General features: G+C 69.4%; 40 protein-coding genes. 20 read left to right on the forward strand and 20 right to left on the reverse strand.

The window, feature by feature from the left end; genetic code table 11:
• Positions 1–371, forward strand: a 371-nt coding sequence (locus tag HUV06_RS02195; protein ID WP_305793629.1) for a Holliday junction DNA helicase RuvB C-terminal domain-containing protein, incomplete at its 5' end; no start/stop codon positions are given.
• A gap of 3 nt (positions 372–374) precedes the next feature.
• Positions 375–821 carry a YbgC/FadM family acyl-CoA thioesterase gene (locus HUV06_RS02200; RefSeq protein WP_305793630.1) on the forward strand — a complete coding sequence of 149 codons (447 nt, stop codon included), beginning with the start codon at positions 375–377 and terminating at the stop codon, positions 819–821.
• A gap of 5 nt (positions 822–826) precedes the next feature.
• On the opposite strand, the gene HUV06_RS02205 is transcribed toward HUV06_RS02200, so the two are convergent.
• Complete coding sequence (locus HUV06_RS02205; RefSeq protein ID WP_174299636.1) at positions 827–1,936, reverse strand: serine hydrolase domain-containing protein; 1,110 nt, start codon at positions 1,934–1,936, stop codon at positions 827–829.
• An 86-nt stretch (positions 1,937–2,022) separates the two neighbouring features.
• Here HUV06_RS02205 and HUV06_RS02210 point away from each other — a divergent pair, with 86 nt between their 5' ends.
• Positions 2,023–2,604: a hypothetical protein gene (locus HUV06_RS02210; RefSeq protein WP_174299637.1), complete on the forward strand. Its 582-nt coding sequence runs from the start codon at positions 2,023–2,025 to the stop codon at positions 2,602–2,604.
• A gap of 53 nt (positions 2,605–2,657) precedes the next feature.
• Here HUV06_RS02210 and recA read toward each other — a convergent pair whose 3' ends face one another.
• Both recA and HUV06_RS02220 read right to left on the reverse strand, forming a co-directional pair.
• Positions 2,658–3,725, reverse strand: coding sequence for a recombinase RecA (gene recA, locus HUV06_RS02215; RefSeq protein WP_174299638.1), 1,068 nt, complete (start codon positions 3,723–3,725; stop codon positions 2,658–2,660).
• A gap of 127 nt (positions 3,726–3,852) precedes the next feature.
• Positions 3,853–5,712: an ABC transporter ATP-binding protein gene (locus HUV06_RS02220; protein WP_217433594.1), complete on the reverse strand. Its 1,860-nt coding sequence runs from the start codon at positions 5,710–5,712 to the stop codon at positions 3,853–3,855.
• Between the two features lie 244 nt (positions 5,713–5,956).
• On the opposite strand from HUV06_RS02220, the gene HUV06_RS02225 reads away from it, so the two are divergent.
• Positions 5,957–6,730, forward strand: coding sequence for an EAL domain-containing protein (locus tag HUV06_RS02225; protein ID WP_174299639.1), 774 nt, complete (start codon positions 5,957–5,959; stop codon positions 6,728–6,730).
• A 21-nt stretch (positions 6,731–6,751) separates the two neighbouring features.
• Here HUV06_RS02225 and HUV06_RS02230 read toward each other — a convergent pair whose 3' ends face one another.
• Together HUV06_RS02230 and HUV06_RS02235 are read right to left on the reverse strand one after the other, a co-directional pair.
• Positions 6,752–8,086 (reverse strand): dihydroorotase, encoded by a 1,335-nt coding sequence (locus tag HUV06_RS02230; protein WP_174299640.1) that lies wholly within the window; start codon positions 8,084–8,086, stop codon positions 6,752–6,754.
• Positions 8,079–9,137: a glycosyltransferase family 9 protein gene (locus HUV06_RS02235; RefSeq protein ID WP_174299641.1), complete on the reverse strand. Its 1,059-nt coding sequence runs from the start codon at positions 9,135–9,137 to the stop codon at positions 8,079–8,081. Before HUV06_RS02235 ends, HUV06_RS02230 begins: the two co-directional genes overlap by 8 nt.
• 105 nt (positions 9,138–9,242) lie before the next feature.
• Here HUV06_RS02235 and HUV06_RS02240 point away from each other — a divergent pair, with 105 nt between their 5' ends.
• Positions 9,243–10,106: a folate-binding protein YgfZ gene (locus HUV06_RS02240; RefSeq protein ID WP_174299642.1), complete on the forward strand. Its 864-nt coding sequence runs from the start codon at positions 9,243–9,245 to the stop codon at positions 10,104–10,106.
• Between the two features lie 61 nt (positions 10,107–10,167).
• Here the strand turns inward: HUV06_RS02240 and HUV06_RS02245 are convergent, their stop codons facing one another.
• Together HUV06_RS02245 and HUV06_RS02250 are read right to left on the reverse strand one after the other, a co-directional pair.
• On the reverse strand, positions 10,168–11,481 hold the full coding sequence (locus HUV06_RS02245) for a hypothetical protein (RefSeq protein WP_174299643.1): 1,314 nt from the start codon (positions 11,479–11,481) through the stop codon (positions 10,168–10,170).
• A gap of 53 nt (positions 11,482–11,534) precedes the next feature.
• On the reverse strand, positions 11,535–13,295 hold the full coding sequence (locus tag HUV06_RS02250; RefSeq protein ID WP_174299644.1) for a tetratricopeptide repeat protein: 1,761 nt from the start codon (positions 13,293–13,295) through the stop codon (positions 11,535–11,537).
• A gap of 149 nt (positions 13,296–13,444) precedes the next feature.
• Here HUV06_RS02250 and flbT point away from each other — a divergent pair, with 149 nt between their 5' ends.
• From flbT to HUV06_RS02280, 6 genes are all read left to right on the forward strand, one after another.
• Positions 13,445–13,870, forward strand: coding sequence for a flagellar biosynthesis repressor FlbT (gene flbT / locus HUV06_RS02255; RefSeq protein ID WP_174299645.1), 426 nt, complete (start codon positions 13,445–13,447; stop codon positions 13,868–13,870).
• A complete protein-coding gene (flaF, locus tag HUV06_RS02260; protein ID WP_174299646.1) occupies positions 13,830–14,204 on the forward strand; it encodes a flagellar biosynthesis regulator FlaF in 375 nt (124 codons plus the stop codon). The genes flbT and flaF overlap by 41 nt, the downstream gene beginning before the upstream one ends.
• Positions 14,205–14,472: 268 nt before the next feature.
• On the forward strand, positions 14,473–15,702 hold the full coding sequence (locus HUV06_RS02265) for a thiamine pyrophosphate-dependent enzyme (RefSeq protein WP_174299647.1): 1,230 nt from the start codon (positions 14,473–14,475) through the stop codon (positions 15,700–15,702).
• A 5-nt stretch (positions 15,703–15,707) separates the two neighbouring features.
• The gene (locus HUV06_RS02270) at positions 15,708–16,721 is read left to right on the forward strand and encodes an alpha-ketoacid dehydrogenase subunit beta (protein WP_174299648.1); all 1,014 of its coding nucleotides are present in this window, start codon (positions 15,708–15,710) and stop codon (positions 16,719–16,721) included.
• A 3-nt stretch (positions 16,722–16,724) separates the two neighbouring features.
• Entirely contained in the window at positions 16,725–18,098 is a 1,374-nt protein-coding gene (locus tag HUV06_RS02275) for a dihydrolipoamide acetyltransferase family protein (protein ID WP_174299649.1), read from the forward strand.
• 102 nt (positions 18,099–18,200) lie between these two features.
• Positions 18,201–18,362, forward strand: coding sequence for a DUF3309 family protein (locus HUV06_RS02280; protein WP_174299650.1), 162 nt, complete (start codon positions 18,201–18,203; stop codon positions 18,360–18,362).
• Positions 18,363–18,381: 19 nt separating this feature from the next.
• Here HUV06_RS02280 and HUV06_RS02285 read toward each other — a convergent pair whose 3' ends face one another.
• Both HUV06_RS02285 and fdhD read right to left on the reverse strand, forming a co-directional pair.
• A complete protein-coding gene (locus tag HUV06_RS02285) occupies positions 18,382–18,957 on the reverse strand; it encodes a molybdenum cofactor guanylyltransferase (RefSeq protein WP_174299651.1) in 576 nt (191 codons plus the stop codon).
• Positions 18,954–19,748: a formate dehydrogenase accessory sulfurtransferase FdhD gene (fdhD, locus tag HUV06_RS02290; RefSeq protein WP_174299652.1), complete on the reverse strand. Its 795-nt coding sequence runs from the start codon at positions 19,746–19,748 to the stop codon at positions 18,954–18,956. Before fdhD ends, HUV06_RS02285 begins: the two co-directional genes overlap by 4 nt.
• A gap of 160 nt (positions 19,749–19,908) precedes the next feature.
• Here fdhD and HUV06_RS02295 point away from each other — a divergent pair, with 160 nt between their 5' ends.
• From HUV06_RS02295 to HUV06_RS02305, 3 genes are all read left to right on the forward strand, one after another.
• The gene (locus HUV06_RS02295; RefSeq protein ID WP_174299653.1) at positions 19,909–21,360 is read left to right on the forward strand and encodes an NAD(P)-dependent oxidoreductase; all 1,452 of its coding nucleotides are present in this window, start codon (positions 19,909–19,911) and stop codon (positions 21,358–21,360) included.
• A complete protein-coding gene (gltB, locus tag HUV06_RS02300; protein ID WP_254600836.1) occupies positions 21,357–26,021 on the forward strand; it encodes a glutamate synthase large subunit in 4,665 nt (1,554 codons plus the stop codon). The genes HUV06_RS02295 and gltB overlap by 4 nt, the downstream gene beginning before the upstream one ends.
• A gap of 62 nt (positions 26,022–26,083) precedes the next feature.
• Positions 26,084–26,506 (forward strand): hypothetical protein, encoded by a 423-nt coding sequence (locus HUV06_RS02305; protein ID WP_217433595.1) that lies wholly within the window; start codon positions 26,084–26,086, stop codon positions 26,504–26,506.
• Between the two features lie 32 nt (positions 26,507–26,538).
• Here the strand turns inward: HUV06_RS02305 and nadC are convergent, their stop codons facing one another.
• The 8 genes from nadC to HUV06_RS02345 all read right to left on the reverse strand — a co-directional run bounded on the left by nadC (position 26,539) and on the right by HUV06_RS02345 (position 33,968).
• Entirely contained in the window at positions 26,539–27,408 is an 870-nt protein-coding gene (gene nadC, locus HUV06_RS02310; protein ID WP_371810957.1) for a carboxylating nicotinate-nucleotide diphosphorylase, read from the reverse strand.
• Positions 27,405–28,928, reverse strand: coding sequence for an L-aspartate oxidase (locus HUV06_RS02315; protein ID WP_174299655.1), 1,524 nt, complete (start codon positions 28,926–28,928; stop codon positions 27,405–27,407). Before HUV06_RS02315 ends, nadC begins: the two co-directional genes overlap by 4 nt.
• Positions 28,929–28,940: 12 nt before the next feature.
• On the reverse strand, positions 28,941–29,981 hold the full coding sequence (gene nadA / locus HUV06_RS02320; RefSeq protein ID WP_217433596.1) for a quinolinate synthase NadA: 1,041 nt from the start codon (positions 29,979–29,981) through the stop codon (positions 28,941–28,943).
• 155 nt (positions 29,982–30,136) lie between these two features.
• Positions 30,137–30,772: a DUF882 domain-containing protein gene (locus tag HUV06_RS02325; RefSeq protein ID WP_254600837.1), complete on the reverse strand. Its 636-nt coding sequence runs from the start codon at positions 30,770–30,772 to the stop codon at positions 30,137–30,139.
• 198 nt (positions 30,773–30,970) lie between these two features.
• On the reverse strand, positions 30,971–31,912 hold the full coding sequence (locus tag HUV06_RS02330) for a hypothetical protein (RefSeq protein ID WP_174299657.1): 942 nt from the start codon (positions 31,910–31,912) through the stop codon (positions 30,971–30,973).
• A 9-nt stretch (positions 31,913–31,921) separates the two neighbouring features.
• Positions 31,922–32,134, reverse strand: coding sequence for a hypothetical protein (locus tag HUV06_RS02335; protein ID WP_174299658.1), 213 nt, complete (start codon positions 32,132–32,134; stop codon positions 31,922–31,924).
• 45 nt (positions 32,135–32,179) lie between these two features.
• The gene (queF, locus tag HUV06_RS02340) at positions 32,180–32,641 is read right to left on the reverse strand and encodes a preQ(1) synthase (RefSeq protein WP_174299659.1); all 462 of its coding nucleotides are present in this window, start codon (positions 32,639–32,641) and stop codon (positions 32,180–32,182) included.
• 181 nt (positions 32,642–32,822) lie between these two features.
• Entirely contained in the window at positions 32,823–33,968 is a 1,146-nt protein-coding gene (locus HUV06_RS02345; protein ID WP_174299660.1) for a PLP-dependent aspartate aminotransferase family protein, read from the reverse strand.
• A gap of 139 nt (positions 33,969–34,107) precedes the next feature.
• On the opposite strand from HUV06_RS02345, the gene HUV06_RS02350 reads away from it, so the two are divergent.
• A complete protein-coding gene (locus tag HUV06_RS02350; RefSeq protein WP_174299661.1) occupies positions 34,108–35,118 on the forward strand; it encodes a magnesium transporter CorA family protein in 1,011 nt (336 codons plus the stop codon).
• A 103-nt stretch (positions 35,119–35,221) separates the two neighbouring features.
• Positions 35,222–35,518: a hypothetical protein gene (locus HUV06_RS02355; protein ID WP_174299662.1), complete on the forward strand. Its 297-nt coding sequence runs from the start codon at positions 35,222–35,224 to the stop codon at positions 35,516–35,518.
• A gap of 36 nt (positions 35,519–35,554) precedes the next feature.
• Here the strand turns inward: HUV06_RS02355 and HUV06_RS02360 are convergent, their stop codons facing one another.
• Positions 35,555–36,571, reverse strand: coding sequence for a glycosyltransferase family 2 protein (locus HUV06_RS02360; protein WP_174299663.1), 1,017 nt, complete (start codon positions 36,569–36,571; stop codon positions 35,555–35,557).
• Between the two features lie 100 nt (positions 36,572–36,671).
• Here HUV06_RS02360 and galE point away from each other — a divergent pair, with 100 nt between their 5' ends.
• Both galE and HUV06_RS02370 read left to right on the forward strand, forming a co-directional pair.
• Positions 36,672–37,661, forward strand: a complete 990-nt coding sequence (galE, locus tag HUV06_RS02365) for a UDP-glucose 4-epimerase GalE (RefSeq protein WP_174299664.1) — start codon at positions 36,672–36,674, stop codon at positions 37,659–37,661.
• A complete protein-coding gene (locus HUV06_RS02370; protein ID WP_254600838.1) occupies positions 37,658–38,068 on the forward strand; it encodes a hypothetical protein in 411 nt (136 codons plus the stop codon). The genes galE and HUV06_RS02370 overlap by 4 nt, the downstream gene beginning before the upstream one ends.
• On the opposite strand, the gene HUV06_RS02375 is transcribed toward HUV06_RS02370, so the two are convergent.
• A complete protein-coding gene (locus HUV06_RS02375) occupies positions 38,069–38,365 on the reverse strand; it encodes a 4a-hydroxytetrahydrobiopterin dehydratase (RefSeq protein WP_174299666.1) in 297 nt (98 codons plus the stop codon).
• A 135-nt stretch (positions 38,366–38,500) separates the two neighbouring features.
• On the opposite strand from HUV06_RS02375, the gene HUV06_RS02380 reads away from it, so the two are divergent.
• Positions 38,501–39,172 carry a peptidoglycan-binding protein gene (locus HUV06_RS02380; RefSeq protein ID WP_174299667.1) on the forward strand — a complete coding sequence of 224 codons (672 nt, stop codon included), beginning with the start codon at positions 38,501–38,503 and terminating at the stop codon, positions 39,170–39,172.
• Positions 39,173–39,194: 22 nt separating this feature from the next.
• Here the strand turns inward: HUV06_RS02380 and HUV06_RS02385 are convergent, their stop codons facing one another.
• Positions 39,195–39,512, reverse strand: a complete 318-nt coding sequence (locus HUV06_RS02385) for a hypothetical protein (RefSeq protein ID WP_174299668.1) — start codon at positions 39,510–39,512, stop codon at positions 39,195–39,197.
• Positions 39,513–39,592: 80 nt separating this feature from the next.
• On the opposite strand from HUV06_RS02385, the gene argJ reads away from it, so the two are divergent.
• The coding region (gene argJ / locus HUV06_RS02390) for a bifunctional glutamate N-acetyltransferase/amino-acid acetyltransferase ArgJ (protein ID WP_174299669.1) at positions 39,593–40,547 on the forward strand (955 nt) is incomplete at its 3' end.

A 40,547-nucleotide genomic window follows, 5' to 3' on the forward strand; every position in this document is an offset into this window, starting at 1 on the left:
TGGCGGGCCGGCTGCTGCGCCGAGTGCGCGACTTCGCCGAGGCGGATGGGGTGGGCGCGATCGACCGCCGCGCCGCCACCAGCGCCCTGGCGCGTCTGGAGGTCGACGCGGCCGGTCTGGACGGACTGGACCGCCGCTATCTGCGCGCCCTGATCGAAACCTATGGCGGCGGGCCGGTGGGGGCGGAGACCCTGGCCGCGGCCCTGGCGGAGGCGCGGGACGCGGTCGAGGACGTGATCGAACCGTACCTGCTGCAGCAGGGCTATGTGCTGCGCACTCCACGGGGCCGTGTGGCTGGGGGCAAGGCCTACGAGCATCTGGGCCTGAAGCCTCCGCCCAGGCCCACGCAGGCCGGCCTGTTCGAGGATTGAGGAATGGCTTCAGACGACCTCCCCTCCGCAGGCGTCTTCAAAGGGTGCGAACACCGCCTGCCGGTACGGGTCTACTACGAGGACACCGACTTCACCGGTCTCGTCTACCATGCGAGCTACATCCGTTTCTTCGAGCGCGGTCGCTCGGACTTCCTGCGGTTGGCTGGGGCCGGCCACGTGGCTATGGCCGCCCTCGACACCGCGTTCGCGGTGGTCCGGCTGGAGGTCGATTTCCGCCGCGCGGCGGGGATCGACGACGCCCTGGTGGTGGCGACGCGCATCGCCTGGGCCCGCGGCCCTCGGCTTCGCTTCGCGCAGGAGATCGAGCGGAGCGGCGAGATGCTCTGCAGCGCGGGCGTGGAGGCAGCCTGCATCGACCCGGCGGGGCGGCCCCGGCGGCCGCCGCCCGAGCTTTCCCGGGCGCTCTCCCCCTATCTGCCAGGCCTATGAGGCCGTCAGAGGCAGGCGTAGGCAGCCTGGATCAGTTTCACCGCGCGCGGGTCGCCGATCAGCTCGGGCGACTGGCGGTTCATTACATAGGCGCCCGACAGACCGCACTCTGGGTCGGCGAAGGCGCAGCTGCCGCCCCAGCCGGAATGGCCGAAGCTCGAAACGCCGGGGCCATAGATCATGTTGGGGGGGTTGCGCATCAGCCCGGCCGCCCAGCTGATCTCGAACGGGAGGACGAGGTCCTGACCGAAGATGCGCTCGCGGGTGAGCGCCTCCACAGTCTGCGCCCTCAGCAGGCTGCGCCCGTCCAGCTCGCCGCCGCAGGCCAGGGCGTTCATGAGCCGCGCAAGGGCCAAGGCTGTGGCGTGACCGTTGGCGGAGGGGATTTCGGCGCGCCGCCAGGCCTCGGTTCCGCGCCCGCCGGGCGCCGCCCACTTCGTCAGGAAGGCGAGCTTCTTCACCTCCGTGATCTTGCCGAAGTCGGCGAAGCGGGTCGGGCGCTCCAGCTCGGCCACCCGGGGGACCTCCGCGTCGGGCAGCCCGATCCAGAGGTCCAGGCCAAAGGGCTCGGCGAGGTCTTCACGCAGCGCGCAGCCCATGGTCCGGCCGTCGACGCGGCGGAAGATTTCGCCGGCGATGAAGCCGTAGGTCATCGGGTGGTAGCCGCTGGCGGCGCCGGGCGGCCACAGGGGCGCCATGGCGGCGAGCCTGTCGACGATGGCGGTCCAGTCGAGCCACAGGCCGGGATCCATCGGTGCAGGCAGGCCGGCCAAGCCGTCCTGGTGCGACATGACCTGTGCGACGGTGATCGCGCCCTTGCCGGCCTGGGCGAATTCGGGCCAGACGCTGGCGACTGTCTGCTCGTAGGCGAGGCGGCCCTGGTCCACCAGCTGCGCGATCAGGATGGCGGCGATCGCCTTGGTGGTGGAGAAGACCGGCGTCAGGGTGTCCGCCCCGAAGGGCCTTGCCCGGGCCCGGTCGGCGAAACCGCCCCAGATGTCGAAGACCACCCGGCCCTGTTGCACCAGGGTGAACCGGGCCCCGAGGTCCGCGCCGTTCGAGAGGTTCGCCTGGAAGGCTTGGGCGACTGGGGCGAAGCGGTCCGGCAGGATCATGGCGAGCCTTGTAGCGGCCAGGAGCGGCGGGCGGAACCTGCCGCACAGCGGCTTGCGTTCGCCGCTCCGGCCTGCACAGTCGCGCCATGACCGCGATCCTCTATCCCGTCGCCGAGACCGCAGAGGCGGCCCTGCACGCGCCGAGGGGCTATGCGGAGCGCGAGCGGGAAGCGCAGAGCCTGGCCGCCGACACCGTAGTTTTCGTCAGCGAGGCGGTCGGCCCCGCCTTCCCGACCCGGGAGGCTGCGCTTTCCGCCTATGCTGGCCGGCTGGCGGGTGAGGGCGCGGACGGCCCTGCGGCGCCCGAGAGCCGATGGCGCCAGCTCGTCCCGGTATCGGCTCAAACCGAGAGCCGCCTTCCGGCGATGGTTCCAGCCCAGCCGAGCTACCGCGACGGGCGGCGTTGGCCGATCCCAGAAGAGGCCCCAGCGATTCTCTGGCGGCTGTCGGTCTCCTACTGGAAGATCGCAGGCGCCCAGTCAGCCCAGACGAGCGACCCTGCCCGCAAGGTGCGGCGCGGGGAGGCGGGCCGCGGCCTGTCCGGGCCGGCCCTGAACGCGCTGGCCCGTCAGCCCCTCCGGGCTGTGAGACTGCAGCAGCCGCTGGACATCGGGCTGTTCGAGGTGCGCCCGCCAGAGGCGCCCGACACGCTCATCCCGGACGAATAGCCGACGCCGCCAAGGCCATTACGAGCGTCGCCTCGGCGGACCGGCCGCCGGCCTCAGTCCTCCTCATCGGCTTCGGGCGCCACCAGCATCTTGTCGGTGAGGGGCGCGGCGTTGGTGCGCACCTGAGCCTCGATCCTGGCGGCGATGTCGGGGTTCTTCTTCAGGAACTCGCGCACGTTCTCGCGGCCCTGTCCCACGCGCTGGCTGTCGTAGGAGAACCAGGAGCCCGACTTCTCCACCACTCCGGCCTTGACGCCCAGATCGATGATCTCGCCGATCTTTGAGATGCCTTCGCCGTACATGATGTCGAACTCGACCTCTCGGAACGGGGGCGCAACCTTGTTCTTCACCACCTTGACCCGGACGTTGTTGCCGACCACCTCGTCGCGCAACTTGATCGAGCCGGTGCGGCGGATGTCCAGGCGGACGGAGGCGTAGAACTTCAAGGCGTTGCCGCCGGTGGTGGTCTCCGGATTGCCGTACATCACACCGATCTTCATGCGAATCTGGTTGATGAAGACGACCATGCACTTGGACTTGGAAATCGAGCCGGTGAGCTTTCTCAGCGCTTGGCTCATCAGCCGGGCCTGCAGGCCGGGCAGGCTGTCGCCCATCTCGCCTTCGATCTCGGCCTTGGGCGTGAGCGCGGCCACGGAGTCGACCACCACCACGTCCACAGCGCCCGAACGCACCAGGGTGTCGACGATCTCGAGCGCCTGCTCGCCGGTGTCGGGCTGGGACACCAGAAGGTCGTCCAGGTTCACGCCGAGCTTGGCCGCGTAGCCGGGATCGAGCGCATGTTCGGCGTCGACGAAGGCGGCGACGCCGCCGGTCTTCTGCGCCTCCGCCACCACGTGCAGGGCCAAGGTGGTCTTGCCAGAGCTTTCCGGCCCATAGATCTCGATCACCCGGCCGCGCGGCAGGCCGCCGACGCCCAGCGCGATGTCGAGGCCCAGCGAGCCGGTGGAGACCGTCTCGATGTCCAGCTTGGAGCCTTTCGACCCCAGCTTCATCACCGAGCCCTTGCCGAACGCCCGGTCGATCTGGGCAATCGCCGCGTCCAGCGCCCGCTGCTTGTCGCCGTCACCTTGTCCCACGAGCCGTAACACCGTCTGGTTCACTGTCGGCGTCCTTCTGCCACGATTCTCAAGCGCCGGAGGTGGCCGGTCGCACTTCAATGACAGATTGAGCGTACCTGATCCGTTCCAGAACACAAGGGGAACATGAGCAGCTTGTGCCGTGAACCGATCAGCCCACCGCCTTCAGCGGCTGGCGCGGAAGGGGAACGACGCAGCCGTCGGTCTGCATGCGCCACAGCCGAGCGAAGGCGCCGCCGCGCCGCTGCAGCTCGAAAGGCGCGCCATCCTCTACGACTTCGCCGTCTGACAGGACCAGGATGCGGTCCATGTCGGTCAGGGTCGACAGGCGGTGGGCGATGGCGAGGACCGTGCGGCCCTCCATCAGATCGCTCAGCGCCAGTTGAACCGCGGCCTCGGACTCGGCGTCCAGGGCCGAGGTGGCCTCGTCGAGGATCAGGATGGGCGCGTCCTTGAGGAAGGCGCGCGCGATACCGATGCGCTGGCGCTGGCCGCCCGAGAGCTTGGCGCCGCGCTCACCGACCACTGTGTCGTAGCCTTCGTGCAGGTCGGCGATGAAGTCGCAGTGGGCGGCCCGGGCGGCCGCGAACACCTCGGCATCGCTGGCCTCTGGACGGCCGAAGCGGATGTTCTCCATCACGCTGCGATGGAACAGGCTGACTTCCTGCGGCACCACGGCAATGCGTGCGCGCAGATCGTCCTGGGCGTAGTCCTGCACCGCCTGACCATCGACCAGCACCTGACCGCTGTTCACCTCATACAGGCGCTGGACCAGCTGGGTCAGGGTGGACTTGCCCGCGCCCGACGCGCCCACCAGGCCCACCCGCTGGCCCGGCGGTATATGCAGGTCCAGACTGTGCAGGATGGGTGTCTGCGGCCGGTAGCCGAAGCTAACCCTGTTCAGGGTGATTGCGCCTGTGCGCGGTGGACCGCGGCGGGGCTCGGCGGGGTCTCGCAGGGCGTGGGGCTGACCGATCAGGCGCAGGGTCTCACCGATGAAGCTGTACTGCTGGCCCATGTCGATCAGGCTCATGGCCAGATCGCGCGAGCCATGCAGAAGGCGGAAGGTGAGAGTGGAGACCAGCACCACGTCGCCAGGCGTGATCTTGCCGATGCGCCACAGATGGGCGGCCCAGACCAGGGTTGCGGCCGCCATGATCACCAGGGCCACATCGTTTGCGACCCGGATCTTCTCATTGTAGAGCCAGCTGCGGCCGTGGGCCTCGGCCTCCGCGGCGAAGGCGTCGGAAAGTCGCGCCCGTTCGCGATCGCGGGCGGAGAAGGTCTTCACCGCCAGCATGTTGTTGATCACGTCCATCAGTTCGCCGCCGACGTCGCTGGAGCGGCGGGCGTAGGCGCGATGGTGGCGGCGGCCGCGAAGTCCGAAGGCCACCAAGCCTGTGGTGGTGGCGGCCACAAAGCCGGCCAGCGCCGCGGTCATCCCGCCATCCAGCGTCGCAAACAGCAGAAGGGCGCCGAGGAAGCTGACGCAGGGAGGGGCGACGTCCCACACCATACGGGTCACGATCGCCCCGAAGGCGCCGGCGGTGGCCGTCACGCGATGGCCAAGTGCGCCGCCCATCTGATCCTGGAAGTAGCGCATGGAGTGGCCGGCCAAGTGGCGGAACAGATCGAGCCGAATGTTCACGCCTGCCGCGATGGTGGTCCGCGCACCCAGCCATCCGCTCATCCGCCACATGACGGCCTCCAAAGCGACGAGACAGGTGAAGACCGCGAGCGCCACCTGAACGGCCTGGGGGCGGCGGGCGCCGGTGGTCATGGCGTCGATCATCAGCTTCATGCCGTACTGCACGCCGACGGCGCAGGCAGACGCACCGAGCACCAGGGCCATCAGCGCCAGGAACTGAGTAGGGCGACTTCTGAGATAATGGCCGATGAAGGCGCCCGTACAGCCGAGCCATGGCGGCCGGGCGGACTCGCCAGCCGTGTCGACGCCCTGAACGCGCCGCACCACCTGAAGTCTGGGCAGGTCCGGCAAGGCGAGGGACAAGGCGCGGCTCCTACGTGGACGAACCCAGACATTAGACTAAGCAGGCGGCTTCCTTCTGGTTCCTCCCTTAAATCCTTTACAGAAGCCGGACCGACTTTCGCCGTGTTTGGTGACGGCGGCGGCGACGGGCCGGGCCGCCCTGATGCGGGCAGAGGCATGGTCGCGCGACCTCCGCGACCCCGTCAGCCCTTCGTTAGGCCCTTCTGCGGTACAGATGGGTTGCGCGTGGTCAGGATGTCATCGCATGAGCGCTCAAGGTTGTGCCGGTTGCCGCGGCGGAGAGGGGTTCGAGACGCCCTTCACCATGGCGTTTCAGCCGATCGTGGACATGCGCACACACTCGGTGTTCGCCTATGAGGCGCTGGTCCGCGGACCGCAGGGCCAGGGCGCCGCCAGCATTCTGGAGACGGTGAACACGACCAACCGCTACGCCTTCGACCAGGGCTGCCGGGTCAAGGCGATCGATCTCGCCTCCACCCTGGGTCTGGCGGACCAGGGTGCGCTGCTCTCCATCAACTTCCTGCCGAACGCGGTCTATGACCCTGCCGCCTGCATCCGGCTGACCCTGGCGACCGCGCGCCGCAACGGCTTTCCGCTGGACCGCCTCCTGTTCGAGTTCACCGAGAGCGAGCGGGTGGAGCATGATCACCTCGGCCGCATAATCGCGGCCTACCGCGCCCTGGGCTTCCGCACCGCCATCGACGACTTCGGAGCAGGCTATTCGGGTCTGACGCTCCTCGCCAAGTTCCAGCCGGACATCGTCAAGCTGGACATGGAGCTGGTCCGCGACATCGACACCGACCGCGTCAAGCGGCTGCTGGTGGGCGGCGTGGTGAGCGTCTGCCGCGAGATCGGTGTTGAGGTGCTTGCCGAGGGTATAGAAACGCTCGGCGAGCATCTGGCGCTGCTCGACCTCGGCATCTGGCTGCAGCAGGGATACCTGATGGCCAAACCCGGCTTCGAATGCCTTCCGCCGGTCGTGTGGCCGGCGTCGCCACCCGTCGCGGCTGCGGCCTGATCTCCTCGGCCGGGAGAGGGTCTAGACGGATAGCGTCTCCTGGAAGCGCACGGGCCGACCCCGGTGCGGCGCAACGACCTCGTCGTCGCGCATGACGATCTCGCCCCGCACGATCGTGGCCGTGGGCCAGCCGGTCACCTCCATCCCATCGAAGGGGGTCCAGCCGCAGCGGCTGGCCATATCGGTGTGGGACAGGGTGCGGCTCGCCCGCAGGTCCACCACCGTCAGGTCTGCGTCGTAGCCCACCGCCAACCGTCCTTTGCCCGCGATGCCGAACAGCCGCTGGGCGCCGGCGCTGGTCAGGTCCACCAGCCGCTCCAGGCTCAGCCGGCCGGCCGCCACGTGGGTCAGCATCACCGCCAGCATGGTCTGAACTCCCGGCATGCCGGAGGGCGAGGCGGGGTAGCACCGCGCCTTCTCCTCCAGCGTATGGGGAGCGTGGTCGGAGCCGAGCACGTCCACAACCCCTTGCGCGATCCCGCTCCACAGCCCCGCCTTGTGGCGCGCCTCGCGGATCGGCGGGTTCATCTGGGCTAGGCCCTTCAGTCGGATGTAGGCCTCCGGCCCTTCCAGCGTCAGGTGCTGGGGCGTGACCTCCACGCTGGCCACGTCCTTCTGGTCGGCCAGGAAGGCGATCTCCTCGGCGGTGGTGACGTGGAGCACGTGGATGCGCTTGCCGAGCTCGCGGGCCAGCCCGCAGAGCCTGCGGGTGGAGCGGATGGCGGACTCGGCGTCGCGCACCTCCGGATGGCTGGTCCAGTCACCCTCGCGCGCCAGCGAGCGGCGCTCCACCAAGCGGTACTCGTCCTCGGAATGGAAGGTTGCGCGACGGGTCACGTGCCGCAGCACCTCGGCGACTCCCGCGTCGTCGGCGACCAGCAGGGTGCCGGTCGAGGCGCCCATGAACACCTTGACCCCGCAGCAGCCGGGCAGTCGCTCCAGCTCGCCCAGGTCCGCCGCGTTCTCGTGGGTGCCCCCCACGTAGAAGGCGTGGTCGCAATGCATGCGCCCCTGCGCCCGGGCCAGCTTGTCCGCCATCGCTGCGGCGTCTGTGGTGGTAGGTTGGGTGTTCGGCATCTCGAAGGTGGCGGTCACCCCGCCCAGCACGGCCGCTCGGCTGCCGGTCTCCAAGTCCTCCTTCCACTCAAGGCCCGGCTCGCGGAAGTGCACCTGGGTGTCGATGACACCCGGCAGGACCGTCAGGCCCGTCGCGTCGAACACCTCCGCCGCGCTCGCCTGCGCCAGGTCGCCGATGCACGCGATCCGGCCCTCGCGCACGCCGATGTCGGCTGCGCCCCGGCCGGCATGGTTCACCACCTCGCCGCCCCGCACGATGAGGTCGTAGGTCTCAGCCATGATCGGGATATCCCAAAGGGGGCGTGGCGAGAGTGTCGTCAAGCGACGGTGGATCAGCCTCCGCAGCCGACGCCTCCGCTGTCTCTTCGAGCAGGCGGCGAGCGGCGGCGACCACCCATGGCGTGGGCAGGTCGAACATGTGGCAGACGACCTGGTTCAGTTGCGGGTCGATGGCCTTGAAGGTCTTGAAGTCGCGCGGACCCCGCAGCACCCGCGCGTTTGCCCCCCAAGGGGCGTACAGCCGCTCATCTGAGGGTCCGAACAGGCCAAGCGTCGGCGCCCCGGCGGCGGCGGCCAGGTGCATCAGTCCGGAATCGTTGCCGATGAACAGCCGGGCTCGCTTGAGCAGGCTATAGGCGGTGAGCAGGTCGATCCGGCCGACCGTGTCCACCAGGCGCGCCCGTGGAATCACCCGGCGCACCGCCTCTGCAGCGAAGCGGTCCGATGGTCCGCCCAGCAGCAGCAGGCGCCCGTAGGGCAGCGGCCCCTCCTTGGCCAACAGCTCGGCGGCCACCACGGCGAACCGCTCCGCAGGCCAGGTCTTGCCGGCCCAGTTCGCCGCCGGCGCGATGGCCAGGATAGGGCCGGAGCCGCCGGCCAGCAGGGCGTCCGCAGCGGCTTCGGTCTTGGAATTGGTGAAGAGGTAGGGCGCAGGCGCCTCGTCCTCCAGTTTCAGCACGCGAGCGGCCTCCATGACCTTGTGGACCGGCTCCAGGGCGGCGGCCGGCGGCCGGTAGGTTGCGCGGCGGCGTGCGTTCAGGAACCGGGTGATCGTGGAGCCGCGCATGTCCACCACCAGGCCCCAGCGGCGTCCGCGGACCTGGCGCCACAGCTTGAGCCAATGACCGGCGAGCCGGGCCTTCTCCAGGGCGATCACCTCGTCCAGGTTCGGCGTGTCGCGGAAAAGGGGAGCGGTCAGCGGGCTCGCCACGATGGTGAAGCGGGCGTGGGGCATCTCGTCCGCCAGGCGGCGGATCAGGCCCGAAGACAGCACTGCGTCGCCGACCCGGCTGGCGGTGATGAACAGGATGGGAAAACGGGGCGCCGCCATCGCGGCCGATGGTTACCCGGCTCGTGCGCCGGACGCCACCTCCGCGGCGCCGTCGCCTCGGCGTCAGCCCTGGCGGCGCCGCGGTGATGCGCCCAGATTGCAGTCATGGCGTCGCCCTTGTCCTCTCCCCGCTTTGCGACCCTGCCGGAGCGGGCGCTGATCCGGGTGTCGGGTGCGGAGTGGCGCGGGTTCCTTCAGGGGCTGATCACACAGGATGTGGAGACCCTGGAGGCGGGCGCCATGCGCTACGGCGCCTTGCTGACCCCCCAGGGCAGGCTGCTTTACGACCTCTTCGTCACTGCGGAAGACGGCGGGGCCCTGCTGGACGCCCCGGCGGCCGGGCGGGAGGGCCTGGCGGCCCGTTTGCGCATGTACCGCCTGCGCGCCAAGGTGGAGATCGAGCTGGTCGAGGGGGCGGTGGTCGTCCTGTTCGGCGGCTCAGTTGATCCCGGTCAGGGCTGGCGGGCGGACCCGAGGCTGGCGGCCCTGGGCTGGCGAGGCGTGGATCTGCCGGCTCCAGCCGGCTGCTTGGCGGCGTCGGTGCAGGACCACGACCTGCACCGGCTGGCCCTCGGCGTTGCCGATCTCACCCGCGACGCCCTGGCCGACCGCGTCTACGCGCTGGAGGCGAACTTCGACCTGCTGAACGCGGTGGACTTCAAGAAGGGGTGCTTCGTCGGCCAGGAGATCACCTCCCGCATGAAACGGCGCAGCGTGGTCAAGTCGCGCATGGTCCCTCTGCGATTCCAGGGTCCCGCGCCTTGCCCAGGCGCGGAAGTGCTGAACGGATCGCTTCGGGCCGGCGAGGTGTGGTCCGGCGCGGAGGGGATCGCCCTGGCGCTCCTCCGGCTGGACCGCGCGGTGGATGCCGAGCTGACCGTCGAGGGCCGACGGGTCAGGCTGGATGTCCCGCAGTGGCTGTCGGCTGCCGTGGCGGAGGCGATCTCGGCTCAGGACGTGAGGCCGTAGCCCTGACACGCCGCCCGCCGCAGCGAAGGCGGGCGGCGTCGAGGTCCGGTCGTGATCCGGCTCAGCTGTGGACGTTGGTGGGCAGCTGGCAGGCCACGCCGGCGGCCTTGGCCTGGCCGCAGGTCAGGATGTCGCGGACCTGGTCCGAGGGCGAAAACTCCATTACCCAGCCTGGCTTGCCGTCGACGCAGGACGTCTCGATGAAGGTATCGCCATGTGGGCTCTGGCCGATGTAGCGCGCGCCTGAGACCTTGCAGGTCCCCCGGTTCTTGGTCATCAGCGCCGCATTGTACTTCTCATAGACTGGTGCGGGTGAGGTGAGCGTGCAGGCGCCGCTGGGTCCGAACTCTCCGGCCTTCACGCAGTCGACGAACTGAGCCCGGCCGGTAGCCGCCTTCGGGAAAATGGCCACCGTGCCGTCAGGACGATTAGAGCAGGCCAGCTCCACGACCTCGCCGCCGCTGCTGTCCAGCCCGATCGACCGGTACTTGGCCACATCGCAGTTGAAGCCCGCCGCCTTGGCCCTCTGGCTGTAGCCGGCGCTCTCCTGCGCCATGACCTGGGTGCTGTCGCTGAGCGTGCAGCCGCCGAGGCCCTGGGCTTGGCCGCAGGTGATGACCTTGTCCAGCCCGCCCCCCTTTGTGGCGGCGATCACGAAGCCCGGCTGGGCGCCGCAGCCCACTTCGTAATAGGCGTCGCCCGAACGCGGATCGTTGCCGATGAAGCGGTCAGCCGAAATCTGGCAGGTCTTGCCGGCCTGGGTCACTAGGGTGTTCAGCACGGCGGTGGACTGAGTCTTGCTGGTCAGGGTGCAGGTGTTGGCGCTTCCTTCCGCCTGCAGGCAGGGAACGGCGACCACCGGATTGGTGGCTGGAGCCACCGGCGCCTGAAGCAGATATCCCGGACCTTCCTGGCAGGCCACTTCGTAGACGGTCGTGGTGGCGTTGGCGCCGAGATAGCGCGCGTTTGTGGGCGTGCAGGCCACCGCTGCGGAGGCGATGTAAGGCTTCAGCCCCTGCTTGGGATTGGCATTGGCGGGCAGGCGGCAGACCAGGCTCGGCTGCGACGCGGTGGCCAGGCAGTCATAGGCCTTGGTGGTTGCGGCGCCTTCCAGCAACACATAGCCCAGCCCCTGCTGACACGCGACTTCGTAGAGATCCGACTTGCCGCCCTTGCCGCTTGAGGCGCCCAGATAGTAGGCGTCCGACACCGTGCAGGCGATCCCGGCTTTCTGGATCGCGACCGGCGCGTCCTTCATGCCCTTGTCGCGCTGGTCCTTGGTTATCGGTTCCTTGTCGGCTGCATGGGCGGCCAACGGGGCCGCGCCCAGCGCCAAGGTCGCCAGCGCGAACAGCGCCGTCGCCAAACGTCTCATCCCGCCGTCTCCTCAGACTCTGGAGCGACATAAGCCTCCAGGCGCCGGGTCGGTCAAGACATCGGTGAGGCGTCCTGCCGCAGGGCCTCGGCCAATTCCGTCATCACCGGCTCCCAGCGATTGAAGCCCGGTGGGCTGAACACCCGCGCCTTCGGATACCAGGGATAGCGGTGGGTCCCCAGCATCGGCCAGCCCCCTGGCGGGCAGACGAACCAGCTCGAAGCGCCGCAGGCGGCGGCGAGGTTGATGGTGGCGTTGGCGGGGCCGACCACGAGGTCCAGGGCGCTGGCCAGGGCCGCCACCTCGTCCAGGTCCTCCTTGAGGTCCGGTCCGGGCGGCGTCCAGATGTCGATGCCCAGGACCTCGCGAGCATGCGCGATCTCTTCGGCGCAGTCGCCGTACTGCAGGTTGACGAAACGCACTCCCGGCGTAGCGAGCACCGGCGCCCAGGCGGCGAAAGGCGAGTAGAAACGAGACCGCTGGGAGCTGACCTTCAGGCTTTTCCAGAGCAGCCCGACCTTCATGCCGGCGCCGAGCTCGGCAAGCGCCTGGCGCCAATAGTCGACCTGGACAGGGTTGGCGTGCAGGTAGGCCGGCCGGTGCGGGAAGTCGTTCATCCCCCGGCGGAAGCGTTGCAGCAGCGAGGCCACCGGCGCCCAGAGGTCGAAGCTGCGGTCGCGGGCGAACGGCGCGGTCCGCACCGACTGGTGTTCGACCCGGTATGTGGCGTGAGCGCCCACCTCGGCCGTCGGGAAGCTGCGGCTGAACAGCGGGACCAGCCTGCGTTCCACCGCCAGGGTCAGCCTGCCCTCGGGCCCCAACGCCTTCAGCAGGTCCGGAATCAGGTTGGCGAACAGCACCTCGTCACCCAGCCCCTGCTCGCCGAACACCAGGAGGCTGGCCCCCTCCAGCGAGGCATCCGGCGTCCAGGTCGCGTCATCTACGGCGAAGTGGGTGACGTCGACGTGGCGGGGCTGCAGGCGGACCTGGTAGGCGTCCCAGCCTTCACCCAGACGACCGGACGCGACCAGCATGGTGGAGCGCGCGAAGTTCATCATCGCCCGCTCGCTTTCGCTCAGGGCGTCGCTTTGCAGCGCCGTCTCGCAGTCCTCCAGCGCTCCGGCCGGATCGCCCAGCGACAGGCGCACGTTGGCGCGGTTGTAGCGCGCCTTGGCGAAGCCGGGATCAAGCCGAAGGGCCTCGTCGAAGAAGATGACGGATTGGTCGGTCTCCCCCTGCTCGGCCACCGTGGCGCCTAGAGTGTTCCAGAGCAGGGCGCTCTCCGGCTTGGCCAGGATGGTGGGGCGGAGCACGTCCAGGGCATCGCCGTAACGGAGCTGGTCGCGGAGCGCGCAGGCCAGATTGTTCGGACCGTCCACCGCGTCGGGCCGCTCGGCCATGAAGTGTCGAAAGAGCTGCTCGGCGACGTCGAAGAGCCCCATCTGCATGGCCAGCCGGCCCAGGTCGTTGGCCAGGTCGGCGTCCTTAGGGTCCAGCTGCAGCGCTGCCTCGTAGGCGTTCAGCGCCCCGTTCAGGTCGCCCCCACGCTCGCGGCAAAGCGCGACCAGGCGCCAGGCCAGGCCGGAGTCGGGCGCCGCCTCCAGCACCTGGCTGGTGAGATGCAGCGCCTCTTCGATGTGGCCGGCGTTCAGCGCCTGGGTGGCGGCCGAGAGTAGCGGGAGGATCGCCTGAGCCTTGAGCTCGGCCAGCGCACGGGTGAGCTTCTCCAGCGGGTCGGCGCCGGCGGTCGCGTCGAGCGTGCGGGCCGGCAAGGGCCGGGCGTCCGAACCGGGTGAAGCTTGGGCGTGCGCCATGGAAGGCCTCCGGCGTGAGCTTTCGCCCGTTTGGCTTAACGGCCCGCTAACCGTGAATCTTTAGGCCGGCTTCAGCGCTGCAGGGCTAAGCGGTAGTCGCTCGCCCCGGACAGTGCGAGAGCGGTCGAACACCGCACAGGAGGCTCCACGTGCCCCTAAAATTGTCGCTGAAGCCCGGGGAGAAGTTCGTGCTGAACGGCGCGGTGGTCCAAAACGGGGACCGGCGCGGCGTGCTGGTGCTGCAGAACAAGTGCTCGGTCCTGCGCGAGAAGGACATCATGCAGGCGGAGGAGGCCAACTCTCCCGCTCGCCGGGTCTATTTCCCGGTGATGATGATGTATCTCGATGAGTCCGAGGCCGCCGCCCACTTTGGCGAGTTCTCCCAGCGCCTCAACGACTTCATGGGCGTGGTGCGTAACGCGGATGTCCTGGCCGAAGGCGTGAACGTCTCCAAGCATGTCTTGGGACGTAACTACTACAAGGCCCTGATGTGCTGCCGAAAGCTGATCGATTACGAGGACGAGAGACTAGGGCATGTCGCTTCAGGCCTACCAGCATGCGTCGCAACGGGCTGAAAACCCGCGCGAGACCGAATACCGGCTGTTCGCCGAGGTCACCCGCGCCCTCATGGAGGCCGCGCGCGCGGACCGCGGCGACCTGAAGGCCCGCGTGACCGCGCTCGACTGGAACCGGCGGCTGTGGGCGGCGCTGGCGGCCGACTGCGCCAGCCCGCACAACCGCCTGCCCGAGGGCACGCGGGCCAGCATCATCTCGCTGAGCCTGTTCGTGAGCCGCCAGACCAGCCAGACCATCCGGAACCAGGGCGACCTGGACCTGCTGATCGAGGTCAACCGCTCCATCATGCAGGGCCTGACACCGGGCGGCGCGCCCACGGCCCAGGCCGCCTGAGGTCCACGGAGAACCGCCGTTCTACAAAGGCGTTGAGGTCCGGGTGACGCCGCTCGGAGCCGCCAGACCACCTGATCAGGCGGCTTCCTAGACCCGCCGTTACTCTCATCGCCGCCAGCGCGTGCGCGGCATGGCCTTGCGGCCTTTTCCGTGAGCTCAGCATCGCTTTCCGGGAACTCCCGCGCTAGGGAGGCGACTGGCTCCTGCATCTACGTCTGGGGGTCGTTTTCGCCGCGACGCAAGAAGCGCTGCGCCTCGGGTGGAGAGCATGAAGAATACGCAAGCCCTGAGCCTGCACGTTCCCGAGCCGCAGACGCGTCCCGGCGACGAGCCGGACTTCACAAGGCTGCAGCTGCCAGCCGCAGGCAGTGTGGAGCGGCCGGACATCTCGACGCCGGCGCTGCAGATGCGCGAGCTGGCCTATGGCCTCATCCGGGTGCTGGAGGAGGAGGGCCGCGCCGTCGGCCCCTGGAACCCGCGGGTGGACCCAGAGACCCTGCGGCGGGGGCTCAAGGCCATGTTGCTCACCCGCGCCTTCGACGACCGCATGTACCGCGCCCAGCGCCAGGGCAAGACCAGCTTCTACATGAAGTGCACGGGCGAGGAGGCGGTGGCCTGCGCCCAGGCGCTGGTCCTGACCCAAGAGGACATGTGCTTCCCGACTTACCGTCAGCAGGGCCTGCTCATCACCCGCGGCTATCCGCTGGCGACGATGATGAACCAGATCTATTCTAACGCGTCCGATCCCATTAAAGGCCGCCAGCTGCCGGTGATGTACTCGTCGAAGGCGTTCGGCTTCTTCACCATCTCCGGCAACCTCGGGACCCAGTACCCCCAAGCCGTCGGCTGGGCCATGGCGTCCGCCTACAAGGGCGATGACAAAATAGCCGCCGCCTGGATCGGCGACGGCGCGACGGCGGAGGGCGACTTCCACTCCGCCCTGACCTTCGCCAGCGTCTACCGGGCGCCTGTGATCCTCAACATCGTCAACAACCAGTGGGCCATATCGAGCTATCACGGCATAGCCGGAGGCGATCAGACCACCTTCGCCGCTAGGGGGATCGGCTACGGGCTGCCGGCGCTGCGCGTCGACGGCAACGACTTCCTGGCGGTGTACGCGGCCACGGAATGGGCGGCGGAGCGCGCCCGCTCCAACCTGGGCGCCACGGTGCTGGAGCTCTATACCTACCGCGCCGCCCAGCACTCCACCTCCGACGATCCGGCCCGCTACCGGCCGGCGGAGGAGGCGGGCGGCTGGCCGTTGGGCGATCCTGTGCTGCGGCTGGCGGCTCACCTGATCGGACTCGGCGAGTGGTCGAACGAACAGCACAAGGCCTATGAGCAGGAGGCCGTCGAGCAGGTCCGCGCCGCCGGCAAGGAGGCTGAGGCCATCGGCACGCTCGGCCAGTCGCGCCCGGAGACGGCGACGATGTTCGAGGACGTCTACAAGGACATGGACTGGCGGCTGCTGCGCCAGAAGCGCGAAGCGGGATTCTGACCCACATGCCCGCGATGAACATGATCCAGGCGCTGAATTCCGCCTTGGACAACATGCTGGAGCGCGACCCGGACGTCCTGATCTTCGGCGAGGACGTGGGCTTCTTCGGGGGCGTGTTCCGCGTCACCGACGGGCTGCAGAAGAAGCACGGCCTGACCCGCTGCTTCGATGCGCCCATTGCTGAGGGCGGCATCGTCGGCGCGGCGATAGGCATGGGCGCCTATGGCCTGCGCCCCGTGGTGGAGATCCAGTTCGCCGACTACATCTACCCCGCCTACGACCAGCTGGTTAGCGAGGCGGCGCGGCTGCGCTATCGCTCGGCGGCCGACTTCACCGCGCCGATGACCATCCGCAGCCCTTATGGGGGTGGCATCTTCGGCGGCAACACGCACTCCCAGAGCGTGGAGGCCCTGTTTACTCACGTGGCGGGGCTGAAGACGGTGATACCGTCCAACCCCTACGACGCCAAGGGCCTGCTGATCGCCTCCATTGAGGATGACGACCCGGTGCTCTTCCTGGAGCCCAAGCGCATCTATAACGGCCCCTTCGACGGTCACCACGAGAGGCCGGTCTCGCCCTGGGCCGGCCACCCGGCGGCCGAAGTGCCTGCCGAGCACTACATCGTGCCGCTGGGCAAGGCGCACATCCTGCGGGAGGGCAAGGACCTCACCGTGCTCGCCTACGGCGTGATGGTGCACGTGGCGATGGCGGCGGCGCAGGACAGCGGGATCGACGCGGAGGTGATCGACCTGCGCACCTTGGTGCCCGTCGACATCGAAGCCATCGAGGCCTCGGTGAAGAAGACCGGCCGCTGCGTGATCGTGCACGAGGCCACCCGCACCTCGGGCTTCGGTGCGGAGCTGTCAGCGCTGGTGCAGGAGGCCTGCTTCTACCACCTGGAGGCGCCCATCGAGCGGGTGACCGGCTGGGACACCCCCTATCCCCACGCCTTCGAGTGGGACTATTTCCCGGGCCCCGAACGGGTGGCCAAGGCCATGCGCCGCGTGATGGAGGGCTGAGCCATGGGCCGCTTCACCTTCCGCCTGCCCGATGTCGGCGAGGGCACCGCCGAAGCCGAGATCGTGGCCTGGCATGTGGCCATCGGCGACACGGTGGAGGAGGACGCCCCACTGGTCGACGTGATGACCGACAAGGCGACGGTGGAGATCACCTCGCCCGTCTCCGGGAAGGTCGTCGTGCGCCGAGGCGAGCCCGGCGAGATGTTCGCTGTCGGCGGTCCGATCGTGGAGTTCGAGACGGACGGCGGGGCTGCGGCCGAGCCGGTCACGGCCGTCCCCAACCCCACCGGCCAGCGAAACACCGAAGCGCGCGAAGCGCCGCCCACGACGCCTAAGAGCGAGCGCACTTTCCCCTTGATGGGGGAAGCGTTGGGGATGGGGGTGGACGGCGGCGCCCCGTCCGAACCGGGCGCGAACGAGGCCGCCAGCCTTCGGGCGCCGCCGCCGTCCACCCTCACCCCTGCCCCTCCCCCGTCAAGGGGGAGGGGTTCTGACACGCCGGCCTTCTTCGAGAGCACGCCCGAGCGCCCTCTGACCTCGCCGGCGATCCGACGCCGCGCCCGGGAGGCGGAGGTCGATCTCGCCCAGGTGGAGGGCACCGGCCCCCACGGCCGAGTAACGCTTGAAGACTTCAACGCCCACCTTGCCCGACCGGCCAAGGCCGCCGCAGCGACGCCTGACGAGATCACCGAGGTCAAGGTCATCGGCCTTCGCCGCAAGATCGCGGAGAAGATGTCGGAGGCCAAGCGACGCATTCCCCACTTCGCCTACATGGAGGAGTGCGACGTCACCGAGCTGGAAGATCTGCGCGTTCACTTGAACGTAGCCAAACGCCCGGACCAGCCTAAGCTGACGTTCCTCCCCTTCATGGTCCGGGCGCTGGTCAAGGCGCTGCCGAGATACCCTCAGATCAACGCCCGCTATGACGACGAAGCCGGACTCGTGCGCCGCTACTCAGCCGTCCACCTCGGCATGGCCACCCAGACGCCGAACGGCCTGATCGTGCCAGTGATTCGAAACGCCGAGCGCCGTGATGTCTGGGCGCTAGCCACTGAGATCGGCCGCCTCGCCAAGGCCACGCGCGAAGGCAAGGCGACTTCAGCCGAACTCTCCGGCTCGACCATCACCCTGACCAGCCTCGGCCCGCTGGGCGGTCTGATGCACACCCCGGTGATCAACCATCCGGAAGTGGCTATCGTCGGTCCAAACAAGATCGTAGAGCGGCCGGTGGTGCGTAACGGCGAGATCGTGGCGCGAAAGATGATGAACGTCTCCTCGTCCTTCGACCACCGCGTGGTCGACGGCTGGGACGCCGCGGAGTTCATCCAGACGATCAAGGGCCTGTTGGAGCACCCTGCCACCCTGTTCCTGGACTAGCCGCTCCTCCGAGTGCCAAGGAACCGGTTTCAAGCGTTGCCGTTAGTCCCTTGAGGGACGTCGGCGTCTTTGTCGACGTAGGCGTGAGACAAGGGGCTGCCGATGCTTGGAACCATTCTGCTCATCATCCTGATCTTGGCCTTGTTGGGCGCCCTGCCCAGCATGTCTTGGAACTCGGGCCGTTCCTGGGGCTATGGTCCGAGCGGCGGCATCGGCCTGCTCGTCGTCGTCGTCATCGTGTTGCTGCTGCTGCACGTGATCTGACACGCGGAGCCTGGCGCCGCTATACAGCTCGGGCGAGGGCGCGTGCGTAGTCCTCTGGCGTGTTGAGGTTGGCGAAGGCGTCCGGATTTTCGAAAACGACTTCTTCAACCCCGACGCGTTCAAGCAGGGCGCGGATCGGCGGATGGTTTGAAGTTGTCTCGATCATTCCGAGCGCCGCGACCGGCCATAAGGCGCAAAGCGGCTGCACGGCTGTCGGCGTGCGCGCCACGGCGCCACAGCCGGCCCTGCCTTCGCAAAGCCTTTCGACCAGATTGCGGGGCAGGAACGGAGTGTCGCAGGGGCTGGTCACCAGCCATTTGAGACCTTGCAAGGCCGCCCACCGTAGCCCGACCTTGACCCCCGCCAATGGTCCATCCACGTCTCCAACATCATCCGGCAAGCAGGCGAGCCCGCTTTTCGCCGCGTAGGCGGCGGCGGCTGAGCCCCCTCTGGCACTGACCGCCAGCGGCGAGGCGCCACGAGCCAGTACCCTCTCCACGCGCGCGATGAGGGGCTCGCCCTCCAGTTCGGCGAGGGCCTTCTCCCGTCCGAAGCGGCTGGAACGGCCGCCCGCCAGGATCAGGCCGCCGATCACAGGACGATCCGGTCGGGGTGGGTGAAGACCTCGAATCCGTCCGAGCGGGCCACGGCGACGAGAGTCATGCCGGCGGCGTCCGCCGTCGCCATGGCCAGGGTGGTCGGCGCGGAGACCGCGATCAGCACGCCTGCGCCGATCATCGCCGCCTTCTGCACCATCTCCACGGACACGCGGCTGGTGAGCACCACCGCCCCTTCGTTTCCCTTCACACCGTTGCGGGCAAGGGCGCCGGCGAGTTTGTCCAGCGCATTGTGCCGGCCCACGTCTTCCCGTGTGGCGACCAAGTCCTGCCCGGGGGTCCAGAACGCGGCTGCGTGGACGCCGCGCGTGAGCTGGCCCAGCGACTGGGCCTTTCCCAGCGCCTCGACCGCACCGAGCACTTCCGGGGGGGCAAGCCGCAGCTGCGCGCAAACCTGCGGCGGCGTGCGGGAGGCCTCGGCCAAACTGTCGATGCCGCACAGGCCGCAGCCGGTCGGCCCGGCCAGACGGCGGCGCCGAGCCGCCAGCGCCTCACGCCGGCCGGGCTTCAGCCACACCCGCGCCTCGATCCCGCGATCGCCCTCCGCGATCTCGATGGAGGCGACCTCTTCGGCCGAGGCGATCACGCCCTCGGTCAGGCTGAGCCCCAAGGCGAAGTCCTCCAGGTCGGCCGGCGTCGCCATCATCACCGCATAGGTGGACGCGTCGTAAACGATGGCCACCGGCGTCTCCTCGGCCAAGACGCGGACCCCCAGATCGACGACGCCCTCGCGCCACCGCGTCCGCTCGCCACTTCGCCAGCCCTCCATCAGTTCAGCTCCTCGCAGCGATCACGCACATGTTCCACGTGCCGGGCCCCAGATCGCGCAAAACCATGCCTAAAGCGTCTGGATTTCCGCTTCCGCTGGAGGAAATTTCGCCTATCTGTCACCCGTTCCTGATCTGTATTTTCTCGTGCGCGAGGCCATCATGACCCATCGCATGTCGGAGTTTGTCACCATCGCGCCGTCCTCGCCCAACAAGCGGACGGTGATCGAGCGCGCCCACGACTTCGGGGAGATCTATGCCGGCTTCAACCCGGCCCAGAACGGCAATCAGGCCGCCCGCTGCTCCCAGTGCGGGGTGCCCTTCTGCCAGACCGGCTGCCCGCTGCACAACAACATCCCCGACTGGCTGCGCCTCGCCGCCGAGGGGCGGATGCAGGAGGCATGGGCTCTGTCGGAGGCCACCAGCGCGCTGCCGGAGGTCTGCGGCCGCATCTGCCCGCAGGACCGCCTCTGCGAAGGCGCCTGCGTGCTGGAGCAGTCCGGCTGGACCGGCGTCACCATCGGCGCAGTGGAGCGCTACATCAGCGACACCGCCTGGGCGCAGGGCTGGATCAAGCCGATCACGCCCGTGGACGAAAAGGCCCAGTCCGTAGGGATCATCGGCGCGGGACCGGCGGGGATCGCGGCCGCCGACTGGCTCCGTCGCCTGGGCTACCAGGTCACCATCTATGACCGCTACGATCGGCCGGGCGGGCTGCTCACCTACGGCATCCCCGGGTTCAAGCTGGAGAAGCCGGTGGTGATGCGGCGGACCCAGCGGCTGGCGGACAGCGGCGTGACCCTGATCCCCGATTTCGAGGTGGGCCGCGACGCCTCACTCGCGGAGCTGCGCGAGCGGCACGACGCGGTCTTCATCGGCACGGGCGTCTACAAGGCGCGCCGGCTGAGCGGGCCGGGCGTGGGGTCCGCCGCGGTGGTGCGCGCGCTCGACTACCTGATCGCCTCGAACCGACTGAACTTCGGCGACGACGTGCCCGCCTTCCAGAACGGCGAACTGAACGCCAAGGGCAAGGATGTGGTCGTCATCGGCGGCGGCGACACCACCATGGACTGCGTGCGCACCGCGGTTCGCCAGGGCGCGCGCTCGGTCACCTGCCTGTACCGTCGCGACCGCGCCAACATGCCGGGCTCCGCCCGCGAGGTGTCCAACGCCGAGGAGGAGGGCGTGCGCTTCGAGTGGCTCGCCGCCCCCAAGGCCATCCACGGCGACACGGCCGAGGTTGACCACGTGCGCGCCATCCGCATGCGCCTCAGCGCGCCGGACATGAGCGGCCGCCGCGGGGTGGAGGAGATCGCGGGCGCGGAGTTCGACGTGGCGGCCCAGCTGGTGATCGAGGCGCTGGGCTTCGACCCGGAGGACCTGCCCGCCCTGTTCGACGCGCCGGAGCTGCGGGTGAATCCAGGCGGCACGATCGCTGTGGACGAGGAGAAGCGGACCAGCCTGCCCGGCGTGTTCGCCGGTGGGGACATCGTGCGCGGCGCCTCGCTGGTGGTCTGGGCGGTGCGCGACGGCCAGGATGCGGCGCTGGCCGTGGACCAGTACCTGCGGGCGCAAGCTGGCCTGCACCCTCAGATTGAGGAAGTGGCGGCATGAGCGGACATCTTGAACCCTCCCCCTTGATGGGGGAGGGCAGGGTGCGGGTGGACGGCGGCGCCGCTGGAAGTTTTGCCGACGGAGCTCACCCCTCTCCCACTGACAGGGCGCCGCCGTCCCACCCCCATCCCCGATCTTTCCCCCATCCAGGGGGAGGGGAGATCGACGCCTATCTCTCCAACCGGGCGCGCTTGACGGCCGCTCACGCTTACGATCCCGCCTCGGAGCGCGACGCCTGCGGTACGGGCTTCGTCTGCGCCATAGACGGCAAGCCGCGGCGGGAGGTGGTGGAGCTGGCGATCGCCGCGCTGAAAGCGGTTTGGCACCGGGGTGCGGTGGACGCCGACGGCAAGACCGGTGACGGCGCGGGCGTCATGGTCAGCGTGCCCCAAGCCTTCTTCGCCGAGCAGGTCTCGCGCATCGGCCACAAGCTGCGCCCCGGCCCGATCGCGGTAGGAATGATCTTCCTGCCGAGGACCGATCTCGCCGCCCAGGAGCTGGCCCGCACCATCGTGGAAGCGGAGGTGCTGCGCTTCGGCTTCTACATCTATGGCTGGCGCCAGGCGCCCATCGACAGCTCGGTGCTGGGCGAACGCGCCGCCGCCGTGCGGCCCGAGATCGAGCAGATCATGCTCGCCGCGCCGCAGGACATGGACGGCGAGCAGCTGGAGCGGGCGCTCTACCTCTGCCGTCGCCGCATCGAGCAACGGGTGGAGCAGGTCCACCTGAACGGCTTCTACATCTGCTCGCTGTCGGCCAAGTCCCTGATCTACAAAGGCATGTTCCGCTGCGGCGACGTGGACGGCTTCTATCCGGACCTGTGCGATCCGCGCTTTGAAGCGGCGGTGGCCATCTTCCACGCCCGCTACTCAACCAACACCTTTCCTGAATGGCGGCTGGCCCAGCCCTTCCGCATGCTCGCCCACAACGGCGAGATCAACACCGTGCGCGGCAACATCAACTGGATGAAGAGCCACGAGATCCGCATGGCGGCGGATGCCTTTGGCGAGCACGGCGACATCGTCAAGCCCGTGGTGCGCCCGGGCGGCTCCGACTCCGCCGCCCTCGACAACGTGTTCGAGATGCTGGTCCGCGCGGGCCGGCCGGCGCCGATGGTCAAGGCGTTGCTGATGCCCGAGGCCTGGTCCAACGAGGACGGCAGGATGGCGCCGGAGCACCGCGCCCTCTACGCCTACTGCAACGCGGTGATGGAGCCCTGGGACGGTCCCGCCGCCATTTGCGCCACCGACGGCCGCTGGGTGCTGGCGGGCAAGGACCGCAACGGCCTGCGTCCGTTGCGCCTCACCGAGACGGTGGACGGCCTGCTGATCGCGGGTTCGGAGGCCGGTATGACGGGGATCAGCGACGACCGGGTGCTTCGGCGGCTGCATGTCTCGCCAGGCTGCATGGTGGCCGTCGACCTGCAGGCGGGGCGGCTCTATCCGGAGCGCGAGATCGTGGACGAGCTCGCCGCCGCCCATCCGTATACCCGCTGGCTGGAGAACATGGTGGAGCTGGAGCCGCTCGTCGGCCCTGGCCCCGAGCCTCGCCGCTTCGAAGGCGAGGCCCTGGCGCGACGCCAGGCCGCCGCCGGCATGACCTCCGAACAGATCGAGATGATCGTCGATCCGATGGCGCTCGACGGCAAGGAGGCCATCGGCTCCATGGGCGACGACAGCCCGCTGGCGGTGGTGTCGTCCCGCCTCCGGCCCCTGTCGGACTATTTCCGCCAGAACTTCGCCCAGGTGACCAACCCGCCCATAGACCCGCTGCGTGAGGGCGGGACGATGAGCCTGAAGACCCGCTTCAAGAACCTCGGCAACATTCTGGCCCAGGACGAGGGCCAGACTGAGGTCTTCGTGCTCGACAGCCCGGTGCTGACCACGGGCATGTACGAGCGCATGCTGACCCATTTCGGCGAGAGCAGGGTCGTGGTGATCGACTGCACCATGCCCGTGCCAGCGCCGGAGGCGCGCCGGGGCGACGCACTGCGCGCCGCGCTGGACCGCATCCGCAACGAGGCCGTGCAGGCCAGCCGCAACGGCGCCGCCCAGATCGTGCTGACCGACGAGGCGGGCGACGCCACGCGCGTGCCCCTGCCCATGATCCTGGCCACGGGCGGCGTGCACGCGCGGCTGGTGGACGAGGGCCTGAGATCCTACGCCTCCATCATCGTGCGCTCCGCAGGCGTGGTGGACAGCCACCAGTTCGCGGTGATGGTTGGCGTGGGCGCGACGGCGGTGAACCCCTACCTGGCACAGGAGTCGATCCAGGACCGGCTGGAGCGGGGGCTCTACAGGGGCATGACGCTCCGGGATGCGGTCCTGAACTACAAGCATGCGCTGGAAGCCGGCCTTCTCAAGATCCTGGCCAAGAAGGGCATCTCGATCATCTCGTCCTATCGCGGCGGTTATGAATTCGAGGCGGTCGGACTTTCGCGTGCGCTGGTGGCGGAGTTCTTCCCGGGCATGACGTCGCGCATCTCCGGCATGGGGCTGGCGGGGCTTGAGGCGCGCATGCTGGAGGAGCGCGACGTGGCCTGGACGCCCGCCAGCGCAGTGATACCTCTCGGTGGCTTCTACAAGGTGCGCTCGTCGGGCGAGAACCATGCCTATGAGGCGGCGCTGATCCACAAGCTCCAGCACGCTTGCAACACCGGCGACTACAAGTCCTACCTGGCCTATTCGAAGATGACCCGCGAGGGGAGGCCGGTGTCGCTGCGCGACCTGCTGGCCTGGCGCTCGGACCGCATGCCCAAGCCCATCGAGGCCGTGGAGAGCGTCAACGGCTTGCGCAAGCGCTTCCTGACGCCGGGCATGTCGCTGGGCGCCCTGTCGCCCGAGGCGCACGAGACGCTGAACATCGCCATGAACCGGATCGGCGCCCGATCCGTATCCGGCGAGGGCGGCGAGGATCCTGAGCGCTATCGTCCTCGCCCGAACGGCGACAACGCCAACTCTGCGGTGAAGCAGATCGCCTCGGGCCGCTTCGGCGTCACCGCCGAGTACCTGAACCAATGCCGCGAGATCGAGATCAAGGTGGCCCAGGGCGCCAAGCCTGGCGAGGGCGGCCAGCTGCCGGGCTTCAAGGTCACCGAATTTATCGCGCGGATGCGCCATTCCACGCCGGGCGTGAGCCTGATCTCGCCCCCACCCCATCACGACATCTACTCGATCGAGGACCTGTCGCAGCTCATCTACGACCTGAAACAGATCAATCCCGACGCCAAGGTGACGGTGAAGCTGGTCTCCATGTCCGGCATCGGGGCGGTTGCGGCCGGCGTCGCCAAGGCGAAGGCCGACACCATCCTGGTCTCCGGCAATGTCGGCGGCACCGGCGCCTCTCCCCAGTCGTCCATCAAGCAGGCCGGCTGCCCCTGGGAAATAGGGCTCGCCGAGGCGCACCAGGTCCTGACCCTCAACGGACTGCGCCATCGCGTTCGTCTGCGTACGGACGGCTTGATCCGAACCGGGCGCGACGTGGTGATCGCGGCCATGCTGGGGGCGGAGGAGTTCGGCATCGGCACGGCCTCCCTGATCGCGGTCGGCTGCCTGATGGTGCGACAGTGCCACTCCAACACCTGCCCGGTCGGCGTCTGCACCCAGGACCAGAAGCTGCGGGACAAGTTCACGGGCACGCCCGAGAAGGTGATCGCCCTCTTCACCCACATCGCCCAGGAGGTGCGCGAGATCATCGCCTCGCTGGGCTTTACCCACCTGGATCAGATCATCGGCCGGACCGACCTCCTGACCCAGGTCAGCCGCGGCGGCATGCACCTGGACGACCTGGACCTGAACCCCCTGCTGGTGCGGGTGGAAGGCGCGCCGCTCCAGCCCTACACGGTCGACGTGCGCCAGCCACTTTCGGAAGACACCCTGGACACCCAGATCCTGGAAGACGCCGCGCCTCTGCTGGAGCGGGGCGAGAAGATGGCGCTGAGCTACTCGGTGGCCAACACCATGCGCACCATCGGGGCGCGCACCTCCTCGGCCATCGTGCGCAATTTCGGCGAGGGGCTTCGCCCCGACCACCTGCGGCTGGAGCTGAAGGGCGCGGCGGGCCAGAGCCTGGGCGCCTTTGCGGTCAAGGGCCTGCGCATCGACCTGGTGGGCGAGGCCAACGACTATGTCGGCAAGGGGCTGTCTGGAGCGACCATCACAGTGCGGCCGCCGCGGTTCGGCCCTGTCGGCCAGTTCGACTCCCTGGTCGGCAACACCTGCCTCTACGGCGCCACCGCAGGACGGCTGTTCGTCGCCGGCGGAGCGGGGGAGAGGTTCGCCGTGCGCAATTCAGGCGCCGATGCGGTGGTGGAAGGCTGCGGCGCCCACGGCTGCGAGTACATGACCGGCGGCCTGGTCGCGGTGCTCGGACGCACGGGCGCGAACTTCGGAGCCGGCATGACGGGAGGCGAGGGGTTCGTCTACGACGAAGACGGCCTGTTCACCCTGCGCGTCAATGCGGACAACGTGGTCACCGGCGAGGTGGAGCCCCAGGATGAAGCGGCCCTGAAGGCCCTGATCGAGGCCCACATGGCGGCGACCGGCTCTCCGCGCGCCCAGATGATCCTGGAGACCTGGTCGACGTCGCGGGCGCGCATCGTGCGGGTGACGCCCCGGGACATGCTGGTCCACCGGCAGGCGCGGTTGAAGATCGGGGCGTGAGCCGCGGCGGACGAGCTGGAGCAAGGCTTCCCGCAATCCCTGCAAAGGCGTAACTTGATCAGATGATGGGTGTGTCGAAGGGCGCGGTCTGGACCGCAGCGGTGGTGATGCTGGGGGCGGCCGGGGTCGGCTCCTATCTCGGCTACAGCCGGGCGCTGGCCGCTCCGGGATCACAGGACCCGGACGCCTACGCAGCCACCACGCCGCTCGCCGCCAAGAAGGCCACCTCCGTGGACGCCACGGCCCCGCCGCCGGTGGACGAGGCCTATATCCGCAAGATCGCCCATGACGAGGCCGTCGCCGTCGTTCACCCGCCCCAGGCTGCCGGGCCCAAGAAGGTCAGGGTGGTCCAGGCCAGCGACGACTCCGACGACGACGATGACGACAAGAGCTCCGGCGCCAATCCGCCGACGCCGCCGACCGTCGCCGGCCCTGCGCCCGTCGCCGTCCCCAAGCCGCCTCCCCCGCCCACCGGTCTCTACTGAGGGGCTGGGTCCCTCTCCGCAGGGGAGAGCGGTTACGCCCGATAATCGAGACCGATGTCCAGCACCCTGGCGCTGTGGGTCAACCAGCCGACAGAGATCAGGTCTACCCCGCTCGCCGCGATCGCCGGCGCGCTCTCGGGCGTGATGCGGCCTGAAGCCTCGGTGACCGCGCGGCCTCCTACCATGGCCACCGCCTCGCGCAGCATGCCAGGTCCCATGTTGTCGAGCAGCACGGCCTCCACACCTGCGGCCAGCGCCTCGCGCAGCTGGTCCAGGGTGTCGACCTCCACCTCGATCTTCACCAAGTGGCCGACATAGGTGCGGGCGCGCTTGACGGCGATGGTCAATGAGCCGGCCACGGCGATGTGGTTGTCCTTGATCAGCACCGCGTCATCCAGGCCGAAGCGGTGGTTTGCGCCGCCGCCGAGCCGGACCGCATGCTTCTGCACGGCGCGCAGGCCCGGCAGGGTCTTGCGCGTATCGACGACCTTGGCCCGGGTCCCGGCGACCGCGTCGACGATGGAGGCGGTGGCGCTGGCGACGCCGCTGAGGTGGCCGAGGAAGTTCAGCGCCACCCGCTCGGCGGTCAACAGGCCGCGCGCCGGTCCGTCGATCACCGCGATATCGTCGCCCGGCTGCAGCCGGGCGCCGTCACCCTTTTGCACATGGAAGCTGAGCCGCGGGTCGATCAGGCGGAAGGCGGTCTCCGCCAGGTCCAGCCCCGCCACCACGCCGGGCTCCCGCGCCTGCAGCACGGCGCGCGCCATGGCGTCCGGCGGGATGATGGCGTCGCTGGTCAGGTCGCCCGCGCGGCCGAGGTCCTCCAGCAACGCCGCCCGCACCAGCGGCTCGATCATCACGGAGGGGAGGGGCGCGGGCTGGCCCTGCGCCGGCGCCTTCACGCGGCCGCCGCAGTGGTGGCGGGAGGCAGCGCATCGGCGAGGGTCTGGCGGCTGGAGCGGGCCTCGGCGGCGCGATCTGGGAAGTCCGTGCGGAAATGGCCGCCGCGGCTCTCCTCCCGGGCCAAGGCGCCTTGGACGATGAACAGGCCGATCAGGGCCGCATCGACTTCAGGCCCGGCGCTCCGCGCCAAGGGCGTGAGCGCGTCCGCGGCCTGGCGCAGGCCCGCCGCATCCCGCAACACGCCGGCATGCTGATCCAGCCACGGTCGCACCGTGGCCGATGTGGGCGGTGGCGGAAGGGCGGCTGGAGGTACGTCGCGGCATGAAGGCGCAGGCCGACCGGCGATGTCGTGAGCCACCGCCTCGCCGCAGACAGCTGCCTCCAGCAGGGAGTTGGAGGCAAGGCGGTTGGCGCCGTGCAGGCCGGTGGAGGCGGCCTCGCCGCAGACCCACAGCCCCTCCACGCTCGAGCGGCCGGCCGCATCCACGGCTACGCCGCCCATGTGGTAGTGCGCGGCCGGGCGGATCGGGATCGGCTCGCACGCGGGATCGAGTCCGGCGGCCATGCAGGCGGCGTGGATGGTGGGGAAGGCGGAGCCAAAACGCTCGCCGATCGCTTTGCGCGCATCAAGGAACACGCGGCGGCCCGCCGTCAGCTCGGCCCAGACGGCGCGAGCCACCACGTCGCGCGGCTCCAGCTCCGCCCGAGGGTAGGCGGCCATGAACCGGTCCCCCACATCGTTCACCAGCCAGGCGCCCTCCCCGCGCACCGCCTCGCTGACCAGGGGCATGGGATCGAGCCCGACGTCCAGGGCTGTGGGATGGAACTGCACGAACTCCATGTCCTGCAGGATGGCGCCCGCCCGCACCGCCATAGCCAGGCCGCGCCCCACCGCGCCGGCGGGGTTGGTGGTGTGGGCGTAGAGGCCGCCCAAGCCGCCCGTCGCGAGCACCACGGCGCCGGAGCGATGCGTGACGGCTTGCCCCGCAGCGTCCGCCGCCAGCACGCCGGCCACCGCGCCTTGGGCGTCCTGCAGCAGGCAGCGGGCGTCCACGCCTTCCAAGAGGGTGATGGCAGGGGTGCGCTGGGCGGCGTCGATCAGGGTGCGCAGGACCTCGCGCCCGGTGCCGTCGCCCTGGGCGTGAACGATGCGCCGCCGGCTATGCGCGGCCTCCAGGCCCAGCTTCAGCGCGCCGCCGGCCGTACGATCGAACCGGGCGCCGAGCGCGATCAGGCGCTCGATGGCCCTGGGCCCCTCCGCCGTGATGCGGGTGGCGGCCTCAGGCGCGCAGAGGCCATCGCCGGCGTCCAGGGTGTCGTGGGCATGCAGGTCGGGGCTGTCGTCGCGGCCTACGGCCGCCGCAACGCCGCCCTGGGCCCAGGCCGAAGCCGCCTGCTGGCCGAGTCCGGCCGCGCACAGCACCGTGACGGGTCCATGTTCCGCCAGACGGAGGGCGGTGCTCAGCCCGGCGACACCGGCCCCGATGACGAGGGGGTGACCGTCCTGATGCTGGCCCATGACGTCGCCCCCTCAGATCGCCAGCATCCGCTCGACCGCCAGGCGGGCGCGGCTGGCGACGGCGGGATCGACCAGGACCTCGAAGGTCATCGTCTCCAGCGAGCGGCGGATGCCGCCCAGGGTGATCCGCTTCATGTGGGGGCACAGGTTGCAGGGGCGCAGGAACTCGGTCCGGGGGTTCAGGGCCGCGATGTTGTCGGCCATGGAGCATTCGGTGATCAGCACAGCCTTGGCGGGCCGGCGGAGCGAGATGTAGTCGGCGATGCCGGCGGTCGAGCCGGAATAGTCGGCGGCGGCCACCACCTCCGGTGGGCATTCGGGATGGGCAAGCACGGCCACGCCCGGCATGGCCTCGCGGTACTCGGCGATGTCGGCGGGGGTGAAGCGCTCGTGCACCTCGCAGGCGCCATCCCAGGTGATCATCTCGATCCCGGTCTCCGCGCCTATGTTGGCGGCAAGGTACTTGTCGGGGATCATGATCACCCGGTCCACGCCCCATTCGCGGGTGATGGCCTCCACTACCTTCTTCGCGTTGCCGGAGGTGCAGCAGACGTCGGTCTCCGCCTTCACCTCGGCCGAGGTGTTGACGTAGGTGACCACCGGCACGCCGGGATGAGCGGCCTTCAGCGCGCGCACGTCAGCGGCGGTGATGCTGTCGGCCAGCGAGCAGCCGGCCCGGACGTCCGGGATCAGCACCGTCTTGGACGGGTTCAAGATCTTGGCGGTCTCGGCCATGAAGTGCACGCCGGCCAGCACGATCACCGAGGCGGAGGTCTTCTCGGCCTCGCGCGCAAGGGCCAGACTGTCGCCGACGATGTCGGCCACGCCGTGGAAGATCTCCGGCGTCTGGTAGTTGTGGGCCAGCACGATGGCGTCGTGCTCACCCTTCAGCCGCTCGATGGCGATCGCGTCGTCGGCGAAACTGTCCCATTCCAACTTCGGGATTTGGCCGCGGACCCGGCTGTACAGCACTGCGGCCTGCGCCAGGCGTGGCGTGGTCGACTGCGGCGGAGGCAGGAGGGACGTGGTCCGGGTGGCGAGAGCGTAGTTCATCAGCGCCTCCTGACTTATGCTCTTGTTGAGCATTTATGGGCTGAAGAAGGCGCCTGGAGCTCCCGCTTCAACCGTCTAGTTATGCTTCAGTTGAGCACAAGGCAAGGGGGCGCTTCACAGGCTCGAGTCATCCGAGCCGCAAGCGCCCTTGCTCGCTAGACGCCGGTCCAATGCCGCACGGTGGCGACGTCCACGTGCACGAAGTTGGACACGGGATAGAGGCCCACGCCGCCGGCGTCGAGGCTCAGCGCCGCCTTGTGAAGGTCGCCAAGCTCGACGCCCTGCAGCCGGATGTCGGAGGCCTTGCCCTGCATGTGCTGGCTGTTGGAGGCCACACCCGGGCTGCGGGCGTGCATCATGGCGTTGGTCTCGGGCGAGCGGTAACCGGAGATGATCTGGAAGGGGACGCTCGCCCCCAGCTTGGCGTGGATGGCGTGCAGCACGTCGAACAGGCGCGGGTCCATCACGTGCTCCTGGCCGTTTCGCCAGTCGCGCAGCACCCGCATGGCCTGGGCGAGCGCATCGGGCACATAGCGGCCGTTCTCGAAATAGACGGCGTCCAGCGTCTCGCCGGTGTGCAGGTTGTGCAGGAAGGCCCGCCGGCGCTCCAGCATGCGGGTGGGCCAGAGCACGCTTTGCTCCACCGTCTGCACCGCCTGGGTGGCGCCCATCACCGCGCGTGCGCCGAGCCTGGCCATTCTCTCCTGCGGCCCGAGGGCGGCCACCCCGACCGTTGATGTGGCGCCGGCGGCGAGACCGAACTGGAGGAGCTGGCGGCGCGCGAGGGTCATTCAATCGCTGAGAACGCCAGATGCGGCGTCCAAGTCCATGTTGGCGGTAGCCCGGATTTGAGAACGAACGAGCCGTTCCTCAAGCTTGACCTTATCCGACTGCGCGTAAATATCGCGCATGGGCAGCTATGTCTACTTGGGCGTAAGTTGTCTTACTATTGTGCAGTGTTGATGCTTCCAAATAGGGTTGAGATACTTTTAGCCTGTCCTCGACAACGACAGCCGCGTCCCGGCCACGGCGCGCTGCATCAACACCTCGCGACGGAAGCGGACCAGCCGGGCGGGCCGGCCGCCGGTGTCGGACAGCACCTCGCCGGTCTCCTCGATCAGGCCCTGGTGCTCCACCAGGCGGCGGAAGTTCTGCTTGTGCAGCCGGCGTCCGGCAAGCGCCTCAACCGCCTGCTGCAGCTGCAGCAGGGTGAAGCTCGGCGGCATCAGCTCGAACACCACGGGTCGGTACTTGATCTTGGCGCGCAGGCGCGAGAGCCCGGTGGCCAGGATGCGGCGGTGGTCGTGCACCATCGGCCGGCCGAGGTCCGGCAGAGGATTGCCCACCGCCTTAACCGACGGCTCCCGCGCGCGTTCGGCCTCCGGCAGCAGCCCCGCCTCGTAGAGCAGCTCGTAGCGCTGCAGCGCCACCTCCTCGTTCCAGGGCGAGCCCTCCAGCCCGAACATGAGGGCGGCGCGCTGGCGGCGGATGCGGCGGTCGGCCAGCGTGTCGGCCGCGTCCGCCCAGGCGAGCAGGCGGGGAGCGACGACCTCCCCGACGGGATCCGGCTGCTCCTCGCGGCGATCCTCCCAGGGGAAGTATTCATACCAGTCGCGCCAGGCCGCGCCGGCCCCTGAGGCCTCCGGCTCCTCACGGGTCAGAGCCAGATAGCTCAGCGCGATGGTGCGCAGGTCCTCGCCCGTGGTGCGGTCCCGATCGGCGAAGGTGTAGAGCTGCTCGACATAGCCCAGCGGATGGCGGGTGGAGGCCTCCACCCAGGCGCGCAGCCCGAGCTCCAGCGTGCGGTGGTCGGACTGGAACGGCCCGGACGGGATCGCCTCTCCGCGATCCACGGTGAGCACGCGAGGCCGCCCGCCCGTCACCGCCACGATCACCGCCGACAGCTCGATCGCATAGCCGGCGTCGCTCATGGCTGGACTTCAACGATGGGTGGGCGCCGCCCGGATTTCGGCCCCTGCGTCCGCGGCGGCCTTGTGCGCGATGTCGTAGGCGCTCAGGCCTGGGTCAAACTGCCCCTCGCCGAAGGCGGGCGCGGCGAACTCGCCTCCAAGCCCGGAAAAGCAGCCGTCGGTGCGAGCCTCAGCCGCCTCGAGCTTGGCGTCGTGGTCCTCGCGGGTCAGGGTCTCGCTCACAACCGCTGATGTCGCATCGACCTGAGGTTTCGGCAAGACGCCCTGTCAGCCGCGGCCGCGGTAGGTCTGCACTCCCTGGTCGGGGACCCACAGGCCTTCGGGGATCGGGCCGGTCTGGTGGAAGACGTCGATGGGGATGCCGCCGCGGGGATACCAGTAGCCGCCGATGCGCAGCCAGCGGGGCTCCGCCGCCTCTATGAACTTGCGAGCGATGGCCACGGTGCAGTCCTCGTGGAAGGCGCCATGATTGCGGAAGCTGGTGAGATACAGCTTCAGCGACTTGGACTCGATCAGCCAGTCGCGCGGCGCGTAGTCGATCACCAGGTGGGCGAAGTCCGGCTGGCCGGTCATGGGGCAGAGCGAGGTGAACTCCGGCGCGGTGAACCGCACCGCATACAGCACGCCGGCCTGAGGGTTGGAGACGCGCTCCAGCACCGCGGTCTCCGGACTGGCCGGCTGGGCGGCGGCATGGCCGAGCTGGGTGAGGCCGGAGGTGTAGGTGCTCATGGGCGGCAGGTAGGGGAGGGCGGCGTAAGGCGCAACGTCCGGTCGCCGCAGGGCCGAAATCCTCGTCCCTCGACAGGCTCAGGATTTCTACTGGACCGCTCCTATGCTGGACCGTCCCGACCGGCGCCGCGGCCTCAGTGGCCCTCATCCTGAGCCTGTCGAAGGACGAGGGCCGTCCGGCCTATCCCAGCGCTTGGTCCAAGTCGGCGATCAGGTCGTCGGCGTCCTCGATGCCCACCGACAGGCGCACCAGGCTGTCGGAGATGCCCAGCACCTCGCGCTGCACACGGGGGATGGAGGCGTGGGTCATGATGGCCGGGTGCTCGATCAGGCTTTCCACCCCGCCCAGGCTCTCAGCCAGGGTGAACAGGTCCACCCGTTCCAGGAAGCGGCGGGTCCCCTCCAGGTCGGCGTCGAGCACCGCGGTGACGATGCCGCCGTAGCCGCTCATCTGGCGGGCGGCGAGCGCGTGCTGGGGGTGGCTCGGAAGGCCCGGGTAGATCACCTTGGCCACGGCTGAGCGGGCCTCCAGCCACAGCGCGATCTTCAGGGCGTTGGCGCAGGTGCGCTCCATGCGCAGCGCCAAGGTCTTGACGCCGCGGAGCGCCAGGAAGCTGTCGAAGGGCGAGAGGATCCCGCCCACCGCGTTCTGCAGGAAGCGGACCTGCTCGGCCAATTCCACCTCGCGCACCACCACGGCGCCGGCGACCACGTCGGAGTGGCCGTTGATGTACTTGGTCACCGAATGCATCACGAGGTCGAAGCCGCGCTCCAGCGGCCGCTGGCAGAAGGGGCTGGCGAAGGTGTTGTCGGCGGCGGTGATGATCCCGCGCACCCGGCCGAGCTCGGCGATGGCGTCGAGGTCGGCCAGGCGCAGCATGGGGTTGGTGGGGGTCTCGACCCAGATCAGCTTGGTGTCCGGGCGCACGGCTGCATACACCGCGTCGATGTCGGACAGGTTGACGAAGCTGACCTGGAGCCCGGCGGAACGGGTGCGGACCTTGTCCAGCAGGCGGAAGGTGCCGCCGTAGAGGTCGTCCGAGGCGATCAGGTGGTCGCCGCTGTCCAGCAGCTCCAGCACCGCGGAGATGGCCGCCAGGCCCGAGGCGAAGGCGAAGCCGGCGACGCCGCCTTCCAAGTCCGCCACCGCGCGCTCGAAGGCGAAACGAGTGGGGTTGTGGCTGCGGGAGTACTCGAAGCCCTGGTGCACGCCGGGCGAGGCCTGAGCGTAGGTGGAGGTGGCGTAGATCGGGGTCATCACCGCGCCGGTGGAGGGATCGTGGCGCTGGCCCCCGTGCACCGCGCGGGTGGCGAAGGCCGCCGTCACGTTGGACCCATGATTTGGGGACTCATGATCAAGGGACCCTCGGGCGGGGTCGCCTTTGTCCTGTCGCACGATCGAGTCTCCCGCTATCCGAGGGGCAGCCTCTACGCCCGGGGGTGCTCAAGGTACAGGCGGGACGCCCATGCTGCAGGCCTATCCGGACGCCGGCGACTGCAAGCTCACCGCCGCGGCGCTGGCCGAGCGGGGCCTCGCCGGCCATACCTGGATCGACCTGCAGGACCCCACGCCCGAGGAGATCGCGGAGGTGGAGCGCGCCTGCGGCCTTCGCGTGCCTTCGCGCGCCGCCTTGGAGGAGATCGAGCTCACCAGCCGCATCCGCACCGAGGGCGATACGCTCTACATGAGCGCCCCCCTGATCGCCCGCAGCGAGGAGGGCGTGCTGGTGTCGGCGCCCACGGGCTTCGTGCTGAACGCCGACATCTGCCTGACGGTGCGCTTCGCCAGCCTCGCGGTGTTCGACGTGGTCAAGGCCGACCTCGTTGGGGTGAGGCGCGCCGCGCCAGCCGATATCTTCGCCCGGCTCCTGGAGGCCGTGGTGGACCGGGCGGCCGACCACCTGGAGGTCTGCGCCGACCAGCTCGACAAGGCCTCCCACGCCATCTTCCGCGCCGACCAGTCCGACGACGCAAAACCGTCCAAGCCCGGTTCCGGCAAGACCCACAAGCTGTCCCGCGACACAGCCCTCCTGCGCCGGGTGATGATCCAGATCGGGCGCGCCAGCGCCAGGATGTCCAAGGTGCGCTACGCCCTGGTCTGCGTCAGCCGCATGGCGCAGTTCGCTGTCGACCGGGGCAAGGACTGGATAGAGCCGGACGTGCGCGAGCGGCTGGGGGGCGTGCGCGCCGACGTGGCCTCGCTGGAGCAGTACGAGGAGCACCTGCTCTCCCGCGTCCAGCTGCTGCAGGACGCCGCCACCGCCTTCATCAGCATCGAGCAGAACGACGTGGTCAAGGTGCTGACCATCGCCTCCGTCGCCGGCATCCCGCCGGTTATGGTGGTCGGTCTGTATGGCATGAACTTCAAGTACATGCCGGAGCTGGCCTGGCGCTTCGGCTATCCTTACGCCCTGGCCTTGATTGTCATCACCACTCTGATCCCCCTCGCCTGGTTTAAATGGAAGGACTGGATGTAAGCCTTTGTAAAAATAGATAGAGCGGATCGGCCGTCTTCTTGCTATCTGACCCTTACGTTCACAGCGACGGATCTTTCATAAAGTTCGAGAGAGCATGCCGGACATGGCTATACAGACTGATGAAAGCGGCGCGGCGCTCACCTCCGAGAACGATCCTCCTCGTGAGGTCGCCCTGACGGTGGCGGCCAACGACCGGCTGCTGAAGGCGCTCATCGCGCTGCTCGCCATGAGGGATCCGGGCATCCTGAAGGAGCTGCCCACCGTCTTCGCCCTCGCGGCGCGCGAGGACGGCGTGATCGGCGAGGCGACCGAGGCGACCTGGGAACGGATCGGCACGGAAATTCGCAGCATCCGCACCTTCCTCAAGAGCGAGAGTCCGGAGGAGCATTTCGACGCCTGAACGGGATCGGCTTGGGCGCAACCGCCAGCTCTCGCCTTATCCTATCGTCCGGTGAGGGTCCGACGGACACCGCGGGTGTAGCTCGCGCCGGAACGGTGACCATGGCGTCGACGCCATGACCTCCAGGGCGAACGGTGTGCGCCGCGATCGGCCCAGCGCGCGGCGATCGGCCAGGAAGGGCTTCAGCCCCCGTACGGCCGCCACGTAGGACCGCCACACCGGACGGAACACGCGCCGCCTGACCGCGCTGCCGAGATAAAGCAGGTTGAACGCGACGTGATAGGGCAGAAGCCACCAGAACCAGGGGCCCGGCGTGTTCTTCACGAAGGTCCAGATGCGGTTGCGGTGGCCGTGGAACATGGTGAAGTCCGAGGTGCGCCCGGAGATGCCCGAGCCCGCATGGCGCACCACAGCCTTCGCCACCCGCCTGGACCCCGCGCCCATGGCGCGCAGCCGGTGACCGAGGTCCAGGTCTTCGCAATAGCAGAAGAAGCGCTCGTCGAAGCCGCCCGCCTCCAGGAACAGCTTTAGCCGATACAGGGCCGCTGCGCCGCAGGGGGCGAAGATTTCACCGTCGCCGGGCGCCCGCGTCGCCGCCCACCCCTCGCCCGCGCGCCAGGCCAAGCCCGCCACGTGCCAGACGTCGCCGACCCCGTCCAGGATATGCGGCTCCTCCATCCGAAGTTGCACCGAGCCAAAGCTCGCGGCCTGCGGATGGGCGCCGGCGGCCTCGACCAGGGCGGCCAGCCAGCCGGGTTCGGGTGTCGCATCGGGGTTCAGCAGGGCCAGGAACTCGGCGCGGGAGTCCTCCGCCACCCGGTTGTTGGCGGCGGCGAATCCCAGGTTGGCGCCCATCTCTCGCAAGGTGAACCGGGCGTCCGGCATCCGAAGCTCAACCACCGACGCGTCTTGGGACGCATTGTCCGCCACCACCGCCTCGAAGTCGGTGAAGCTCTGGGAGGCCAGGGCGTCCAGGCAGGGCTGGAGGTAGCCGCCGCTGTCATAGGCCACGATCACCACGGTGACGGATGGGAAGGGGGCGGCCGCGGACATCGCTGCACCCTCTAGCCCCCGCCGCGGGCCTTGGGGAGAGCACGGCCTTGAGCCCGCCCGAAGCTGCCGCCATAAGCGGCCCACCTGGGAGTGCGCGCGTGTGAAGACCATCCTCGTCACCGGCGGCGCCGGCTATGTCGGCAGCCACTGCTGCAAGGAATTTGCCGCGCAAGGCTGGACCGTGGTGGTCTACGACAACCTTTATCGGGGCTGGCGCGACATGGTCCGCTGGGGCGAGCTGATCGAGGGCGACATCCTGGACACCGCGGCGCTGCAGGCCGCCATAGCCCGGGTGAAGCCCGACGTGCTGGCCCACTTCGCAGCCCTCACCTATGTGGGCGAGTCGGTGGAGCAGCCCGGCCTCTACTACCGCAACAACACGCTCGGCGCCTTCAACATCCTGGAGGCGCTGCGCACCGCGGGCGTGGACAAGATGATCTTCTCCTCCACCGCCGCCACCTATGGCGAGCCGCTGGAGTCTCCCATGCCCGAGACCCACCGCCAGCTGCCGATCAATCCCTACGGCCGCTCCAAGCTGATGGTGGAGCGGATGATGGCCGACTATGCCGACGCCTACGGCCTGCGCTTCGCGTCGCTGCGCTACTTCAACGCCGCGGGCGCCAGCCCCGACGGCGACATCGGCGAGCGGCACGAGCCGGAGACTCACGTGATCCCGCTGGCCGCGCGGGGGGCGCTCCGCGACGACTACCAGTTCACCATCTTCGGCGATGACTTCGACACCCGTGACGGCACCTGCGTGCGCGATTACGTCCACGTGTCCGACCTTGGCCGGGCGCACGCCGCGGCGGCGGACTACCTGATGAAGGGCGGTGCGGCCCAGTTCTTCAACTTAGGCACCGGCGAAGGCACCACGGTGAAGGAGATCGCCGACGCCATCGAGAAGGTCTCGGGCAAGCCCCTGCCGCGCACGGTCGGGCCGCGGCGGGCGGGGGACCCCGCGGTGCTGGTGGCGTCCAATGCCCGGGCGCAGGAGGTGCTGGGCTGGACGCCGACCCAGTCCTCCATCGATGAGATCGTGCGCACCGCCTGGGCCTGGGCGCGGAAGGATGCGGGATGCGCGGGCGGATGAGCGGGACCCGCCGCCTCTCCGTTCTCGCCTCGGCTCTGGCCCTGGCGCTCGCGGCGCCGGGCTTGCCGGCGGCCTGGGCCAAGGATGCGCCCAAGCTGAACACCCTGACCTACACCAGTTTCGACGCCCTGACGGCCACCGTGTTCAGGTCGGACGGGCGGCGGGGCGTACTCACCGTGCAGGGCGGCCTGGACGTGAAGGACGCAGGCCTGCGGGCGCGGGCGGCGGCGTCCCAGCCGCTGTTGCGCGACGCCTACATCCGCGCGCTGAGCGTCTACGCCGCCAGCCTCATCCCCGGCTCTCCTCCGGACGTGGACCAGATCGGCATGCGGCTGCAGCGCGCCACCGACGCAATCCTGCGCCGTCCCGGTGCGCGGGTGCTGCTTGGCACCGTGCTGGTGAACTGATCAGCCGGCGGCGAACCCCGCCGCCTCGTCCATAAAGCGCGCCATCTTCAGGTCGAGCGCGGTCACACCGTCGGCGTCATGGGTGGTCAGCACCACCTCGACCCGGTTGTAGACGTTGGACCATTCCGGATGGTGGTCGAGCGTCTCGGCCAGCAGCGCCACCCGGGTCATGAAGCCGAACGCGGCGTTGAAGTCCTTGAACCGGAAGCTCTTGGCCAGGGCGTCGCGCCCCTCGGCCGCCCGCCAGTCCTGAAGCTCGGCGAGCGCGGCTGCGGCCCCAATCCTGTCCTGCGCCATGGGCGTCCTCCTGCGCCTTCCGCTTACCGGCTTAGGGCGCAGGGGCCAAGCGAGGGTTCGCTTGCGGGTTGAAGGCGCGAGCGCAGGGTTCCGCTTTGTGGTTCGTGAAGGATGATACCGCCACGAGACCTCTCCATGTCCTTCTCCGCCAAACTTTTCGGCGTCGCCCTCTGCGCCGTCCTGGCCGGTCCCGCCTTCGCACAGGACCTGGCCGGTGCGCCGGAGGCCGGACCTGACGGTGGCGCTCAGGCCTGGTCGCAGGGCGCGCCCTCGACTTCTGGCGGCGAGCCTCGCGCCTGGGGTCCCCACGCCCGCCACGCCCACCCCCATGGCGGCGAGCGCGAGTGCTACGCCCAGGTCCGCACCCCCGCCGCCTATTCCCCGCCGCCGAGCGGCCCGGACTACGTCTGGCGCCAGGCGCCTGCGCCTCCGGGCGCGCCCGGTCCGGTCTGGTGTCTGACCGTGCAGCCCTTCCCGAACCAGCCGGTGCAGGTGGCGCCCGCGCGGCTCGGCTGGATCCGGGTGCTCTGCGCCGACGACGCCACGCCCGAGCGCGTGTCGCGCCTGCAGCGCGGCCTGCACGCCCGCGGCCTGTACCGCGGCGAGATCGACGGCCGCTACGACGAGCAGACGGCCGACGCGGTGATCGCCTTCCAGCACGAGCGTCACATCGGGCACCGCGGCTATCTCAGCTATGAGACCCTAGGCGCCCTGGAAGCGCCGCCCCCGCCGCCGGTCTACTGGCGCCGGGACAGCGCCTTCGACCGCGGCTATCTCGAATGGCCGGGCAAGAGCCACTACTGGTGAGCCGCCTCCTGGGCTTGGGCGCTCAGCCGTCCAGCGGCTTGAAGGTGGCGAACATCTGCGCCGCCTCGGGCAGGTCCTTCAGCGGGACGTAGTCGCACACCTGCGCATAGCGGCCCCAGAGCTCGTGGACCTTCGGATGGGCGTGCGCCGCTTCCACGGCTCCGTCACGCCACTCGAACACTTCGACGATCACCCCGCCCTCGCCGATCAGGAGCACCGGCGCGCGGTCAGTGACAAGGTCGAGCTGGCGCAGGTAGGGGATGTGCTCGCGCGCCAGCTGCTGCAGCTCCGCTTCGCGACCCGGTTTCGGCCGGTACGCCACGATCACCACGTCGCCCATCTTATCCCCCTTGCGCCTTACTGCGTTATAGCGCGGACCGCGTGGCGCTCCCAGGCGTCGGCGCCGCCAGGACCTCGCCCATGACCGACCCTTCCGCCACGCCCGGCAAGCCCGGGCTCACCGTCTCGCCCCTCGCCGTCGATTTCCCGCGGATGGGCGAGATCGCCGGGGTGGAGATCGCCACCGGGCGCGCCGGCTTCTACAAGCACGACCGGCCGGACCTGGTGCTGTTCCGCTTCGCCGAGGGGACCGCCTGCGCCGGCGTCTTCACCCAGAACAAGGTAGGGTCCGCGCCTGTGGACTGGTGCAAGGCGGCGCTGGCCCAGACCCAGGGCGAGGCGCGCGCCCTGGTCGTCAACGCCGGCTGCGCCAACGCCTTCACCGGCGAGGCGGGCGCCCAGGCGGCCCAGCGGGTCGCGGACGCGGTGAGCGCGGAGCTCGGCTGCCCGTCCGACGCTGTGATGCTGGCCTCCACCGGGGTGATCGGCGTGGTGCTCGAATACGGCCGCGTGCTGAACCAGCTCCAGGGCCTGACCCTCGCGCTCGAGCCCGGCAAGTGGGACGCGGCGGCGGGGGCCATCATGACCACCGACACCTTCCCCAAGGGCGCGGTGGCGCAGGCCGAGATCGACGGGGTGACGGTGCGCGTCGCCGGGATCGCCAAGGGCTCGGGCATGATCGCGCCGGACATGGCCACGATGCTGGGCTTCGTGGCCACCGACGCCAACCTGCCGCCGGCCGTCCTGCACGACCTGCTGGTGCACGCGACGGCGGAGACCTTCAACGCGGTGACGGTGGACGGCGACACCTCCACCAACGACACCCTGCTGCTGTTCGCCACCGGCCGCTCGGGCTCGCCCCGGATCACCGATCCGCACGACACCCGGCTGCAGGGTTTCCGCGCTGCGCTGGGCTCGGTGCTGCTGAGCCTGGCCCAGGCTCTGGTGCGCGACGGGGAGGGGGCTTCGAAGTACGTCAAGGTGAGCGTGACCGGCGCCGCTTCGGCCAGCTCCGCCCGCCGCATCGCCCGCACCG

It is taken from the genome of Caulobacter sp. S45, assembly GCF_903642205.1.
In the GTDB taxonomy this organism is placed as follows: Bacteria; Pseudomonadota; Alphaproteobacteria; order Caulobacterales; family Caulobacteraceae; genus CAHJWH01.

Excerpts from the sequence above, each read along its gene's own strand:
- HUV06_RS02200 (WP_305793630.1), top strand. The coding sequence starts at position 375 with ATGGCTTCAGACGACCTCCCCTCCGCAGGCGTCTTCAAAGGGTGCGAA.
- HUV06_RS02205 (WP_174299636.1), bottom strand. The coding sequence starts at position 1,936 with ATGATCCTGCCGGACCGCTTCGCCCCAGTCGCCCAAGCCTTCCAGGCG.
- HUV06_RS02210 (WP_174299637.1), top strand. The coding sequence starts at position 2,023 with ATGACCGCGATCCTCTATCCCGTCGCCGAGACCGCAGAGGCGGCCCTG.
- HUV06_RS02225 (WP_174299639.1), top strand. The coding sequence starts at position 5,957 with ATGAGCGCTCAAGGTTGTGCCGGTTGCCGCGGCGGAGAGGGGTTCGAG.
- HUV06_RS02230 (WP_174299640.1), bottom strand. The coding sequence starts at position 8,086 with ATGGCTGAGACCTACGACCTCATCGTGCGGGGCGGCGAGGTGGTGAAC.
- HUV06_RS02235 (WP_174299641.1), bottom strand. The coding sequence starts at position 9,137 with ATGGCGGCGCCCCGTTTTCCCATCCTGTTCATCACCGCCAGCCGGGTC.
- HUV06_RS02240 (WP_174299642.1), top strand. The coding sequence starts at position 9,243 with ATGGCGTCGCCCTTGTCCTCTCCCCGCTTTGCGACCCTGCCGGAGCGG.
- HUV06_RS02245 (WP_174299643.1), bottom strand. The coding sequence starts at position 11,481 with ATGAGACGTTTGGCGACGGCGCTGTTCGCGCTGGCGACCTTGGCGCTG.
- HUV06_RS02250 (WP_174299644.1), bottom strand. The coding sequence starts at position 13,295 with ATGGCGCACGCCCAAGCTTCACCCGGTTCGGACGCCCGGCCCTTGCCG.
- flaF (WP_174299646.1), top strand. The coding sequence starts at position 13,830 with ATGTCGCTTCAGGCCTACCAGCATGCGTCGCAACGGGCTGAAAACCCG.
- HUV06_RS02265 (WP_174299647.1), top strand. The coding sequence starts at position 14,473 with ATGAAGAATACGCAAGCCCTGAGCCTGCACGTTCCCGAGCCGCAGACG.
- HUV06_RS02270 (WP_174299648.1), top strand. The coding sequence starts at position 15,708 with ATGCCCGCGATGAACATGATCCAGGCGCTGAATTCCGCCTTGGACAAC.
- HUV06_RS02275 (WP_174299649.1), top strand. The coding sequence starts at position 16,725 with ATGGGCCGCTTCACCTTCCGCCTGCCCGATGTCGGCGAGGGCACCGCC.
- HUV06_RS02280 (WP_174299650.1), top strand. The coding sequence starts at position 18,201 with ATGCTTGGAACCATTCTGCTCATCATCCTGATCTTGGCCTTGTTGGGC.
- fdhD (WP_174299652.1), bottom strand. The coding sequence starts at position 19,748 with ATGGAGGGCTGGCGAAGTGGCGAGCGGACGCGGTGGCGCGAGGGCGTC.
- HUV06_RS02295 (WP_174299653.1), top strand. The coding sequence starts at position 19,909 with ATGACCCATCGCATGTCGGAGTTTGTCACCATCGCGCCGTCCTCGCCC.
- gltB (WP_254600836.1), top strand. The coding sequence starts at position 21,357 with ATGAGCGGACATCTTGAACCCTCCCCCTTGATGGGGGAGGGCAGGGTG.
- HUV06_RS02305 (WP_217433595.1), top strand. The coding sequence starts at position 26,084 with ATGATGGGTGTGTCGAAGGGCGCGGTCTGGACCGCAGCGGTGGTGATG.
- HUV06_RS02315 (WP_174299655.1), bottom strand. The coding sequence starts at position 28,928 with ATGGGCCAGCATCAGGACGGTCACCCCCTCGTCATCGGGGCCGGTGTC.
- nadA (WP_217433596.1), bottom strand. The coding sequence starts at position 29,981 with ATGAACTACGCTCTCGCCACCCGGACCACGTCCCTCCTGCCTCCGCCG.
- HUV06_RS02325 (WP_254600837.1), bottom strand. The coding sequence starts at position 30,772 with ATGACCCTCGCGCGCCGCCAGCTCCTCCAGTTCGGTCTCGCCGCCGGC.
- HUV06_RS02330 (WP_174299657.1), bottom strand. The coding sequence starts at position 31,912 with ATGAGCGACGCCGGCTATGCGATCGAGCTGTCGGCGGTGATCGTGGCG.
- queF (WP_174299659.1), bottom strand. The coding sequence starts at position 32,641 with ATGAGCACCTACACCTCCGGCCTCACCCAGCTCGGCCATGCCGCCGCC.
- HUV06_RS02350 (WP_174299661.1), top strand. The coding sequence starts at position 34,108 with ATGCTGCAGGCCTATCCGGACGCCGGCGACTGCAAGCTCACCGCCGCG.
- HUV06_RS02355 (WP_174299662.1), top strand. The coding sequence starts at position 35,222 with ATGGCTATACAGACTGATGAAAGCGGCGCGGCGCTCACCTCCGAGAAC.
- HUV06_RS02360 (WP_174299663.1), bottom strand. The coding sequence starts at position 36,571 with ATGTCCGCGGCCGCCCCCTTCCCATCCGTCACCGTGGTGATCGTGGCC.
- HUV06_RS02370 (WP_254600838.1), top strand. The coding sequence starts at position 37,658 with ATGAGCGGGACCCGCCGCCTCTCCGTTCTCGCCTCGGCTCTGGCCCTG.
- HUV06_RS02375 (WP_174299666.1), bottom strand. The coding sequence starts at position 38,365 with ATGGCGCAGGACAGGATTGGGGCCGCAGCCGCGCTCGCCGAGCTTCAG.
- HUV06_RS02380 (WP_174299667.1), top strand. The coding sequence starts at position 38,501 with ATGTCCTTCTCCGCCAAACTTTTCGGCGTCGCCCTCTGCGCCGTCCTG.
- HUV06_RS02385 (WP_174299668.1), bottom strand. The coding sequence starts at position 39,512 with ATGGGCGACGTGGTGATCGTGGCGTACCGGCCGAAACCGGGTCGCGAA.